General features: G+C 55.7%; 55 protein-coding genes and 2 pseudogenes (2 of these 57 only partly in view). 26 read left to right on the top strand and 31 right to left on the bottom strand.

Going from position 1 to position 57,671, the window contains the following annotated elements; genetic code table 11:
• Positions 1-574, top strand: the 3' end of a protein-coding gene (locus tag G5315_RS10035; RefSeq protein ID WP_201992449.1) for an NnrS family protein. Its footprint begins 623 nt before the window's first position; the window shows 574 of its 1,197 coding nt (coding positions 624-1,197); its start codon lies beyond the left edge, outside the window; it ends in the stop codon at positions 572-574.
• A gap of 16 nt (positions 575-590) precedes the next feature.
• On the opposite strand, the gene G5315_RS10030 is transcribed toward G5315_RS10035, so the two are convergent.
• Positions 591-1,160 (bottom strand): helix-turn-helix domain-containing protein, encoded by a 570-nt coding sequence (locus G5315_RS10030; protein WP_216947454.1) that lies wholly within the window; start codon positions 1,158-1,160, stop codon positions 591-593.
• A 119-nt stretch (positions 1,161-1,279) separates the two neighbouring features.
• On the opposite strand from G5315_RS10030, the gene G5315_RS10025 reads away from it, so the two are divergent.
• A complete protein-coding gene (locus G5315_RS10025) occupies positions 1,280-2,455 on the top strand; it encodes a benzoate/H(+) symporter BenE family transporter (protein ID WP_421332972.1) in 1,176 nt (391 codons plus the stop codon).
• A gap of 122 nt (positions 2,456-2,577) precedes the next feature.
• Positions 2,578-3,642, top strand: coding sequence for a DUF3103 family protein (locus tag G5315_RS10020; RefSeq protein WP_421332971.1), 1,065 nt, complete (start codon positions 2,578-2,580; stop codon positions 3,640-3,642).
• 69 nt (positions 3,643-3,711) lie between these two features.
• On the opposite strand, the gene metF is transcribed toward G5315_RS10020, so the two are convergent.
• The gene (gene metF / locus G5315_RS10015; protein WP_005340191.1) at positions 3,712-4,602 is read right to left on the bottom strand and encodes a methylenetetrahydrofolate reductase; all 891 of its coding nucleotides are present in this window, start codon (positions 4,600-4,602) and stop codon (positions 3,712-3,714) included.
• A 329-nt stretch (positions 4,603-4,931) separates the two neighbouring features.
• Here metF and G5315_RS10010 point away from each other — a divergent pair, with 329 nt between their 5' ends.
• Positions 4,932-5,732 (top strand): GNAT family N-acetyltransferase, encoded by an 801-nt coding sequence (locus G5315_RS10010; protein ID WP_088870248.1) that lies wholly within the window; start codon positions 4,932-4,934, stop codon positions 5,730-5,732.
• Positions 5,733-5,805: 73 nt separating this feature from the next.
• Here G5315_RS10010 and G5315_RS10005 read toward each other — a convergent pair whose 3' ends face one another.
• The 3 genes from G5315_RS10005 to G5315_RS09995 all read right to left on the bottom strand — a co-directional run bounded on the left by G5315_RS10005 (position 5,806) and on the right by G5315_RS09995 (position 10,082).
• Positions 5,806-7,275, bottom strand: coding sequence for an ABC transporter substrate-binding protein (locus G5315_RS10005; RefSeq protein ID WP_421332970.1), 1,470 nt, complete (start codon positions 7,273-7,275; stop codon positions 5,806-5,808).
• 8 nt (positions 7,276-7,283) lie between these two features.
• Positions 7,284-9,263, bottom strand: coding sequence for a HAMP domain-containing methyl-accepting chemotaxis protein (locus G5315_RS10000; protein WP_421332969.1), 1,980 nt, complete (start codon positions 9,261-9,263; stop codon positions 7,284-7,286).
• 222 nt (positions 9,264-9,485) lie between these two features.
• A complete protein-coding gene (locus G5315_RS09995) occupies positions 9,486-10,082 on the bottom strand; it encodes an OmpW family outer membrane protein (RefSeq protein ID WP_005340187.1) in 597 nt (198 codons plus the stop codon).
• A 330-nt stretch (positions 10,083-10,412) separates the two neighbouring features.
• On the opposite strand from G5315_RS09995, the gene G5315_RS09990 reads away from it, so the two are divergent.
• Positions 10,413-10,544, top strand: coding sequence for a hypothetical protein (locus tag G5315_RS09990; protein ID WP_019445201.1), 132 nt, complete (start codon positions 10,413-10,415; stop codon positions 10,542-10,544).
• Here G5315_RS09990 and G5315_RS09985 read toward each other — a convergent pair.
• From G5315_RS09985 to G5315_RS09945, 9 genes are all read right to left on the bottom strand, one after another.
• Positions 10,541-12,217 (bottom strand): sensor domain-containing diguanylate cyclase, encoded by a 1,677-nt coding sequence (locus G5315_RS09985; protein ID WP_421332968.1) that lies wholly within the window; start codon positions 12,215-12,217, stop codon positions 10,541-10,543. The two genes, G5315_RS09990 and G5315_RS09985, sit on opposite strands and share 4 nt — an antisense overlap.
• Before the next feature lie 121 nt (positions 12,218-12,338).
• Positions 12,339-15,167 carry an excinuclease ABC subunit UvrA gene (gene uvrA / locus G5315_RS09980; RefSeq protein ID WP_204384470.1) on the bottom strand — a complete coding sequence of 943 codons (2,829 nt, stop codon included), beginning with the start codon at positions 15,165-15,167 and terminating at the stop codon, positions 12,339-12,341.
• 89 nt (positions 15,168-15,256) lie between these two features.
• Positions 15,257-15,571 carry a curli-like amyloid fiber formation chaperone CsgH gene (csgH, locus tag G5315_RS09975; RefSeq protein WP_407959568.1) on the bottom strand — a complete coding sequence of 105 codons (315 nt, stop codon included), beginning with the start codon at positions 15,569-15,571 and terminating at the stop codon, positions 15,257-15,259.
• Between the two features lie 110 nt (positions 15,572-15,681).
• Entirely contained in the window at positions 15,682-17,133 is a 1,452-nt protein-coding gene (locus G5315_RS09970; RefSeq protein WP_216952160.1) for a curlin, read from the bottom strand.
• Between the two features lie 34 nt (positions 17,134-17,167).
• Positions 17,168-17,689: a curlin gene (locus tag G5315_RS09965; RefSeq protein WP_201952781.1), complete on the bottom strand. Its 522-nt coding sequence runs from the start codon at positions 17,687-17,689 to the stop codon at positions 17,168-17,170.
• 186 nt (positions 17,690-17,875) lie between these two features.
• Complete coding sequence (locus G5315_RS09960) at positions 17,876-18,715, bottom strand: CsgG/HfaB family protein (RefSeq protein WP_005355003.1); 840 nt, start codon at positions 18,713-18,715, stop codon at positions 17,876-17,878.
• Positions 18,716-18,722: 7 nt separating this feature from the next.
• Positions 18,723-19,124, bottom strand: coding sequence for a curli assembly protein CsgF (locus G5315_RS09955; RefSeq protein ID WP_227341853.1), 402 nt, complete (start codon positions 19,122-19,124; stop codon positions 18,723-18,725).
• Between the two features lie 11 nt (positions 19,125-19,135).
• Positions 19,136-19,579 (bottom strand): curli production assembly/transport protein CsgE, encoded by a 444-nt coding sequence (locus G5315_RS09950; RefSeq protein WP_421332967.1) that lies wholly within the window; start codon positions 19,577-19,579, stop codon positions 19,136-19,138.
• Entirely contained in the window at positions 19,579-20,226 is a 648-nt protein-coding gene (locus G5315_RS09945; RefSeq protein ID WP_158113813.1) for a LuxR C-terminal-related transcriptional regulator, read from the bottom strand. Before G5315_RS09945 ends, G5315_RS09950 begins: the two co-directional genes overlap by 1 nt.
• 426 nt (positions 20,227-20,652) lie before the next feature.
• On the opposite strand from G5315_RS09945, the gene G5315_RS09940 reads away from it, so the two are divergent.
• The 9 genes and pseudogenes from G5315_RS09940 to G5315_RS09900 all read left to right on the top strand — a co-directional run bounded on the left by G5315_RS09940 (position 20,653) and on the right by G5315_RS09900 (position 30,448).
• A complete protein-coding gene (locus G5315_RS09940; protein WP_005340181.1) occupies positions 20,653-21,240 on the top strand; it encodes a single-stranded DNA-binding protein in 588 nt (195 codons plus the stop codon).
• Between the two features lie 164 nt (positions 21,241-21,404).
• Positions 21,405-22,727 (top strand): site-specific integrase, encoded by a 1,323-nt coding sequence (locus G5315_RS09935; RefSeq protein ID WP_041207317.1) that lies wholly within the window; start codon positions 21,405-21,407, stop codon positions 22,725-22,727.
• Complete coding sequence (locus G5315_RS09930) at positions 22,724-24,292, top strand: site-specific integrase (RefSeq protein ID WP_171269322.1); 1,569 nt, start codon at positions 22,724-22,726, stop codon at positions 24,290-24,292. The genes G5315_RS09935 and G5315_RS09930 overlap by 4 nt, the downstream gene beginning before the upstream one ends.
• 9 nt (positions 24,293-24,301) lie before the next feature.
• Positions 24,302-26,179, top strand: a complete 1,878-nt coding sequence (locus G5315_RS09925) for a hypothetical protein (protein ID WP_421332966.1) — start codon at positions 24,302-24,304, stop codon at positions 26,177-26,179.
• Complete coding sequence (locus tag G5315_RS09920; RefSeq protein WP_049866848.1) at positions 26,167-26,646, top strand: hypothetical protein; 480 nt, start codon at positions 26,167-26,169, stop codon at positions 26,644-26,646. Before G5315_RS09925 ends, G5315_RS09920 begins: the two co-directional genes overlap by 13 nt.
• Positions 26,646-27,083, top strand: coding sequence for a VPA1267 family protein (locus tag G5315_RS09915; protein ID WP_025202555.1), 438 nt, complete (start codon positions 26,646-26,648; stop codon positions 27,081-27,083). The genes G5315_RS09920 and G5315_RS09915 overlap by 1 nt, the downstream gene beginning before the upstream one ends.
• On the top strand, positions 27,080-29,242 hold the full coding sequence (locus G5315_RS09910) for an AAA family ATPase (protein WP_025202554.1): 2,163 nt from the start codon (positions 27,080-27,082) through the stop codon (positions 29,240-29,242). Before G5315_RS09915 ends, G5315_RS09910 begins: the two co-directional genes overlap by 4 nt.
• A 217-nt stretch (positions 29,243-29,459) precedes the next feature.
• Positions 29,460-29,621, top strand: a pseudogene (locus G5315_RS09905) (IS5/IS1182 family transposase); the annotation flags it as partial.
• A 158-nt stretch (positions 29,622-29,779) separates the two neighbouring features.
• A complete protein-coding gene (locus G5315_RS09900) occupies positions 29,780-30,448 on the top strand; it encodes a hypothetical protein (RefSeq protein WP_017780890.1) in 669 nt (222 codons plus the stop codon).
• A gap of 87 nt (positions 30,449-30,535) precedes the next feature.
• Here the strand turns inward: G5315_RS09900 and tet(E) are convergent, their stop codons facing one another.
• Positions 30,536-31,753, bottom strand: coding sequence for a tetracycline efflux MFS transporter Tet(E) (gene tet(E), locus G5315_RS09895; RefSeq protein WP_017780889.1), 1,218 nt, complete (start codon positions 31,751-31,753; stop codon positions 30,536-30,538).
• Between the two features lie 80 nt (positions 31,754-31,833).
• Here tet(E) and tetR point away from each other — a divergent pair, with 80 nt between their 5' ends.
• Positions 31,834-32,469, top strand: a complete 636-nt coding sequence (gene tetR / locus G5315_RS09890; protein ID WP_017780888.1) for a tetracycline resistance transcriptional repressor TetR — start codon at positions 31,834-31,836, stop codon at positions 32,467-32,469.
• A 331-nt stretch (positions 32,470-32,800) separates the two neighbouring features.
• Here tetR and G5315_RS09885 read toward each other — a convergent pair whose 3' ends face one another.
• Positions 32,801-32,992, bottom strand: a complete 192-nt coding sequence (locus tag G5315_RS09885) for a hypothetical protein (RefSeq protein ID WP_017780887.1) — start codon at positions 32,990-32,992, stop codon at positions 32,801-32,803.
• A 209-nt stretch (positions 32,993-33,201) separates the two neighbouring features.
• Positions 33,202-33,672: a hypothetical protein gene (locus tag G5315_RS09880; protein WP_017780886.1), complete on the bottom strand. Its 471-nt coding sequence runs from the start codon at positions 33,670-33,672 to the stop codon at positions 33,202-33,204.
• A gap of 98 nt (positions 33,673-33,770) precedes the next feature.
• Between G5315_RS09880 and G5315_RS09875 the strand changes: the two genes are divergently transcribed.
• On the top strand, positions 33,771-34,079 hold the full coding sequence (locus tag G5315_RS09875) for a helix-turn-helix domain-containing protein (RefSeq protein ID WP_047440196.1): 309 nt from the start codon (positions 33,771-33,773) through the stop codon (positions 34,077-34,079).
• Positions 34,080-34,187: 108 nt separating this feature from the next.
• On the opposite strand, the gene G5315_RS09870 is transcribed toward G5315_RS09875, so the two are convergent.
• On the bottom strand, positions 34,188-34,934 hold the full coding sequence (locus G5315_RS09870) for a DUF4113 domain-containing protein (RefSeq protein WP_113725460.1): 747 nt from the start codon (positions 34,932-34,934) through the stop codon (positions 34,188-34,190).
• A gap of 84 nt (positions 34,935-35,018) precedes the next feature.
• Positions 35,019-35,141 (bottom strand): annotated as a pseudogene (locus G5315_RS09865) (hypothetical protein); the annotation flags it as partial.
• A gap of 474 nt (positions 35,142-35,615) precedes the next feature.
• On the opposite strand from G5315_RS09865, the gene G5315_RS09860 reads away from it, so the two are divergent.
• A complete protein-coding gene (locus G5315_RS09860) occupies positions 35,616-36,359 on the top strand; it encodes a substrate-binding periplasmic protein (RefSeq protein ID WP_421332975.1) in 744 nt (247 codons plus the stop codon).
• Positions 36,360-36,431: 72 nt separating this feature from the next.
• Here the strand turns inward: G5315_RS09860 and G5315_RS09855 are convergent, their stop codons facing one another.
• Positions 36,432-36,557, bottom strand: a complete 126-nt coding sequence (locus tag G5315_RS09855; protein WP_019445191.1) for a hypothetical protein — start codon at positions 36,555-36,557, stop codon at positions 36,432-36,434.
• 461 nt (positions 36,558-37,018) lie between these two features.
• Between G5315_RS09855 and G5315_RS09850 the strand changes: the two genes are divergently transcribed.
• The 8 genes from G5315_RS09850 to G5315_RS09815 all read left to right on the top strand — a co-directional run bounded on the left by G5315_RS09850 (position 37,019) and on the right by G5315_RS09815 (position 44,704).
• Complete coding sequence (locus G5315_RS09850) at positions 37,019-37,921, top strand: cation diffusion facilitator family transporter (protein ID WP_421332965.1); 903 nt, start codon at positions 37,019-37,021, stop codon at positions 37,919-37,921.
• Positions 37,922-38,067: 146 nt separating this feature from the next.
• Positions 38,068-38,352: a DUF3811 domain-containing protein gene (gene yjbD, locus G5315_RS09845; RefSeq protein WP_005340165.1), complete on the top strand. Its 285-nt coding sequence runs from the start codon at positions 38,068-38,070 to the stop codon at positions 38,350-38,352.
• 595 nt (positions 38,353-38,947) lie between these two features.
• On the top strand, positions 38,948-39,160 hold the full coding sequence (cspE, locus tag G5315_RS09840; protein ID WP_005316548.1) for a transcription antiterminator/RNA stability regulator CspE: 213 nt from the start codon (positions 38,948-38,950) through the stop codon (positions 39,158-39,160).
• Between the two features lie 305 nt (positions 39,161-39,465).
• Complete coding sequence (locus tag G5315_RS09835) at positions 39,466-40,824, top strand: NCS2 family permease (RefSeq protein WP_005355011.1); 1,359 nt, start codon at positions 39,466-39,468, stop codon at positions 40,822-40,824.
• Between the two features lie 238 nt (positions 40,825-41,062).
• Complete coding sequence (gene dhaK, locus G5315_RS09830; RefSeq protein WP_201931102.1) at positions 41,063-42,133, top strand: dihydroxyacetone kinase subunit DhaK; 1,071 nt, start codon at positions 41,063-41,065, stop codon at positions 42,131-42,133.
• 15 nt (positions 42,134-42,148) lie between these two features.
• Positions 42,149-42,778 (top strand): dihydroxyacetone kinase subunit DhaL, encoded by a 630-nt coding sequence (gene dhaL, locus G5315_RS09825; protein ID WP_421332964.1) that lies wholly within the window; start codon positions 42,149-42,151, stop codon positions 42,776-42,778.
• A gap of 1 nt (position 42,779) precedes the next feature.
• The gene (gene dhaM / locus G5315_RS09820) at positions 42,780-43,496 is read left to right on the top strand and encodes a dihydroxyacetone kinase phosphoryl donor subunit DhaM (RefSeq protein ID WP_421332963.1); all 717 of its coding nucleotides are present in this window, start codon (positions 42,780-42,782) and stop codon (positions 43,494-43,496) included.
• A 125-nt stretch (positions 43,497-43,621) separates the two neighbouring features.
• A complete protein-coding gene (locus G5315_RS09815; RefSeq protein ID WP_421332962.1) occupies positions 43,622-44,704 on the top strand; it encodes a glycerol dehydrogenase in 1,083 nt (360 codons plus the stop codon).
• Positions 44,705-44,793: 89 nt separating this feature from the next.
• On the opposite strand, the gene dhaR is transcribed toward G5315_RS09815, so the two are convergent.
• The 5 genes from dhaR to G5315_RS09790 form a co-directional block, all read right to left on the bottom strand.
• Positions 44,794-46,695 carry a dihydroxyacetone kinase operon transcriptional regulator DhaR gene (dhaR, locus tag G5315_RS09810; protein ID WP_421332961.1) on the bottom strand — a complete coding sequence of 634 codons (1,902 nt, stop codon included), beginning with the start codon at positions 46,693-46,695 and terminating at the stop codon, positions 44,794-44,796.
• Positions 46,696-46,805: 110 nt separating this feature from the next.
• Positions 46,806-47,666 carry a patatin-like phospholipase family protein gene (locus G5315_RS09805; RefSeq protein WP_421332960.1) on the bottom strand — a complete coding sequence of 287 codons (861 nt, stop codon included), beginning with the start codon at positions 47,664-47,666 and terminating at the stop codon, positions 46,806-46,808.
• A 277-nt stretch (positions 47,667-47,943) separates the two neighbouring features.
• Positions 47,944-48,843: a hypothetical protein gene (locus G5315_RS09800; protein ID WP_421332959.1), complete on the bottom strand. Its 900-nt coding sequence runs from the start codon at positions 48,841-48,843 to the stop codon at positions 47,944-47,946.
• Between the two features lie 74 nt (positions 48,844-48,917).
• On the bottom strand, positions 48,918-49,607 hold the full coding sequence (locus G5315_RS09795) for an LrgB family protein (RefSeq protein ID WP_005341581.1): 690 nt from the start codon (positions 49,605-49,607) through the stop codon (positions 48,918-48,920).
• On the bottom strand, positions 49,600-50,001 hold the full coding sequence (locus G5315_RS09790) for a CidA/LrgA family protein (RefSeq protein WP_204419745.1): 402 nt from the start codon (positions 49,999-50,001) through the stop codon (positions 49,600-49,602). Before G5315_RS09790 ends, G5315_RS09795 begins: the two co-directional genes overlap by 8 nt.
• Positions 50,002-50,135: 134 nt before the next feature.
• Between G5315_RS09790 and G5315_RS09785 the strand changes: the two genes are divergently transcribed.
• Complete coding sequence (locus G5315_RS09785) at positions 50,136-51,020, top strand: LysR substrate-binding domain-containing protein (protein ID WP_368226923.1); 885 nt, start codon at positions 50,136-50,138, stop codon at positions 51,018-51,020.
• Here the strand turns inward: G5315_RS09785 and G5315_RS09780 are convergent.
• The 6 genes from G5315_RS09780 to argE form a co-directional block, all read right to left on the bottom strand.
• Positions 51,014-51,898, bottom strand: coding sequence for a transporter substrate-binding domain-containing protein (locus G5315_RS09780; protein WP_368226922.1), 885 nt, complete (start codon positions 51,896-51,898; stop codon positions 51,014-51,016). The two genes, G5315_RS09785 and G5315_RS09780, sit on opposite strands and share 7 nt — an antisense overlap.
• Before the next feature lie 111 nt (positions 51,899-52,009).
• Positions 52,010-52,801, bottom strand: a complete 792-nt coding sequence (locus G5315_RS09775) for a substrate-binding periplasmic protein (protein WP_421332958.1) — start codon at positions 52,799-52,801, stop codon at positions 52,010-52,012.
• A gap of 67 nt (positions 52,802-52,868) precedes the next feature.
• Positions 52,869-53,762, bottom strand: coding sequence for a hypothetical protein (locus G5315_RS09770; protein WP_421332957.1), 894 nt, complete (start codon positions 53,760-53,762; stop codon positions 52,869-52,871).
• A gap of 136 nt (positions 53,763-53,898) precedes the next feature.
• Entirely contained in the window at positions 53,899-54,363 is a 465-nt protein-coding gene (gene ybaK / locus G5315_RS09765) for a Cys-tRNA(Pro) deacylase (RefSeq protein WP_005336092.1), read from the bottom strand.
• A 351-nt stretch (positions 54,364-54,714) separates the two neighbouring features.
• The gene (gene ppc / locus G5315_RS09760) at positions 54,715-57,348 is read right to left on the bottom strand and encodes a phosphoenolpyruvate carboxylase (protein ID WP_160880598.1); all 2,634 of its coding nucleotides are present in this window, start codon (positions 57,346-57,348) and stop codon (positions 54,715-54,717) included.
• Positions 57,349-57,579: 231 nt separating this feature from the next.
• On the bottom strand, positions 57,580-57,671 hold the end of the coding sequence (gene argE, locus G5315_RS09755; RefSeq protein WP_421332956.1) for an acetylornithine deacetylase. The gene runs 1,054 nt beyond the window's last position; 92 of the gene's 1,146 nt are visible here — the last part of the coding sequence; its start codon lies off the right edge, out of view; it ends in the stop codon at positions 57,580-57,582.

Raw genomic sequence — 57,671 nt, 5'->3', positions numbered from 1 at the left:
TGCACCTCAGCTCTGGCTGGAGCGGGCGGCGCTCGCGACACTGTGGCTTATCTTGCTCTGCTGGCTGCTGCTCCCCACCCAATGGGTCACCAGCATATATATAGTGCCTCTCTATATAGTGGCGGCGAGTTTGCATCTGTGGCGGCAACTGCGTTGGCATCTGCCATCGACCCTTGCGCATCCCCTGCTGTGGTCACTCCATCTCGCCTATCTGTTTATCCCTCTTGGCCTGCTCGCCCTTGCGGCACATAGCGCGGGTCTGCCCATCACGTTGTCGATGGCCAGTCACCTGCTCAGCGCAGGCTGTATGGGCACCATGATCCTGGGCATGATTGCGCGAGTCTCCCTCGGCCATAGCGGTCGGGCCTTGCAGGTAGGACGCAGGATCACTGGCGCATTCGCCCTGGTTATCGCTGCCGCTACAATGCGGGTGACGATTCCGCTGTTCTGGCCTGCTTATACCCTGCATGGCTGGAACCTCAGCGCGCTTGCCTGGATCGCTGCCTATGGTCTGTTTGTCTGGGTCTATACCCCGATACTGATCCGCCCCAGAGCAGATGGTCGACCGGGTTGATGACTGCGGAACATGTTCAGGGTGTTGCCACTGGATAGTGGATGAGGTTGTGGAAAATCGCCGGGGCTATGCCCAGATTGCGATAACCGTGGGGACGGTCGGCAGCAAAACGCACCGCCTCTCCTTGCACCAATGAACGCCACTCCCCTTCCACCAGCACCTCCATCATGCCGCTGATGACGATGACATGTTCGGTCACTCCCGGCTCATGGGACTCGGATTCACGCTGGTAACCCGGCAACAGGGTCAGCTCAAGCAATTCGAAGCCAAACCGGTTTTCATAAGGGAAGAGCGGCGCCACTTGCATGCCCTCTCCCGCTGGCTGCTGGCGAATGGCATCGGCGGTGCGATAGAGCACCTCAGCCTGCGCAGCGGGTGTGGGCTCAATGAAACTGGAAAATGAGACTCGAAAACCGGTGGCTATCTTCCATAGCGTCGCCACCGTCGGGCTGGACTCTCCCCGCTCAATCTGCCCCAGCATCGCTTTGCTGACACCCGTTTCGCGCGCGGCGGCATCCAGGCTCCAGCCGCGCTCGCTACGCAGCCCCTTCAGTCGAGCAGCCAGATGCTGACTCATCTCTTGCATAACTGCCTCTTTATTACTCTTGCACGATGCACCTTGTGCGCCATAACGCACATCGATATAGTCAAAGCTGTATTGTACGTAATAACGCACAGCGCGTCACAACGCCAAGAGGAAGAGTCATGCCCTTCGTCATCCCCCATCTGGTCGCAGGCTTTATCGCCGTGATGGTCGGCTACACCAGCTCCGTCATCCTGATCATCCAGGCCGCCACGGCAGCAGGTGCTGATACTGCTCAAGTCGCCTCCTGGCTCTGGACGCTGGGGATCGGCATGGGGGTGAGCTGCATCGGCCTCTCTCTCTATTACCGCATACCCATACTAACCGCCTGGTCCACACCGGGCGCGGCACTGCTGATCACCACGCTGGGCAACTTCACTCTGGCGGAAGCTATCGGCGCCTTTGTGATCGCCTCCCTGCTGATCACTCTGTGTGGCATCAGCGGCTGGTTCGACCGTTTGATGAAACATATCCCGGCTCCACTGGCCGCCGCCATGCTCGCTGGCGTGCTGCTCAGATTCGGATTGGATCTGTTCAAGGTCGCCCCGCAAGATCCCTTGTTGCTTGGCACCCTGCTGCTGGCCTTCCTGCTGGGTCGTCATCTCTGGCCCCGCTATACCATGGTGCTGGTACTGGGAGTGGGGATGCTGACCTGCAGCGTGCGGGGGGATTTGCAACTGGGCACCCTTCACTGGCAACTCGCCAGCCCGGTCTGGACATGGCCAGCCTTCTCCCTTGATGCCCTGTTTGGCATCGCGCTGCCGCTGTTCATTGTCACCATGACATCGCAAAACATGCCGGGAATTGCCATCTTGCGGGCCCACGGCTATCAGCCTTCCACCTCCTCGCTGATCAGCTGGACCGGCCTGACTGGCCTGCTGCTCGCCCCTTTTGGCGGCTATGCCTTCAATCTGGCCGCCATCACTGCCGCCATCTGCATGGGCAAAGAGGTCGACCCGGATACCAAGCGCCGCTGGCCAGCTGCGGTATGGGCGGGTTGCTTTTATCTTGTGACCGGCTGCTTCGGCGCAACCGTCGCGGCCCTGTTTAGCGCCTTTCCGGCAGCCCTTGTCACCTGCGTCGCCGGATTGGCCCTGCTAGGTACCATCGGCAGCAGCCTGCACTCTGCCTTGCACCAGGATGAAGCGCGAGAAGCTGCGCTGCTCACCTTTATCATTACCGCGTCCGGGATCAGCCTGCTCGGCATCGCGGCAGCCTGCTGGGGTCTGCTGATTGGTCTGGCGATCTATCAGTTCCAACCACATCGACAAAGGAATCAATTGAACCTCAAACCGTGAACCTCTGCACACTATCCAGATAAAATGATTCACAAGTGAAACTAATTTCCTTCTAGTGGCGTCAGGGCACCAATCTTCCCGGACATGGTGCCCTGTCAGGTTCCATGCAACGGAGTATAAAAATGAAAAATCAGGCTGTCTTGTTACTACTGGCCATACTGGGTGCTACGAGCGTCCAGGCTGCCGATACGGATCGAGAGCTGGCTCGCCAGCTCGCACTTCAGCAGAAAAACCTGCTGCCCCTGCTGAGCAATCAGCAATACCAGAGCCCGCTTCCCAACCTGCTGCAGAAGGCCAGCCCACGACTTAAACGGCAGGCGAGCGATGCCAACCAGGCGGCCATCAGCCGACAAGGACTGGATGGCGAGGTCAAGCAACTGATGCAGTTGCGGCTGGCCAACACCGATCAGGCCGCCGCGCTACAACAGGGCGTCGAACCGCTGGTCGCCTATGTTCCTAGTGGGGATGAGAAGAGCTGGAGCGCCATTGAAGCGTTCGACAGCGCTGGCAATCCCGTCTATCTGGATGTGGACAAGGCTCCGGCCCGGCCGGTTCTGGTAGTCGAAGCCGATCCCGTCAAAGCCAAAAACGCAGGCTTGAAGGTGATGCGCAAAGCACTGGCCGATGCGGATCTGCAAAGCGCCCCGCGAGTGGCGGCCAGCACGGCGCCGCTCAAGACCAGTATCCTGAAAAAGATCAGACTGAAGGATGATCAGGAGCCCTGGCTGCTCGGCGCAGCCGAAGTGTATGCGGTGGTCGCAGGGGTCAATCCCAGCCGGGATGAGCCTGTGGTCGATATTGTCGACATGCCCTACCTCGACTATGACAACACAGACTACACCCCCAACCAGATCCTGGTTTACTGGGATCGCTATCGCTGGGGTGCCGTCGATGTGGTGATGATGGAGCAGGATGACAACGTCAACTACAAGGAGCTGAGCGCCATGCTGATTGAAGCCCTCAAACTCGGCTTTACCGCGGGTGGCGTGCCGGAAGCCCTGCCCTTCCTCGATCTCGGCGGTCGCATCGTCAAGGCGCTGCCCGATTCTTGGATGACCAACAACGACGACTATCTGGATACCTTCTACACACTGGAGCAGGATCAGGTCTATCGCCAGTATCCGGGGGCTGCCGGTAATGCGGTTATCGATCTTGAGCCAAAAGAGATCGCCCCGACCAGACCTTGATAATCGGCCATAACGAAAAAGCCAATGAGCAACTCATTGGCTTTTTGCTTTTATCGCAGTGAGCACTGATCAGCCCTTGGGACGAACCCCCAGAGTATGGCAGATGGCATAAGTCAGCTCGGAGCGGTTCAGGGTATAAAAGTGGAAATCCTTCACGCCTTCCTGACTCAGCACGCGCACCTGATCGATGGCGATGCTCGCCCCCACCAGATTGCGGGTCATCTGATCGTTATCCAGCCCCTCGAAACGCTGATGCATCCAGCGCGGGATCTTCACGTTGGTAAAACCGGCAAACTTGGCCAGGGTCTGGTAGTTGGAGACCGGCAGGATCCCCGGCACGATTTCGGCATCGATGCCGATGGCGGCGCAGCGATCCCGAAAGCGCAAGTAAGTTTCCACATCGAAGAAGAACTGAGTGATGGCGCGGTTGGCACCGGCATCAATCTTGCGCTTGAGGTTGAGCAGGTCGGATTGCGCACTCTTGGCCTCCGGGTGCCCTTCCGGATAGGCGGCAACCGAGATATCGAAGTCCGCCTCTGACTTGAGCAGAGCAACCAGATCGGTGGCATACATATCCGGCTTCTCCAACCCCTGCGGCAAGTCACCGCGCAGAGCCACAATATGGCGAATGCCGCTGTTCCAGTAATCGCGGGCGATGGTGCGCAGCTCGTCGCGACTGGCATCGATACAGGTCAGGTGCGGCGCGGCAATCAGGCCGGTCCGCTCCTTGATGTCCTTGATCACCTTGTGGGTGCGATCACGGGTGCCGGAGTTGGCACCATAGGTGACGGAGACGAACTTGGGTTCCAGCACTTTCAGCCGTTCGATGGACTGCCAGAGGGTATTTTCCATCCCTTCACTATTGGGCGGAAAAAACTCGAAACTGACCGATATATCGCCATTCAAATCTGCCAAGCTCTGGTTGAGCGCCTCAACCTGACGTGCACTGTGAAATCCCATATGTTCTTCTCCCTGTCCTGCAATCCATCTGCCTACGTCAAAACGGATGTTTGGACGTCTAAACGTCTTTATATTTATGAGTAAAACGACACAAAGTCAACAGGGATTTACCTCACATCCGATCTGACGAACTTCATAATTACAAAATTAACGGTACGTAACCGAAAAGTGCCCATCCCAAAATTGCCCCAGTCGAGTTATGATGGGGTCAGATCGTCCTGGACGTTCTGAATCTGCGTGTGATTGTTTGGCCGGAGGTTTCTCCGGCCCCTTTTCATCTATTTCCCACTCCTGCCGATAACAGAATGAGTCTTTGCAGGAGCACCATCATGGATACCCACCCCGGCTTTGCCACCGACTTGCTGTTCGATCGCTATCAGGGCGAGGTTGTTCAGCACGATCAGTTCTGGGCGGTTCGCACGCCGGATGCTCCCGACTATTACTTCGGCAACTACCTGCTACTCCCCAACCCACCCAGCGACCGTGACAAAGGCTGGCTGGAAGCCACATTTGATCAGCTGATCGGCCAGGATCCTCGAGTGCGCCACCGCACATTCCAATGGCCACTAGCAGCCGGGCAAAACAGCCGGATCGCCGGTTTTGTCGCAACGGGTTACCAATATATGGAGTGCGTGGTACTGGCGCTGGATGAACAGAGCTGCCCACCCCCTCACGACGACATGAACAAGGTTGACGCTCGTACTTTCACCACTGCTGATTGGCCTGAGTGGCTCGACTTCGAACTCCATGAGCGGGATGAGGGGCACTCGGAACAGAGCTATCTCCCCTATCTGCGATCCCGCCAGGCGCTCTATCAGGCCATGATTGCCGATGGTCTCGGGGACTGGTGGGGGATCTGGCAAGAGGGACAACTGGTCGCCAGTTGTGGTCTCTTCTTTTGCGGCACACTTGGGCGCTTCCAGTTGGTACGCACGCACCATGCGTGGCGCAACCAGGGGTTATGCCGCCAGCTGCTGAGTCAAGTGGCTCGCGCAGGATTGTCCCGCGCCAAACAGCTAATCATAGTGGCAGACGAACACTACCATGCTCAGCGCATTTACCGCTCTTTGGGGTTTGCCCCGGTTGCCCGCATCGGCAGCCTCTGCCGCTGGCCCCACGAAGCACAATAAAGCGATACATGCTGGCCGCGAGCCATAAAAAAACGGGAGGCTGATGCCTCCCGCTCTTATTGATGCAGATGACCTATTGCTGTGGCTGCTGTGGCGCTTCCAGCTCGTTGGAGAGCGCCTGCTCCACCTCATCCGACGGCGCCGATAATGGGGCAGCGGCCGCTGATGCGGGTTCTGCGGGAGTCACAGCAGGTGACACCACGGCCGATGTTTCAGTGGTCGCGGGAGCTGCGGACACCTCAGTCGTCGGCGCTGAAACAGGAGCAGGGGCAACCGCATCACACAGACAATCCGCGCTCTTGGCCTTATTGCCCTGATGAGGGGCATACCAACTCTTCAAGCCACCTTCCAGTCGTTCCGCTGCAGCTTTGGGCTCCATCTTGCCAAGCAGCACAGCCTGACTCACCTCTGCCAGTTCATCCCCCAACTTGGGCGTACCACGGGAGAGGATCTGTGTCGCCACCCGAATGGTCGAGTCACACTGATCGCGCCACTCCATCATCTCTTTGGCCGCCGGATTGGTGACATCGAAGAAGTGGTTGGAGAGGGAGAAGAATCCCGGCAGCGAGTTGGTATAGAGCTCGGCAAATTGCGGCGTCGTCAGCCACTGCAGGAAAGCCATTGCACCCTCTTTATTCTTGCTGGCCGGATTCATCCCCATACCGATATCGGTGTGGTCGGTAAAGAAACAGCCATCACCCTGTTTGGCCACCGGCGGACGCATGACGCCAAAATCGACCTTGCCGGTGAAGGGAGCAATCTCCCAGGAGCCCGCCACATAGAAGGCAGCCTTGCCCGAAGTGAAGAGCTCGTTACTGGTCGCGTAATCGCGGCTCTCACCACCGTCACCGAGGTAGGAACGCCAGCGGGCCAGCTCGTCGAACACCTTCACATATTGCGGGTTGTCCAACCGCTCCTGCCCACCAATCAGTGCCAGACGGCCGTCTTCCCCTTTCCAGTAATTGGGGCCAATGTTCTGGAACCCCAGTTCGGAGGCAACCCAGCTCTCGGAACCACTCATGGCCAGCGGCACATAACGCCCGTCGGCCTTGATCTTGTCCAGCACGGCGAAGAACTGGTCGCGGGTTTGAGGCAAGGTGATCCCCAATTCACTGAGGATCTTCTTGTTATAGAAGAAGCCATGGATCACCGAGGCCATCGGCACACAGAAGGTCTGGGCACCGGAGTCCGTCTGCCAAGGTGACTGGGCAAAACTCGGGAAGTTCTCCATTCCTGCCATTTCGGTCAGCTCGGCCAGATGGCCCGCCTTGAACAGGGCGAGCGAGTCATCAAACGGACGACAGGTAATAAGATCCCCCGCCTTACCGCCTTTCAGGCTCTCCCACAGGGTGGGCATGTAGTTAACGTTCTGTACCGGATGAAAACTCACCTTGATACCGGGATGCGCCGCTTCAAAGGCCGGGATAATTTTCTGCTCCCACAACGCCTTGTCATCGGTTCGCCAGCTTTCAATCACCAGCTCGCTGGCCATCAGCTGGCCACACAACAGGAGACTCAGGGCTCCAATCCACTTTTTAGACATAAGCCCTCCTAGACCTTGAAATGTGCGATCAATTGCTGCTGTTTGGCGACCAGGTCGGCCAGTACTTCACTGCTGCTGGCCGATTCGCGCGCCTCCCGCTCGGTCTCATATGCCACATCGGCAATACCGGCGATATGACGAGCGACCCCCTGACTGACGGAGATCTGCTCCTGAGCGGCATGGGCCACCTGATCAGCCATCGATTTGATGGCACCCATCCGATCAGCAATGGATTGCAGCGCCACATCCATCTCGCGAGTCTGCTCAACACAGCTCTGGGTCTGCTCCTGGCTACGCCCCATCACTTCAACCACATGCTTGCTGGAGTTCTGCAGATTCTCAATCATCCCCTGGATCTCTTCGGTCGAAGTCTGGGTGCGATTGGCCAGCGCCCGCACCTCATCGGCTACCACCGCGAAACCGCGGCCGGCATCGCCAGCACGGGCAGCTTCGATGGCGGCGTTCAAGGCCAGCAGGTTGGTCTGCTCGGCAATACTGCGGATCACATCGAGAATGCTGCCGATGTTGTTGCTGAATTCGCCCAGCTTGTAGGTGATGCCGACCGCCTCCTCCATGGCGCCAGCCAGCTGCTCGGTGATCCGGCGAGTGGTGGCCACTTTCTGGCGACCATTGCGCGCCTCTTCATCGGCCAGATCCACTTCCCGCTTGGTGCCATCGGTAGAGCGGGCCACCTCGGTGGCGCTCACTTCCAGCTCGGTAATGGCGGCGGCCACCTGATCGGTCTGGCTCTTCTGCTCCTGTACCCGGGACATGGCCCGTTCGCTGATCTCGGCGGCGCGGCTCGCTTCATCCACCAGATGACGGGAGCCCGCATTGATTTGAGAGAGCAGCTCGCCGGTCTTGCCCGCCAGCGTATCGATGGAGCGAGAGAGGCTGCCAAATTCGCAACTGCTGCGGTAGTTGATGCGGCGGGTCATGTCGCCGGCCGCCATGCAATCGAGCTCCTTGTTGATCATCTGCAACGGGCGCTGAATGCTGCGCGCCGTGGTATAGCCGATCACCAGTGCGGCAGCGGCCGACATCGCGGCAACCACCAGGATCCAGAAGCTGGCACTGCTGACCGCGGCATCGGCGTTGATCCGACTATCGCTAGCTATGGCACCGGCGGACTTGCCCATCTCATCGAGCAAATTGAGGCTGTTGACCAGACTGGCATCCAGCTGCTGATTTTGCGTGGCCAGCGACAGCTCCAGTTGCTGAGCCTGACGCATGGTCGCCAGCAAGCCCTGAGCGCCGAGCGCCAACTCCTGCATCCGATCCAGATTGGAGACAAAGCGCGCTTTCACATCATCGGGCACCAGAACCCGCTCCAGACGCTTGCGGGCCATCTCGATATCCTTGCTGAGTACCTTTTCCAGCTCGTTCAGGTCGGTTTTGGCATCGGCACGGCGAATATTCTTCAGATCGCGGGCGATACCCGAGGTAATAAGCTCCGCCTTGTTGCGCATGGAGCGTTTGCTGGCAGTCTGTTGCAGCAGCAGATCCGCCGCCCACTGGTAGGTATCCTCAAGACGGATAAATTCCATCTCCAGCTTGTGGCGCTGCTCCAGCGCGCTGACCCACTGCCGATGCTGGGCCAACACCTGATCTGCCAAGCCATAAAATTGGGTGGTAGCACTCTCGACCTGTTGGAAGCGGGCACGAGCATCCGCTACGTCGGTAAATTTACCCATCTCCTGACTCAGCTGGGCGAAGCGGTTCTGCTGCTCCTTGAACTGATTGGCCAGCTGCGGCAACTGGGCGGCATCTTCACTGGTGCGGTAGACCAGCACCCAGCGGTTACTATCCTGCAGTGCCCCCTTTAGACCTGCGACAGCCACTACCAGCGGGGTTGCCCGGTCAGATACGGCAGAGAGGCCGTCATTTATACCCTTGATTTTAAAGGTACTGATCACACCAAGCAGGATCAGCAACAGCAGCATCAACACGAATCCGGCGATGATCCGCTGCACAATAGATAAGCCCATGGAGACATCCTCACTCATTGGGGGAAGGTAAAGTGAACATAGTCACTATCGGCAAGGGTGGCGAATAACTGAAATAAAGCGACAGGGATTTAATTGATTTGTATCGGGTTGGATCACAGTCCAGACAAAATCAGCAATACGAAAAAAGCCCGGCAAAAGCCGGGCTGAAAGAGACGTACTTTGCTATCTTCCGCGGTCCGATCAGAGCCGCAGTCAGAATCATTAGAAGCGGTAGCCAACACCCACCATAAAGGCCATCGGGTCGACCTTGGTATTAATGGTGCCAATCGCAGTATGCACATCGGTATCGATATCCATGATCCAGGCTGAACCGTTGACAAACCAGCGGTCAGTGATCGCCATATCGATACCAACTTGTCCGGCAACCCCCCAGGAGTCATCGACTTTGACATCGGTTCCTGACAGTGCACCACGACCCTCTTCATCAAAGAAGGTGGTGTAGTTCACGCCAATACCGACATACGGGCGAACCTTGCTTTGAGCATCGCCAAAATAGTACTGACCCATCAGAGTCGGCGGCAGATGCTTGATCTTGGCAACTTCAGCGCCACCCAGTTTGACTGAATGAGAGAAGGGGGTTGCAGCCAGCAATTCGACACCCCAGTTATCAGTAATCATGTAAGAGAGAGTCAATCCCAATTGCATGTTGTCATTAATTTCCAGCTCTACAGGCGTGCTGCTTTCCTGCGGCGATACAAATGCCAAACCACCACGAACCAGAATGTCGCCAGCCTGATGGGCCATGGCGAAAGGAGAGGTCACTGCTGCGGCAATCATCAGAGGAAGTAATTTTTTCATCACGTAATCCCTTTTTTTGTTTTCATTTGATGCTGTAAGCCCGCTGACTATATGCCCTTGTAAATGCAAAGTTATTGACTTGGAGCAAAGGTTGCACAGAAATAAATCGATTGGTGTGACATCTTTGCACGCCATCTCAATCTCGTTGAGCCCCCAGACAACAAGCTGAAATACCTGTTTCGACAGGTTGTAACTACCCGTATCCAGCGCCAAAAGGAGCAAACAAACCACATCTTATTGCGCGGCAGAGTGGCTATTAATTGTTGTTAATGTGGGCAAATCAGCGTATTTTTTGCGCCATGCAAGTTACTGGGAAGTAATGGTTTATTTATGAAAAATGAGTCGAAATGGCAAAAGGTGGGGGCCTTTCTCGCGGCCGTGTGGGGAATCGGATCCTTTCTCTTTATCCTGCTCGGTTTTATTGTCGCCCTGGCCTATCTGGTATTGGTACGGCAGGGCTAATCCGGGCTGACAGTATGTTGCAACGCAAGACTATTCCCTTCGACAAGTTGCTCCGGGGTCTGTTCCATCACCTCCCGAACAGACAGAGTGCCCGAATAGCCACAGCATCGATTACGGCCCCTCAGTTTTGCCTGATAGAGCGCCAGGTCGGCCAGCTTGAAACTGTGGCTCCAGAAGGTATCGGGGCACGCCGGATGCAGAGGATACCGACAATATCCCGATGAAACCGTTAACCATAGCGGCCTCTCCTCCGAACCGAAACGGTGCTGAACAACACGAAGCCTCAGATAATCGGCACGCTGTACCAACTCTTGCTCATTATCCACCTGCAACAGGAGTAAAAACTCCTCCCCTCCCAACCGGATAACGGGCTCGGCGTCACTCACCACCAGCTTGTGCAGCAGTTCTGCCAGCTGCTGCAACACCAGATCACCCATATCATGACCAAATCGGTCGTTGATCCGTTTGAAATGATCGAGATCGAGCAGTAACAGCTGACAAGGGCGGGCCCAATTGTCTTGCAACCAGCTATCCAGATAGCGACGGTTGAAGCAACGGGTCAGGGGATCAGTAAATGCCGCCATCTCCATCTGGCTGGATCGCTCCAACAAATCATCATGCTGCCGAGTGACCTTGCAGGCCATCTCCCTGAACTTGCCGCTCAGGGTCGCCATCTCGACACTGCTATCGATATAGGGGATCAAATCCGCCTCGGGTCGATCCCCAAAGCGCTGCAGTGCCGACACCAGCTGCTGCAAGGGGGTAAGCACAATGCCGTTGAGCCGGTACATGGCGATCATGACGCAGACAAAACTAATCAGCAGCATGCCGATAAAGGTCCAGATCGCCCCTTCCATTACACTGCCCAACAGTTGCCGCTCTTCCTCAATTACCAACGTCAATACGGGCTGGTTATCACTGTTAAGCAAACGAACCTCCCCCCTGAGCCGGGTCAGGCCAAGGTCGATCAGACGATAGGTCATTTGTGGTTTCAGCGGTTTGAAGGGGGTAATGACATGCAGGCTGGTGTGTTCGATAGCAAGAGGCAATGCAGTACGCTCAGATACCTGCTTGAGATACTCTTCATCAAGCCAGCGCACAACCAGCAAAAAGCCATTGAAGGGAGCGGTGTCATCGCTGTCTCTGATCGGCTGCCACGAATACATCAGCGGTCCCCATTGGGAGGCTCTGATGCCGTGCAGGTTGATACCTCCTTGCGCCACTGACCGGGCTCTCAACTGCTTTTTCAGCTCATCAAGGAAATAGGGAAACTGATCAGGGTTGATCCCCGGCGCATCAGGCAGCAGAGTGCGCGTCCAGACCTCGTAACCAGTGAGGTCAATGAAACTCATCAGATTAAGGCGAAAGTCCTGCATTGGCATATCACTAAGCAGATTGGATTCGATATATGTCCTGCTTTTGTTGCCCATAAAGCGGTGACTGTCATCCCAGATGCCCCAATCACGACTGAATGCGTCCAGAGCGGCCACATCCGCCTGCACCGCCTTGGTCACGCGCAGCAGATGTTCCTTCATTCGCTGCTCTTCAATCCGGCTGGCTGCCGGGATCTGGGCCCACGCCAGCAGGACCAGCAATAGCAGGATAGCCCCCAGCCAGATAGGGAGCATGGAGTAAGCCAACTGATGATCAATCGTACGCGGAGCCTGAGCCATAACCCGATATATCCATTACCATGATGCTGAGATGCCAAGCCTGCCCACACTTGACGAGCTTCCCCCTATGCTCCCGATTTTTATAACAAAAAGGGGCCAAAGGCCCCTCGATTATAACGGCTTATCGCGCCAATAGTGGCCGCAAAAAACGAGCTGTATGAGACTCTTTATTGGTGCAAATCTCTTCCGGCGTCCCCGTCACCAGAATGCGGCCACCACCGGCGCCCCCCTCCGGACCCAGATCGACGATCCAGTCGGCAGTTTTGATGACATCCAGATTGTGCTCGATGATGACGATGGTGTTGCCACGATCCCGCAGCTGGTGCAGCACCTTGAGCAGTTGCTGGATATCGTGGAAGTGCAGCCCGGTGGTCGGCTCGTCCAGAATGTAGAGAGTCTGACCGGTATCCCGCTTGGAGAGCTCCCGCGCCAGCTTGACCCGCTGTGCCTCACCGCCAGACAAGGTTGTGGCCGACTGGCCGAGGCGGATATAGGAGAGGCCCACGTCCATCAGGGTCTGCAGCTTGCGCGCCACCGCCGGCACCGGATCGAAGAACTCGCGGGCATCTTCCACCGTCATCTCGAGGATTTCGTGGATGTTCTTGCCCTTGTATTTCACCTCCAGGGTCTCGCGGTTATATCGCTTGCCCTTGCAGACATCGCACGGCACGTAGACGTCCGGCAGGAAGTGCATCTCCACCTTGATGACGCCATCCCCCTGGCACGCCTCGCAGCGGCCCCCCTTCACGTTGAAAGAGAAACGGCCCGGCTGGTAGCCGCGTGAACGCGCCTCCTGGGTGCCGGAGAGCAGCTCGCGGATCGGAGTGAACAAACCGGTATAGGTGGCCGGGTTGGAGCGCGGGGTACGACCGATGGGGCTCTGGTCGATATCCACCACCTTGTCCAGATGCTCCAGCCCCTCGACGCTGCGATAGGGTGCCGGGGTGGACTCGGTCGCCTTGTTGAGCTCGCGATGAGCGATGCGGAACAGGGTGTCGTTGATCAGGGTCGACTTGCCGGAGCCGGAGACGCCGGTGACGCAGGTCATCACCCCGATGGGCAGATCCAGGTTGACGTTGCGCAGGTTGTTGCCGCTTGCCCCCTTGAGTTTCAGCCACTTGCCGGTGAGCGGCGTGCGCTCGGCCGGAATGGCGATCTGCTTGCGGCCGGAGAGGTAGTCACCGGTCAGCGATTCCGGATTGTCGATGATCTGCTGGGGGGTGCCCTGCGCAACAATCTCGCCACCGTGCACGCCAGCCCCCGGGCCGATATCCAGCACATGGTCGGCGAGGCGGATGGCATCCTCGTCGTGCTCCACCACGATCACAGTGTTGCCCAGATCGCGCAGATGGGTGAGGGTCTTGAGCAACCGCTCGTTGTCGCGCTGATGCAGACCGATGGAAGGCTCATCGAGTACATACATGACGCCCACCAGCCCGGCACCGATCTGGCTGGCCAGTCTAATGCGCTGCGCTTCGCCGCCTGAGAGAGTCTCGGCACTGCGGGACAGGCTCAGGTAGTTGAGACCAACATTCACCAGGAAGCCGAGCCGCTCGACGATCTCTTTCAATATCTTCTCGGCAATCTGGGCGCGCTGGCCGGTGAGGTTCAACCCTTCGAAGAAGGCGAGCGCATCACCGATGGACTGCTCGGCGATGGCCGGCAGGTTGCGGTTGTCGACGAAGACGTGACGCGCCTCTTCCCGCAGCCGGCTGCCACCGCAGCTGGTACAGGATTTGTTGGCAATGTACTTGGAGAGCTCTTCGCGCACCGAGTTGGATTCGGTCTCCCGGTAGCGCCGCTCCATGTTGTGTAGGATCCCCTCGAACGGGTGCTTGCGCACCACCACGTCGCCGCGGTCGTTCATGTAGCGGAACTCGATCTCGGTACGACCTGAGCCGCGCAGGATCACCTCCTGGGTCTTGACCGGCAGATCTTCCCACGGCGTCTCCAGATCGAACTTGTAGTGCTCGGAGAGGGATTTGAGCATCTGGAAGTAGTAGAAGCTGCGCTTGTCCCAACCACGGATAGCGCCGTTGGCCAGACTGATGGCCGGATCGCCGATCACCTTGGCCGGATCGAAATATTGCTGCACCCCGAGGCCGTCACAAGTCGGGCAAGCACCTGCAGGGTTGTTGAAGGAGAAGATGCGCGGCTCCAGCTCCGACATGGAGTAGCCGCACTCCGGGCAAGCGAAGTTGGCGGAGAAGGTCATGGGGGCAACCCCCTCTTCACCGTCCATCGGTACCACCAGTACGATGCCGCCAGAGAGGGTCAGCGCCGTCTCGAACGACTCGGCCAAACGCAAGGCAAGGTCCTCGCGCACCTTGAAGCGATCCACCACCACCTCGATGGTGTGCTTCTTGTGCAGCTCCAACGTAGGAGGATCGGAGAGATCGCACACCTCGCCGTCGATACGGGCACGGATGTAGCCCTGGGCCGCCAGATTCTCCAGCAGCTTGGTGTGCTCCCCCTTGCGATCGCGCACCACCGGGGCCAGCAGCATCAGCTTGCTCCCCTCCGGTTGAGCCAGCACCTGATCCACCATCTGGCTGATGGTCTGGGCGGCGAGCGGAATGGCGTGAGTCGGGCAGCGCGGCTCACCGACCCGGGCAAACAGCAGACGCAGGTAGTCGTAGATCTCGGTGATGGTACCGACGGTCGAGCGCGGGTTGTGGGAAGTGGACTTCTGTTCGATGGAAATGGCGGGCGAAAGCCCCTCGATATGGTCGACGTCCGGCTTCTCCATCAGGGAGAGGAACTGGCGAGCATAGGCGGAGAGGGACTCCACATAGCGGCGCTGCCCCTCTGCATAGAGGGTATCGAACGCCAGAGAGGATTTGCCCGAGCCGGAGAGGCCGGTGACCACGATCAGCTTGTCGCGGGGCAGGGTCAGATTGATGTTCTTGAGGTTGTGGGTGCGAGCACCCCGGACCACGATCTTTTCCATCTTGTTGCACGCTCGATACAGAAACCTGAGCGAGTCAGTATGGCATAGAGACTACTGGATGAATAGACAGTCATGAGATGAAATGCGCATCATCCGGCGCACGCCATCTGCTCTTTTTTCTCCACCAGCAGCCGCTCGTTTTGCCATATCAGAGCGGTGACCTCGACCCGATAGGGACAACGCAAACCCAGCCCTATTTTGCCAACCGCCATGACCACTCCTGCCTGCAGCGACAGATTACGGCTCTGGCGCTGAGTCGTGCTCCCGGCCGCCCCTTCGCTGCGCACCAGCAACCTGACACTCACCATCAAGTCGCGCTTGCTGAGCAGCGTTGGCGCAAGTGACAGCCCCTGCTCGTTCTGCGCCATATTGAGGGACAAGCGGATCGACGGATCGGGCTCCATCTCGTTTCCCCTGGCGCTTGCTGGGGAAGCGACGCGATGAACCAGCATCAACCCACAGAGCAGCACCAATAAAAGAGGGGCCCGCAGGCCCCTGAATCCGGAGATGACCATCAGTTGCTACCAGCCCCTTGATAGACATAGGCATGGTTATCGCTGCCCAATACGGTCACATTGGCAGTATTAAAGCTTTCGTTTTGCACCACATCAACGGTGTTGCGCCCCCCACCAACCCCAGCATTGACGTAGACATTGGCCTCGTGCTCAGCGCCGTTCTGGGTCACTGTGAGCTTGTTCTCGCTACCCAAGTAGGACTCAACCTTGGCATTGTTCAACTCACCATCCTGGGTCACTTTGACCACAGACTCAGAGTGAGACGCATCGGCATAGGCCCAGTTGTCAGTGCCTTTCTGAGCAACGACCAGCTCGTTGTCCGAGCCCCAGGTCCAGGCGCCTTTGCCTTCACCATCACGAGCAGAGGCAACCTGGTTGCCAGTTCCGTTCTGGTCGATATCGATGGTATTGCCGCTGCCTGCTTGTTGCACTGCATTGGCATAGTTGTCATTACCTACCTGATCAATGGTGACCGCACCATCGGTACTGCTGGCTAACTGGTTGACCACGGCCTTGTTGTCATCACCTGTCTGGTTGACCAAGGCATCATTGCCAGTACCTTGCTGGTCGGTCTCAATCCGGTTGCGATTACCATCCTGTGTCAGGTCAGCAAACTCCCCGGTTCCAGACTGTTTGGCCAACAGGCCGTTGCCATTCCCGGCATCAGACCCTTGCTGCAGAGTCACCACTTCACCACGGGTTCCACTTTGCTCAACAGTCGCTACGTTGGCACTATCGTATTGAGTGACGTCTGCATTGTTCAAAGAACCACTCTGAGTCACCACTGCAGATGTTCCTTCCGCCGGTGCATAGTCATAGTTACCGGTTGCCTGCAGCACCTTGGTGATATTGCTCTCTCCACGTTGTACCACTTCGGCGTTGGCTCCATCAGCCGCTGTCTGGGTCACGTCAGCCTGGTGAGCCCCCCCTTCTAGCTGCTGTACACTCGCCCGAGCGAAATCGGATATCTGGTTATTAATGACAGCCCGATTACCATCCGAGATTTGAGTGATCCTGGAGTCAGCTAAGTCACCATTATCTTGCTTGATCTTGGCGTCGTTGCGATCCCCATCCTGCACAACCCCGGCAACCGCACCGCCATTCTCAAATTGCTGAATCACATCAGCAAAGTTGTCGTTCCCCTTTGTATCGATGGAGGCTTTGGAGAGGTTAGTGTCACCTTGTTGCAAGATGTAACCCTCGTTACTGTCACCTACCTGCCGAGTATCGGCATCTGACTGGCCGGTATTCTTTTGAGTGGTAACAGCTGTGTTGTTGTTACCAGCTTGATCGATGTTAGCCTTGTTATCGACGCTTCCCACCACCTGGTTAATGGTGGCGATATTGCCGCTCTGGGCCTGGTTCACCGTAGCCTGGTTGCCAGTAGATGCCGCCCAAGCGGTGCTGGTCGCCAGAAGAACTGCCGAGGCAATGATGGTACGTTTAAACATGATTTCCCTCTCGTGCTAATGGTTGAGCCTAGGCTCAGTTGGTTTGAACGACATTTACTTGCTGATTGGCCCCCATCTGGATGACGGTGGCCGTTAATCCGATTCCGTTCTGCTCGATGCTGGCCTGATTGCCATCACCCAGCTGGATCGCCCGGGCCTGATTGTCTGCCCCTTGCTGACTGATCCAGGCTTCATTGCCGCTGCCTTGTTGCAGCAGCCAAATCCGGTTATTGATGCCCGCCTGATAGAGTTCGGCGCTATTGCCCTCACCCAGTTGCGCACCATTGACCCAGTTCTCATCTCCTACCTGGGAGAGCGCCAACTCATTGGCCCAACCCTGTTGCAGCAGGCGCGCCTGATTCAGCTCCCCTTGCTGGGTGAGGTGCAGTTGCTGCTCGCTACCGAGTTGCCACAACAGCGCCTGATTCCCGTCGTTCTGCAAACCGGAATCCAGCTCGCTTGCCATCGCCAGCTCATCAAAGACGGCAGGCTCTGCGGCGAGTTGCGGGGCGCCCGATATCAGCAGAAAAAAGAGAGCACTCAACAGATGTTTCATCGCGCCATCGCCTTGTTGGAAAACGCCCACAGTATCCCTGTCAGACAAGAGGCGGCCTATCAGGCACTCCGCTGATTCGAGGATGAAAAACACCGCCCTGTCGCTGAGCAGAAAGTCTTAAGTCGTATTCGATAGAGGCCAAAAAAATGCCCTCCACCAGGGAGGGCATTGCGAGAGAGGGAAAACTCAAAGTAGCGGGGCGTTGTCTTGCAGGTACTCCTGCAGGATCGGATTGTCGATATCCCGCTGGTCGGCCAGTTGCCACAGATTGTCCCGCACGCCATTGGCAATCAGCCGGATCACCCCGGACTCGATAGCCGACATGACACACATCTGTACCGGCTCATTGGTGCTGAAACCGGCCTCGGCCTCCAGCAGGCGCTTGTACTCGACGAAGCGGAATACCCCTGCCTGCACCTGTTGCGACAGCACTGTCTTGGAGGTGGTGACACTGTTCAGGATCCGGCCAGAACGGATATCGACGGCACGCAGATTGACCGTCACCTGATCGACCCGATACTCCCCGCTGGCACCAATGCCAAAATACTTGGCTCCCGCCCCACCGGTTCGTACATTGCTGTCATAGGCGACGATCCCCCCCTCGATCAGGATGTTGGCGGCGACCAGCGAGGGCAGTTGATTGGCATTGTTGCCGGGAACGTTGGGTTTGTTCTGGGCCGCCCGCACAATCTTGCGTTCGGTCAGCAGGTTCTGCAGCCCCTCCCGCTCCAGCGGCACAAACCATTGGGAATCCCACAAAGCCGTGCTCAGCATGGCTACCCCGCCCTGGGTGACCGCCGTGGAGAAGTTGGATGCCGGTGCTGGCAGGTACTGACCGGTCTGGTCGCGAAAATCGTAGACGGCCGCGACAATTTTCCCTTTTGGCTTGGGCAGACTGATCAGCTCCTTGTAAGAGACGGATCGCGGCATCAGGGTTGCCTTCTCATCGGCAACGGGCGAGCCGATATGGGTCGCACAGCCAGCCAGCGCAAGCAGGGGCACTATCAATAACAGTTGTCGTTTCATCGCGCCCTCAATCAGCAATCAGGCCATTCACTTCGATCATGGTGGTCTGGTTGGTCACCCGGTCGGTGATCGAAACCACCAGAGTGCCATCTTCATCCACCACATTGATGGCAAAATCATCGGTCACCAGACTGCCGCTCTGGCTGCCATCCTTGCCGATATCGGCCAACAGCTGGCTGATCAGGCGGGATTGCAGGTTGGAGGTCAGGCGATCCAGCGCCGAGGTGCCGCTGCTACCACTGCCACTGGCGGGATCCTTGTAATCATTCTGCGCATTGGCGGTGCCAAGCAGATGACTGCTGTTGAGAGGGTTACCCCCAAAGCTGGGGTTGACGGGGCGATAGACAAGCTCCGACGCATGGAGCACTGGCGCTATCAGTGCTGCAACTAGCAATAACCGGGCACGCATGAGAAATATCCTTATAGTTCATCATGTTCCAAATCGAAGGTATCCATGAACAGGGTCGCGATCTTCTGCTGTTCGAGGGTCTGCCTGACCTGTGACCAAGCCAGTTTGGCGCTCTGCTCCTGCTGATTGCGGCCGGGAGAGAGCGCGGTTTTAAAAATCACCTTCCGGTTATGGGTGATCCAGATCAGGCTGCCCCAGCGAGCAGTCGGGCGCTCATGAATCGTCAGATTTTCTCTGGCATTCGGGTCTTCATCACTGCGCAACCGGGTAAATTCGTTATAAAAGCCCTGACCGAAGCGGGTAAAAGTGCGGTCCAGCACCAAACCATCCACATCCAGCCGATCACTCTCCTGCTCCGGCTGTACCGACTCCAGCGGTGCATCGGCCTCGGCCGCCACAACGGTCGTGAAGCCCCAGAGCAGCACAAGGCAACACGCCAGAGATAACGCTTTCATCAGTGGGAGTCCGGAGCATCGAGATACTCTTTGGCCCAGCTCACCGCCTGGATCCGGTTCTTCACGTTCAGCTTTTTAAAGACGTTATAGAGGTGGGATTTGACGGTGTGCTCGCTGACAAACAGGCTGTCGGCGATCTCGACATTGGAGGCGCCCGTCATCAGATAACGGATGATCTCCTGCTCTCTGGCTGTCAGCAGGGTGTCGTTACGCAGCAGGTAGCTATTGCCCTGGCGATAGTATTCGACCAGCTCGCACAGCAGGTGGCGCGGCATCCAGTACTCGCCCAACAGGATTTTCTGCAACCCGGCAACCAGTCGGTCGAGCGGATCCTGACGGAAAAACAGACCGCAAATCTGCGGCCACATCAGCAGCAGGTCGCGATCCGTCGCAGTGGGAGCATTGAGCAGCACGGTGGCCGCCATGCCAAAGCGTTCGGAGATCGCCCGGTTCCAGCCCAGTGACTGGCCAGAGCGGATATAGTCGAGATCGATGAGAAACAGCGTGCCGTCACACTGGTTATCTAGCTGATTAATCTCGTGGATTAGCTGGACGGGACGGCTCAAATGAGAGATGAGGTATGCAGCAAATGTGCTGGCCTGCACATTATTTTCAGTGACCAGTGCGATCGGGCATGCGGCTTTCATTGTGTGCTCTTCCTTGAACCTGTAAACCACCTAATCTGGCCGACTGAGTCTACCAAGGAGGTATGGGAGCACAATATTAAAAAAGTATGAGAATGGATCTCATAAATATCGTAACCATATGTTTTTAGTCGATTTAAAAACCGATTCCAATTCGCCAATCGGCCAGCATAACAGGAATATATGGCAGAAATGTGATGCCGGATGCGCCGGAAACAGCTGTAACCCGACCATCACTGCGGCAGGAGCCAACAGTTACCTTTGGCACATCAAGCCGGTTAAGGATGCTGCCAATCCGCTTCGCAACTGTTACTATGACCGTCACATGCGTCTGCGGGACATTGCGCCCCGCACACAGCAACTAATCAGGTATCTAGTCGTGTTGGACCAGGTTTCGACCTGGCCGGTAAATAAGGTGGAAGAGAGATTATGGCCAGTCGAGGCATCAATAAAGTCATTCTGATCGGTAACCTCGGGCAAGACCCGGAAGTACGCTACATGCCGAGTGGCGGTGCTGTGACCAACATTACTCTGGCTACCTCCGAAACCTGGCGCGACAAGCAGACCGGTGAGCAGAAAGAGCGTACCGAATGGCATCGTGTCGTCTTCATGGGCAAGCTGGCCGAAGTGGCTGGCGAGTACCTGAAGAAGGGCTCCCAGGTCTATGTGGAAGGCAAACTGCAGACCCGCAAATGGCAAGATCAGAGCGGCCAGGAGCGCTACACCACTGAAGTGCTGGTCGACAGCTTCACTGGCGTGATGCAGATGCTGGGTGGCCGTCCGCAAGGCGGTCAGGGTATGGGCCAGAACATGGGTGGCCAATCCCAGGGTAACTGGGGTCAACCACAGCAGAGCATGCCTGCCCAGCAGCCGATGAATCAGCAGCGCCCGGCACCGGCTCCGCAGCAGAACATGCAGCCGCAAGGCGGTTATGGCCGTCCTGCCCAGCAGCCGCAATCTGCGCCGCCGGTATATAACGAGCCGCCGATGGATTTCGACGACGATATCCCGTTCTAGATCTTGTAAAAGATGAAAGTGTAAGAATAAATCACTTTCACCATCTTGAGTGCAAAGCAACCCAGCAGAAATGCTGGGTTTTTTTATTTTTGCATTTCACTTGCCATCGCGATTTTCAGCACTATAACTTTATGTATGAGGAAAATGTAAGATTAGGATGCACAGTGTACAAGCTAGATAGATTGATTTTTGCAAATGGTGAACGTTATCCAGTCTTAATGGGCAATGATGGTATGCCTCATTTTCTTGCAACCCTCTGGGTGACAACAAAACTTCGTAGCAGCTTGTCGGTGAATACCATTTCAAATCGCCTAGGTGCATTAAAGTGGTTTCTTCAATGGGAAGAAAATAAACACAGAGACCTGTTCTCTGAGTTTCAGAAAGGTAAGTTTCTTAGCGACACTGACATTGACAACATCAGAGAACATCTCAGTCATGATATTTCTCATTTCAAAGGCTTAGCTAAAAGCAAAAAAACCAGAGATAAGGTCATTGATTTATTTAACACCCCAAGACTAATCAGTGTCACCCCCACAGTGGGACGTAATAACATTTACAATCGTGTGACAGCTATTGCAAGTTATTTAGATTTCATTGCTAGAGTAGCTGTACAGAACTGTAATAGCACTAAACTGCTCACAGAAATTAACAGTATGAATAAGCGCATACTTGCTGTTCGCCCTAAAGGCAAAGGTAAGAATGTTTTAGATAAACTAGATGGTAAAGACTTGCCAGATGGATTAATTGAGGAATTTATGGCTGTGGCACAATTTGACCACCCAAAAAATCCGTTCAAACACGCTTCGACAAAAAAGCGAAATCATCTTATGTTTTTACTTTTAAAAGAACTAGGCATACGAAGAGGTGAGTTACTCTCACTATCTATTGAATCGAACTTTCTAATGCTTCACGGCCCCCAAAAATTCATATGGGTAAAACGCCACCATGATGACATATATGATCCTCGCAAAAATCAGCCTGTAGCAAAGACGAAAGAAAGAATGTTGCGAATTAGAGATGAAACTGCGGCACTCATTGATGACTACATCATAAACATACGGGCAAAGACTCCGAACGCGAACAAGCATCCATACTTGTTTGTTACACATAGGAAGGGGAAAACTCAAGGACAGCCAATATCGACCAGCACATTTGACAGTATCATCGTGCCAACAATGAAATCTGTGGATGAGCGGTTCAAATCGATCCACCCACATTATTTTAGGCATAACTGGAACCAGTGGTTCTCCGAAATAATTGACAAAAACAATGATCTATCTAAAGACCCAAACAGTAACCGTAATTTTATTTCATCTAGTGAAGAAGCAAAAAGCCGAATGTATCAAATGGGGCACACATCAGAGAGCTCTGCCAAACCATATGTTGAACGCCATATTCGCAATAAGACAAACAAGCTAGTGCTTGAAGAGCAAGAAGAATTACAGAGACTAATTATTGAATCTCAAAAAAATAGAGGATATGAATGAATAAATATGATTACATTGAGGAAGAAAATGACGATCTCCCATCAACATTCAGCTCAAAAAAATTAGTATCAAAAGATGGATACAGCTTTGACTTTCACTCAGAATACTGGATGTTGAATAAAGATGTCAGCATTGCATTCATGCCGGATGTTTTATCTATGGAACCAAAACTGCTGGATGGATTTAAAAAAACACTAGCAACCTATGCTGAAGAACAATCAGCACACCATACATCAAATATGTATCTACGCTTTCAACGACTATTGCGAGACACTAAATTCAAAAATCTAGATGAGGATGTATTGCTCAATTGGCGAGCGATGCTTGATAAAAACAATGAATGGTACTTAGGTGCACTCCGTGGTTTTCTTATTAGCTGGAATGAATATGGATATTATGGTGTAACAACAGAGATGGTGAAAACACTCGAAATACTAACTCTATCAGGAAACAAGAAAGGAGTGTCTGTCGCTAATCGTTGCCCTGAAACAGGTGCCTTTACTAGCAATGAGGTACTTGCATTAAATCATGAACTTATTCGCTTATTCAGGAATAACTATATCTCATTTCAATGCTATGCATATGTGAGTTTATTGCAGGCTACTGCTAGACGCCCCACACAGTTACGACAAATAAAGGCTGCTGATTTATTTAAAGAACATGATCATAGTAAGAATGTGACAAATTTTTACCTCAATATACCTAGAGCAAAGCAGCGTGGTGGTGGGTTTCGTTTCTCTTTTAAAAAATTCCCCATTACGGAAGAGCTCTATCTAACGTTGCGTAATTTAATTAGAGATGAAACAGAGAAGTTTGAATCAAAACTCTCAATAAAACTGACTGCTTCTCAAGCAACAAAAATCCCATTATTTATTGATTGGGCAATGGTTTTTGAGTTAGCGGTTAAAAAAACATCTTTGACTGATGATTTATTAGATACTGACATTTTAAATATGTCATCAACAGATCTAAGAGAACACCTGCTAAAAAATTTCCAAAGAAAACAAAAAGCTATTTCTGAAAGAACTGGGGACTATATTCATATAACGGCTAGGCGGTTTCGTCATACAAGAGGAACAAACCTTGGTCGAAAAGGTTTGGGGCCGTTGATCATAGCGGAGGCATTGGATCACAACGATACACAAAACGTTAAGGTCTATACGGAAAATACCGCAGATACCGTGACCTATATTGACAAGGCCATTGGCAAACAACTGGCCCCCTTTGCTAATGCATTCCTAGGTCGCATTATCGTTGACTTAGAGCAGGGTGAGCGAGGACATGACCTTGCTGCTCGCATACCAAACAAGGATAACGATATCGTAGGAGCATGCGGCACCAATGACTTTTGCGTTAAGGGGTATGAAAGTTGTTACACTTGTGAAAAATTTAGACCATTATTAGATGCTCCTCACGAGAAATTCTTATCCCATCTATATGCAGAGAAAGAGGTAAGGTTGAAAACGACAAAAAGTGAAGAGTACGCGGCAACAAAAGATAGGCTAATTTTAGCAGTTGAATGGGTTGTGCAGAAATGCTTTGAACTGAAACAACAACGAGCATGAGGATAGTCAGTGGACAGTAACATTTTCCATTTTAAGCCTGCGATAGAACTGAATTCAGAAGCAAATCTAGAAAAATTCATTCAAAGTAGCAAAAACAAATTAACTGTTTTCGGTGAAGATTGCTGGGATCATAATTTATGGCACACTTTTCACAATACTCGCCGTGTTGTTGCCCGTTTCTCCACAAATTTAGAGCCATCAACTTCCTATAGTTTCTCTCCCCTAGGTGCACCATTTATTGATTTTGCAAAAGCATACATTCGCTACATTTACGCATTAAAACCCATAACAACTCTTCACAGACATTTCGAAGCTATTCGAATACTTGAAGAAGCATTGATTCTATCAAAACATAAAGCAGATATTCTGATGCTCGATGGCCTAGTTTTAGAAAGGCTAGGCGATATTTTTAATAGACGCATATCAAATCTGGCAGGTCGAAATAAAGCGGGCTATCAAATGGAGCTTCTTCTTAATTTCTGCCGTGACAACTTTATAACACCGAGTCTTCCTGGGTGGTCAAATCCATATCAAAAAGTAAAAGATTTAACTATTCAACTTGACGAGAATGGAAAAGAACATCGTAAAAATAAATTGCCCTCAGAAGAGGATATGATGTTATTTGCTAAGTTATTTCATGACGCACCTTCATTAGGTATTGAAGCAGAATATTTTACTTCTGCAATAGCATTGCTCATGCAAGCACCATCCCGATGCTCTGAGTTATTCTCATTGCCTATAGATTGTACTGTATGGGAGGAGAATCGCAGCGGAGAACTTAAACTTGGAATACGTTGGGTGCCTGCCAAAAATGGCAACGAAGGGATTAAATGGGTTCCTACTGTCATGCAAGATGTAGCTTTGGAAGCTATCGAACGATTGAAAAAAATTAGCATGCCTGCACGGGAGGCTGCGATGTATGCAGAAACGCATCCAGATAACAATGGGAGTATGGTGTATATCAGTAAATTGGTTAACTGGCCTTTTGTTGATAACGCAAAAAAAGTTAAGGCCTCAGAGGCTTTGTTACTATATAGAGACCGTGAGTTACATGCGGAACATGATGTTATTCAACACTCGTTTGTTTTACCTACGGTGAACATAATTAATGCAAGGATTTCTAGGTCTGAGGCCAGAAAAGGAGTCCACCTTTGGAAGAAACATAACATATTACGAGAGGATGGCTCACAACCCGATATAACATCCCATCAAGCTAGGCATTGGCTCAGTACCAAAGCTGAACGGGGTGGGATGGATGAGTTGACGCTTGCAAACTGGGCAGGGAGAGCAAGAGTTGCTGATAATGCCAGCTATGATCATCGCACAGAAGAAGAAAAGTCCAATGCAATTGCAGTTATTACTATCCCTGAAAATGCAAACACGTTGGAAAAAATAAAATGTAACCTTCCAATTAGTTTCGAGGAAATCGGAAAGAACCTTACTGGTGCAGCGATAGTAACAGAGCTAGGCGTGTGTGAACATGATTTTGCCATGATTCCATGTCAGCGAAACGGTGACTGTGAAACCTGCAAAGAATTGGTCTGTATCAAAGGCTTCAGTAGCTCATTGGAGCTGTTGAAAGTACGAGAAGTTCAAGTGGCAGCTCAACTCGAAAAAGCACAGCAAAGCCATAAAATGGGGGCCTTTGGTGCTGACCGCTGGGTTAGCTCACACGGTTGGCGACTTGCTCATATTAGAACAAAGATCCGGCTATTAGAGGATGAAAATGTTCTTGATGGCACCCCCATTCGTATTCCTGATGTAGATGATCCCTCGCCAGCCAAGGTTGTTCTTTTAGAGAAGGGGCTTAATATTGAAGTTCAATCGCCTGACTCTATCGATTCTAAAGCGTTTAATATTATGGGTGATTTGTTATGCCTAAAATAGTTATCACAGAAAAAAACCTGCCTAATATACTAGGTCTAATTAATACTTGGGAAGGAAAGTTAACTTGGGACTTGCTCTGTCAAAAAGTTGCCATAATGATTGATGTTAAAGGTGGCGTCCAACGTCAATCATTATCCTCTTACAAAGATATTCAAGATGCATACTCGCGAAGAAAGACATTTTTAAAAGAACGTTTTTCTCAACCTGAGCCTACCAAAGAGCGTGATGTAACGCTTGAGTATCTTATAAAAAAGGTTGCTCTTTTAGAGAATGAATTAGCCAGATTAAATAGTTTGAATGATGCATACAAACAGCGTTTCATAGTATGGCAATATAATGCTTACATGCATGGTGTCAGAATGACATCAATTGATAATTTTCCAACAGATAGTGCCGAGCTAAAAAAATTACAGGATATGCTTGGAAAGCCGCTTATAGAAGTTAAACGCCGCACAGGAGGTCAATAATGGCGAGTGGTACAGAAAAAGCCAAAGCAACCGTCCAGGCGTTTGAACTATGGATGGCAACCCAGACTGATGAGACGTATCGACAATTAAGTTACAGGGGCAGCCTCAGCCGCAGTGAAATCACGAAAGCTATTGGCTGTGGCCGCTCTGCCTTAGTGCAGAACCCTGAGCTTCGTAGGCAATTGCAGAAATTGGAAGACCAGCTTAGGGAACACGGGGTGCTTCCGCCACTCACCGCTCAGGCCATAGCGAGTGTAGCTCATCCAAAGGTATACGACCCTACGACTCATCGACGCCTACTTGATACCAAACGTGTATCAATATTGGAGCAGGAGAATATTGAACTGAAAGCGCAGCTAAGGGAACTAAAAGCCAGACTGGAGCGCTTCGGTGAGCTATCTGAGACATTGGCCGAAATGGGGATCTTGCCACGATGAACCAATCTCTCCATTCCGAACTATTTCGTGTTACCAGTATCCCATATAGCTCATCCAGCTACGTGATTTTCTCTGGAATACCACTTAATGACGAGACCAGCCAGATCAAGGATGGCAAATACTATGTGACCATTAAAGCGCGGCCTGACACTCTTCCGGCACAACCGTCACAGGGCCAGCAATGGACAGTCCATGGCAAACCTCTCATTGAGAGGGTCGAGATTGGTGATGTTGTGATGCAGCAACATACCTATGAATCACCTGAGCACGTGATATGCACCCTGCCGGAGACAGGTGAGCAGCTGATCCAGTTCATTGCCAAGGAGCCTGATTTCAAGGGAATTGGCCTCGGTAAAGCCAGGGCGTTATGGCAACTACTCGGTGAGCAATTTCACGCCACCCTGCGCACCGACACACCAGAGTCCAGAGAGCGCCTCAAGGGTATTCTGAGTGATGTATCTATTGATGCCCTGTTCAACGGCTACGCAAAATACAAAAATCTGAACCACTGCAATTGGATGGCAGAGTGTCGGATTCCCTCACCCATTCAGCAGCGGATCTTGAAATTTCATGGCGAAAGCTCCGTTGATGCAATCAAAGCGAATCCCTACCTACTGGTCGGCTTCGGGATGGGGTTTGAAGACGTGGATGCGCTTTCTCAAACGAAGTTTGAGGTAGAACTAAAAGATCCGACGAGGCTGAGTGCCGCCCTGGAGTTCACCATCCACGCGGAAGTGGAAAAAGGCCACACCTACACCACGCAGGCCAGGCTTCGCCCCCTGCTGACCAAATTGCTTGGTGACGGCGAGTTGGCAGCACAAGCATTCAAGGCTGGTTACCACCAAGCCCAGTATGTGCTGAACCATGAAGCAGGCACCTATCACCCTACCGCACAATTGCTGATGGAGACTGTTGTTGCCAAGCGGCTGTTGAAACTTGCTAAACAGCAAAATCGTTACGATGAGTCCACCAATGCTGCGTTTCTCGCAGCGGTTAATGAGCTGCCCTATGAATTGACCGCGATGCAAAATGAAGCGGTGCTCACCGCGCTAAACAATGCGGTGAGTTGCATCACGGGGGGCGCAGGAACTGGCAAAACCACAGTGCTCAGAACGGCACTGCGGGCCTATGGCAAAATGGGCTTTGAGGTGCATGCTGTCGCCCTTTCTGGACGCGCAGCAATGCGCCTATACGAGTCGATAGGCTTTAGGACGATGACCATTTCCGCCTTGTTGCGGCAAGAGCCCATAGAACCATCTGATGGGTTTCCCAGCCATCTGCTGGTAATCGATGAAGCATCCATGATCGACCTGCCCACCATGTATCGGCTCACCAACCATCTGCACCCCACCGTGCGGATCATATTCACGGGTGACCCAAACCAGCTACCTCCGATAGGATGTGGCAAGGTGCTAGCCGATATCGTTGCATCACAGGCCATTGCGAACGTGACCCTGGACATCGTTAAACGCCAGAAGGGAGCCACAGGCATTCCTGAATACTCTATGCAGGTCAATCAAGGTCTCATACCGGAGCACTTGAGCATGGGTAACGTCTATTTCCACGAAACATCCAAAGAGAGGATCGCCCAAGTCTGTGCCGAGTTATATCAGCAATCCCCCGAGAACAGCCGAGTGGTAGGTGCGACCACCGCTATGGTGGCGGAGATCAATAATCTTATTCAGGAGGCCGTCAACCCTGATGGTGCTCGGATGATATTTGAGATGTATGGCGAAACCTACCGCCGCAACGATTTGCGCCAAGGAGATGTGATCCTCTTCACTCAGAACAATTACGAGAAAGGCATTCAAAATGGCTCGCTCGGAACGCTAACTCGCGCTGTCGGGGCTGGAGATGACTACGGAGTGGTTGAACTGGACACAGGCGAGAGCGTGTATGTCACCCAATCCCTGCTGGACTGTATGAGGCTGGGCTACTGCATCACACTCCATAAAGCTCAGGGTTCGCAGTTCCCACGCATCATCATCGCGCTGCAAAAGGGGAGGATCGTTGACAGGGCCTGGCTCTATACCGCAATAACCAGGGCCGAGCATGAGGTCCATATCGTGGGCAGCACAGCTGAGTTTGCAGCCATCACCAAAGCGCCCAGCAATGCCCATAACCGGAACAGCTATCTGCGTGATCTGTTGAAGAAATGAGAGGAGATTGATTCCCTTGGGGAGCGACTACGGGTACAAGCGGAGATAAGCGGTGCGTCAACGCGCAGCGTTGTCCACGGCTTATTCCGTGCTCTTGCGTAGCAAGATGTGCCCGTAGCTGAGCGATCGGAAGGGCTAGAACCTTAAAAATCAATACCTTACAAGGCCTTGACATAGTACCACCAGAGTCTCTTTTGTACCAAGAACGAACTCCAACGTGAGTCATCAATTGACCTTCGCTGATTACGAGTTCAACAGCAAACGCCGCCAGACCCGTAAAGAAGTTTTCCTCTCTTGAATAGAGTAACTGCTTCCCTGGCCCTGGATGCTGGTCATCATTACGCCCATCTATCCCAAGGTCGGCAATGGCCGTCACCCCTAACCACTGATGCAAATCCAGCCATAAGAACCTTCTCTAAAAAGGCTGGGTGCAAAGTAAGTGGTCAAGTCAGTGTAATTACCCACGAAAGGCCTCTCGCAATTATGATAGGCATGGCCCCGTGGGCGCGGGCATCGGACAGACTCAGGAGCAGTAACATGAAGCATCAAACCCTCACCGTGGAAAATAGCCGCATTCGCGTCACCGTCAGCCGCGAGATAGCCGATAAATTCCTGCCAACCGGAGTTATCGGTCGCGATGAGTCCCCCGGTCAGGCGCAACGTGGTCGTCTGCTTTCTGCCGCGATGGGCAAATTAGCCAGCGCAACCGAATTACGCCTTCGGCTCACTAACGATATCGAGCGGGCTGATGTCATCGCGCTGGCCCATAAGCTCCTTGTCCGTGACTATCTGGAGGAACACAGTCACTACAACGTCAACGAGGTGATCATGCGCCTCGAAGAGGGTCACCTCATGCACAAATACATGGCCCAGGAGGTCACTCTCGCCAATGAGTACGCTCGCGGTGTCTTGAAGACTATTTCGCAAGACGACGCCCGCCTTTACGTAGCGCCAAAGGTAATGGCCGGGGTACTCTCCCCCCATGAACGCAGGCAACTGGAGACCCGCGTTGAACTCCTGCTAAACCGCATTGGCATCAATGCAACTGAGGCACTAGATAAAGCCCGTCACGCCTTGCAAGCGCAGGCCAACATCGCGCACCATTATCACATGTGTCGGGCCAATATGACGGGTTGGAAGATTGAGGTCATCGGGGAACTACCGGCTCAAGTGGGCCTATCTCGGTTGCTGCCAAAGGATGATTAATGGATCGCAATCCCAGACCCACCTACCAGCTCACCTCTATCCACCGAGTAGGGCGCCAGAATTTACGGTGCTGTACAGCATTGTTGCTCAAATTCTCTGCTGTACATCGCTCTTATTTATCGGGTGGATTACCCTACCTGGATGGAAAAACCTCAGTATAATCAATGCAACTACATATAATCCGCAGCCAATTATCCATACCCATCCATTCCACGTTTCGCGGGTTGCACTATACAAAAATGCAAAAACAAGTGGACCGATTACACCTGTCAGGTGGGTCAAACTGGTCAGCACCCCTTGTAATTGTCCCTGTGCTACCTGACCGACACGAACAGATATAATTCCCTGCAAGGCGGGAAGTGTGATGCCACCACAAGCTAGTAACAGCAAAACCGGCCAAACCATCCAGCTTTGTGTAATGACCGCCAATAAAAATAGGCCACAACCGTCAGCCAAAATGCCAACCGCTATAGCTTTCCGTTCTCCCAAATGTTTAGCGATAAAACCAGCAGCAAGTCCTTGAAACAGTGCGTGTGTCAGCCCGAACACAGCCAATGAAACACCGACCATTACGCCATCCCATGCGAAGCGCTCTTCTCCGAATAAAACCCATAATGTTGCGGGGATTTGGCCAATCAATTGAATGATGAAAAAGACAACTAACAATCCCGATAATGGGGAGATCATCTCGCGTATGGAGGATGTGGTTTCATTGATTGTTTCATTCTTTAACTCGTCACTAACCTGATTAGCATTATGGGTCTCATGTAAAATGAATAGGGAGACCAGAAATGCCAGCCCGTTAATAGCAGCAGCGAACATAAACGGTGCCTGTACCGAAAGTTGACCGGCAAAACCACCAATGACTGGTCCAGCAATCATACCGCCACCAAAACAGGCACCCATCATACCAAACCAATGTGTCCTGGATTCCTCAGGTGTGACATCGGCAATTGTTGAGGCTGCAACAGCTCCAGTCGCACCGGTAATACCAGCAATTAAGCGTCCCAAATACAACACCCACACTACGCTGGCTGTTGCCATTAATGCGTAGTCCAGTGTTGCACCTAAAAGTGAAAGTAACAATACAGGGCGACGACCTATGCGATCTGACCAGCGGCCGAGAAGAGGGGCAAAAATCACTTGCATCATTGCATACAGCGCCAATAAAACACCGTAGTTCTCTGCAACATTAGCCTTTCCAACAAACTCCCGTAATAACGCCGGCAAGACAGGCATAATTATGCCAATCCCCATAGCATCTAAAAAAATGATGACCAGTGCCATCATCACAGTGCGGTTCATAGTTAACGTTCTCTATCGATGATAGGGTTTGAAAAATAACTCTATCAGTGATAGATTGTCAACAGCAAAAGGAGATAGTGATGGCACGACTAAGCTTGGACGACGTAATTTCAATGGCGCTCACCCTGCTGGACAGCGAAGGGCTAGAGGGCTTGACTACGCGTAAGCTGGCGCAGTCCCTAAAAATTGAGCAACCGACTCTGTATTGGCACGTGCGCAACAAGCAGACTCTTATGAACATGCTTTCAGAGGCAATACTGGCGAAGCATCACACCCGTTCAGCACCGTTACCGACTGAGAGTTGGCAGCAGTTTCTCCAGGAAAATGCTCTGAGTTTCCGTAAAGCATTACTGGTCCATCGTGATGGAGCCCGATTGCATATAGGGACCTCTCCTACGCCCCCCCAGTTTGAACAAGCAGAGGCGCAACTACGCTGTCTATGCGATGCAGGGTTTTCGGTCGAGGAGGCTCTTTTCATTCTGCAATCTATCAGCCATTTTACGTTGGGTGCAGTATTAGAGGAGCAAGCAACAAACCAGATAGAAAATAATCATGTGATAGACGCTGCACCACCATTATTACAAGAGGCATTTAATATTCAGGCGAGAACCTCTGCTGAAATGGCCTTCCATTTCGGGCTGAAATCATTAATATTTGGATTTTCTGCACAGTTAGATGAAAAAAAGCATACACCCATTGAGGATGGTAATAAATGATGCTATCTATGTGTCAACTCTAATTTATAGTTATGGATAGTGTTTTCAAATATATACATGTATCGTCAGTATTTTATCTATTAAATATTAAACCACTTCTGGTTAATATCATGGGTGTCACCGTCCCTCGATAAAATGGCATTGAGTCTCCCACAACTAAGCCACCCATTCGGTTTAAGGTCTTAACGATGATATCTCTTGCATCCATATGGATTTCATCTACAGATTGTGCGAAAAGTTCGTGCAGTGAAAACCGAGCCAAGCTAGAACCTATTTGATACCCTCTGAAATTTTGCATTGTTGCAAATCGCCCCCAATGAGTTTCATCGCATTATTTCCAGGCTGCAACGGCACCAACAATTGTGGAGTTCATAATTGCACACCACCATTGTGGCGATTTTTCAGCTGGAATAGGGATCAATTCGTCAGGGATCCCCTGCTCTCCCTTGAACACGGGAATTTGCAAACGCAGTATGTCGTCCATATCTTCATGCGTTGCTTTCCTCAATACAAGATTCTGCATCGGGTCATCCTTATCGTTGAGCCGTAACAGCAGGTATTTTCATTAGTAGCTCAGCACAAAATGCACATAATTTGTTCAAATCAATAAGCCGCCTAGGAACACAGTATCTATTGGCCACCGCCTTCCGTTGGCGGCATCGCTTCTTGCGCTATGGCCGACTCAGGTATGCTTCTTTTCGATAAAACGCCTCTTTCATTTATACCTTTTAATTACATCATCACCAATTGACTTACCGCTCTAATTTTCCCATTCAACCGGTAGATTTTTTCTGATGCATTTTTATGCAAACAAGTAATTTTTTGCTTCTCTTGAGGTAGTTTTTCAAGTATCTCGCGGTAGGCTTGTAACTCATAACGAGTCAACAGAAGCTCTTCTTCCAGAGACCTCAACTCACTTGCTAGATCATAATTATCGCCTTTGATTGATGCTTGTAAACTGCCCAGAAGATCATCTGAAAAAATATAATGCCGATTATTTTTTGGCCCATTAGCTTTCACTGCATCCTGTTTTTTCAAGCTATATACATGGCGGTCAACCAAGCCTGATGCCTGATACACAGCCAAGTCATTGACCTCCATAGCCAATCGTATCAGCTCTTTCCTGCTTATTTTTAGACCAGTCATTTTGAGTAAAACTTGATAAAACTTGTTACTGATTTTGTAAACATTTTTATTCTGCATAAAATTTCCACAACCACAACACTTAGGATTGCTAAGTATACAGAGACAGGTGAAACTTAGACAATCTATACATATGAGAACTTTGTGATGAACAAACATTGTACAAAAACCCATTCCCAGAGAGACTCAAGCAGGCGCGTAAAAAAGCAGGTATATCCCAAAAGGAGCTTGGGGTAAGGGCCGGTATGGATGATAGTTCTGCTAGTGGTCGCATGAATCACTATGAGAGAGGTCGCCACGTTCCAGACATTGATACAATGCGAAAACTTGCCAATGTACTGGGAAAGCCGCTGAGTTATTTTTTTTGCGAAGATGATCTTAGTGCGGAATTGGTTTGTCTATTTGAGCAACTTGATGAGGATGAAAAGTTAGATCTTCTCTTTAAGCTACGTGAAAATAAACGGTGATACCGCTAAGTAAGATACCTGCTCATGTTGCGGATTGACCACCAGAAGTTTGCAACGCATTGATAGTGGTTTGTAGCTAGGAGAGGAGGTTAACTTTCATGGTTGTGCTCATGCCTTCACCACCGGGATCCCTTTGATACTGGTGGTATAGCGGGGGCTGAGTTGTTCGCGTTTCATCATCCATTCGCTGGTATCTCGGCCTCGGGATGCAAAGTAGACCTTTCCCAACCGCCCCTGGTTAATCCTATCGATCACCTGCATGAGTGCATCGCTACGGGGATCCTGCTGTTCGCTGCCGAATAGACCCCCTTGCTGCATGCCTTTCGGGGAGAAGTCCGCCAGCATGACGCCGCCCTTCATATAGCGAACATCATCCAACCAGATCCTGCTCAGCAGCGGCTCGATCTGGGCTAGCAACTCACGGGTGTCGGCTGTGGGTATCGGCAACAGCATGGAGATCTGGTTGGCATAATGTGTTTCCCGCTCCGCAAACGGGCTCGAACGAATGAATACTGTGACATGGCGGCAGCACATGCCCTCTGTCCTGAGTTTCTCAGCTGCCCGCTCCATGTAGCCAGCGAGAGCCTCCCGCATGGGGCCGAAGGCGGTGATGCGCTCCCCAAAGGATCGGCTGCAAATTATCTGTTGCTTGGCCTGTGCCAGTTGCTCCAGCTCGGCGCAGGGGATCCCGCACAGCTCCTGCACCGTGCGCTCGACAACGACCCCGTAACGGTGCCGAAGACTCTTAGCATCAGCCGCTACCAGATCAGCCACGGTGTTGATGCCCTGAGCTGACAGCTTGGTGGTGAGTTTGCGACCAATTCCCCAGACCTCGTCTACCGGGGTGATCGCCATCAGTTTGGCGCGGCGTGTTTCATCGCGCAGATCGACCACCCCTCCGGTGGCGGGCCATTTTTTTGCGGCATAGTTGGCGAGTTTGGCTAGGGTTTTAGTGGGGCCGATACCAACACCGACCGTCAGCCCTGTCCACTGCTGTACCCGCTCCCGGATCTGGCGTCCATATGCCACTAGGTCACCCGCCCAACTCTCACTCAGCTCAGCAAAAGCTTCGTCTGTTTACCGGGACGGGTGCGAACAGCTTTGCGAGAAGGTCACTCAGCAACTCGGTGCGTGGTTCTCTCTTTTGAGCTGGTAAGGCTCATGTGGTGAGGGTTCTGGTGAGGACAACCAAAAAGTGTAAGAATAAACAGGTATGAACACGCATTTTCATACCTTTTCTTACATATCTTTAAAAAGTGTCATTTTAAGGTGAGCAACCAGAAGTGTAAGAAAAGGTGTTATGCATTGAAATATATAGTAAAAAATTCATTGCCACTCACTCAGTCACTCACTCAGCAGCGATTTTTTACATGTATTACCCTTTTAAGAACAGAATATTGAAAAGGCCCTGATAACTCAGGGTCTTTTTTTATGCACTCAGGCTGAACCTCTCAGCCCGAAAGGGATATAACGCTTTATGGTTGCCTCCCCTACAGTGATGGATATCCTCCACAGGAGCGCTTTGTGCAAAGTGCAATGAAACTGCTCACCTCTTTATTGTTCCTGCTGACCAGCATGCTGTCCTGCCAGTTGCAGGCAACGCCACTCAAGGTAGGGGTCAGCTTTGCCATCCCCCCTTATGTCATCGAAAGTAATCGGAGTGGCATCGAGCTGGATCTGCTGAAAGAGGCGTTCGCTGGCAGCGGCTATGAGCCCAGCTTTGAATTTCTGCCACTGGAGCGTACCTTCCGCCTGTTCGATTCAGGAAAGCTGGATGCAATCATCAACGTCAGACCCGGTATGGTGGATCCTCACGTTCTGACCCAGCCCGTTATCACCTTCCATAACCGGATCTTCACCCTGCGCAGCACCCACATCAATACTCTGGACGACCTGCATTCAAAACGGGTTACCGCCTTTCAACGGGCAAGGATCATTCTGGGGGGCGCGTTCGCCACCATGGCCAACCAGAATCCCCACTATGAGGAGGTAGCCAAGCAGCAGGTGCAGGTACATCAGCTAATGCGCGGCAGAGTGGATGCAGTCGTACTGGAAGAGCGGGTGTTCTACTACTACCTCGACCAGCTGATTGCCACCGCCCAGGCAGGCGAGCACTACGAGCGCAATCAGGTCAGGCAAGCAGACCTCTTCCCGCCCACCGTCTATCACTTTGCCTTCCGAACGGCCGATGCCCGCAATCTGTTTGATAAGCGCCTTGAGGCGATGCGTCAGGATGGTCGTTATCACCAGATTTTCGCGGCTTACGGCGCCACGCCGTGAGCCACAAACATAAAAGCCAGCCGGTAAGGGCTGGCTTTGTACTGGCTCCGAAGGAACAGCAGTAGGGGAGCGTTACTTCATTGCGCTGCCGTTTTTCAGTTCTGCTTTCTGACGTTTGGCTTCGCGTTTCTCTTTCAGTGACATCTGCGGTTTTTTCTTGGCATCTTTGCCGTTGTGATGTTCTTTGTTACTCATCATCAAACTCCAAAAATGTTACCCAGACAGTTGGTTCCTCATGGGAGCCAGCATGCCATCCGAATCATCAACTTCAGTACGCTTGGTGGGATGGTGCAAGACCATCACCAGACCCAGCATACCCTCCAGCGGCATCCGGATCCAGCCTCATTCTCGTCCAAAAGATGTCGCGCGCAGCCCCTTGAGCTGGGAGGCCAAACGACCTCGACAGGAAAGACCAAAAAAGAGTAATTCGCATTATTAAATGTTGTCACGCTTATATTAAGCCACCGTTACCTGGATATTTTCACGGATAAATATAAATCCCTCTCATTATTTATTGCCGCGCAAGAGGCCACCATTTTAATAAGCATTCGCAATATCACCGGAAACATCAGGTTACAACACCGAATAGGTTATTTCCGGTCAGCCGGATATAATGCGCGCCGCACCGAAATATCCGTTTTTATTCAGGAAGCTGTAACATGAACAGAAAAACCAGAGCCGCCATGGTGTCGGTCTGCTCCAATATCAGTCTGATCATCATGAAAATGGTGGCCGGGTTCGCCAGCGGCTCGGTCAGTATCATCTCGGAGGCGATCCACTCCGCCATGGATCTGGTGGCGGCCCTGATCGCCCTGTTCGCGGTGAAAAAGTCCGATCTCCCGCCCGATGAACGGCACCCCTATGGTCACGACAAGATTGAAAATGTCTCCGGCGTCATCGAAGCACTGCTTATCTTGCTGGCCGCGGGCTGGATCATCTTCGAAGCCGTCGACAAGCTGATCACCCCCAGCCCGATTGAAAGCATTGGCTGGGGCGTGCTGGTGATGGTGATCTCGGCGCTGGTCAACAGCGGCGTCTCGGCCTACCTCTACAAGGTGGCCCGGGAAGAAGAGTCAATTGCATTGGCGGCCGATGCGCTCCATCTCAAGGCGGATGTGCTCACTTCAGCCGGGGTCGCCGTCGGTCTTGGCGGGATCTGGCTGGCCGGTCTGTTCGGCTACTCCCTCGCCATCCTCGACCCGCTGGTCGCCATTGCGGTCGCCATCTTTATTGTCAGAGAGGCGATCAGCATGCTCAACGAGGCCTTCCAGCCGCTGATCGACCAGAGCATGAGCCCGGAAGAGCTGGCGATGACCAGCCGCATCATCACCGAATGCTGCCCTGCCGCCAGCGGTTTTCACGATCTGCGCAGCCGTCGTGCCGGTCGTCGTCGCCATATCGACTTCCACCTCACCCTGCCCCCGGAGATGAGCATCGGTGAAGCCCACGATATCTGTGATCGCATCGAACACGCCATCATGGCACAGCTGCCCCACGCCATCGTGCTGATCCACGTCGAACCGGAGGAGCAAGAGCTGCCCTCGCCGCTCGCCATAAATTGAAATGTGGCAAACAGGCGGGAAAGTGGCCGCGAAATAACAGAAAGTTGGCACAAACCCGCATTTTTACTGCCGGAAAGCCGATTGCATAAGAAGTGATCGGCACAACTGTGTTAGGGTGTCTAACCACCCTGCCGCAGGAGCGCGCCGTGAAAAAGCTGGAAATGAAAGATCTGACCGAGGCCGAAAAAGCCGAGATAGCCTTGTTATTGCAAAAGGCACAAGCCAATGCAGACCACCAGCTGACCAACGGAGAGCGGAACAAGATCCGTGAAGAGGGTCGCCTGAAAATTGTGGCCGACCGCGCCGAAGCAGCCAAGGCTGCTTCCAAGCTGGCTCGCGAGAAAGCCAAAGAGCGTGCCAAGAACCAGGTACTGCCGGAAACCTTCAGCTGGATTGATTCGGTCAGCAACAAGTTTCGCAGCAAGCGCTGATCCCTTCTTGCAAAACGCCCGCTGGCACTTGGTGCCAGCGGGCGTTTGCATGTCTGGGCGATGCTCGATGCGCCAGATTTGGCGCTGCCATTGATTTGCCGCTCAGAAGCTAATCGCAGCAGCAAAGAAGTGATTTACATTGTGGGTTAGAGAGAACGACAACTGACAATCCCCATCTATCGCCACCTTTTCATTTTTTCTCATATTTTTTGCCAGAACTGGCTACATAGTCAGGACAAAAAAGCCGAATCCGGCTTGCAACAGGGTGATATGAGTCTGCACGGATTTTTCTATGCCGTTGAAATGCATCATGTTTACTATAAAAAATGATATTTTTGGTTGTTACAAAACATTAATATCGAGATAAAGTTTGCTTTAAAAATGAGAGCGTGTTTTAATCTTTCTCGATGGTTCGGCAGTTCAGACCTGATTATGTTAGGCAGTCATTTTAGTAAAGCAGTGATTAGCATAAGCGTTATCCTCGGATAATTCTTATCAAATAATTCTCCTTCTTTAGTGCTCCCCATACGTATTGCTGACGAAAAATCAAAAATTGCCATTTAGGTGGCATTCAACACTATTTAAGGAAATTATTATGTCTAACAAAATGACTGGTACCGTTAAGTTCTTCAACGCTGAGAAAGGTTTTGGTTTCATCTCCCCGGCTGACGGCAGCAAAGACGTGTTCGTACACTTCTCCGCTATCCAGTCCACCAGCTTCAAAACCCTGGACGAAGGTCAGCGCGTTGAGTTCACCATCGAGCAAGGCCAGAAAGGCCCGGCTGCTGCCAACGTAGTTGGTCTGTAATTCAAGCCGGAGCATGCTGCTGATGGCTCATGCCAACTGCTGACAGCTCTGCAAGAATTTAAAAAAACCCGCTTCGGCGGGTTTTTTGTTTGTCCCCGCTTTTTCCTCACTGATCTCCCCTCCCCCGACCACTTGATCCCTCCCTTACACACTCTCACCGCTTGAGCCTTAGAATGAGCTCCGAATGGACTCAAAATGTAAAATAGTGACGAAAAAGTCAGGTTATCCGCTGTATTTGCCGCGAATTCTTGCTATTTTGCGCGCCACCAACGCAAACGATTTCCTTCACACTTTCAGGATTAGTTATGGCAAAGCAAGATATGGCCGCCCAAACAGGGACAGGCGGCTTTCTGGACTCTTATTTTTCCATTTCTGCGCGCGGCAGCAGCGTGCGTCAGGAGCTGGTCGCGGGGCTGACCACCTTCCTGGCGATGGTCTACAGCATCATAGTGGTGCCGAACATGCTGGGTGCCGCCGGCTTTGAGCAGGGCCCGGTGTTTGTGGCCACCTGTTTGATCGCCGCCTTCGGCTCCCTGCTGATGGGGCTGTGGGCCAAGCTGCCAATGGCTATCGGTTGCGCCATCTCCCTCACCGCCTTTACCGCATTCAGTCTGGTACTGGGTCAGGGACTGAGTATTCCGGTCGCGCTGGGCGCGATCTTCCTGATGGGTGTGCTGTTCACCCTGATCAGCGTCACCGGCGTGCGCCAGTGGATCCTGGACAACCTCCCCTCCGGCATCGCCCACGGTACCGGCATCGGTATCGGTCTGTTCCTGCTGCTGATCGCCACCAACGGCGTTGGCATGGTGATCAAGAACGAAGGGGCCGGTCTGCCGGTACAGCTCGGTGAAGTGACCGCCTTCCCGGTCATCATGACGGTGCTGGGTCTGGCTGCCATCTTCGGTCTGGAGCGTCGCAAGGTGCCGGGCGGCATCCTGATGGTGATTATCGCCATCTCCATCCTCGGTCTTATCTTCGACCCGAAAGTGACCTGGCAGGGCTTCTTCGCCATGCCGAGCCTGACCGGTGAGAAAGGCTCGCTGGTAGGCAGCATGGATCTGCTGGGCGCCCTCAATCCGGTAGTCATTCCGACCGTACTGGCGCTGGTGATGACAGCCGTGTTTGACGCCACCGGTACCATCCGTGCCGTGGCCGGTCAGGCAGGCCTTATCAACGAACGTGGCCACATCATCAGCGGCGGCAAGGCCCTGACTGCCGACTCCGTCAGCAGCATGGTGGCGGGCGCCGTCGGTGGTGCTCCGGCTGCCGTCTACATCGAATCTGCCGCAGGCACCGCGGCCGGTGGCAAGACCGGTCTGACCGCCGCGCTGGTCGGCGTGCTGTTCCTGCTGATGATCTTCCTCTCCCCGCTGAGCTATCTGGTACCAGCCTACGCCACCGCACCGGCGCTGATGTATGTCGGTCTGCTGATGCTGGGCAACGTCACCAAGCTGGACTTCAGCGACTCGGTCGATGCCCTCTCCGGCATGCTGTGCGCCGTCTTCATCGTGCTCACCTGCAACATCGTGACCGGCATCATGCTGGGCTTCGTGGCGCTGGTCGTTGGCCGCATCTTCGCTGCCGAGTGGAAGAAGCTGAACGTCGGCACCGTCATCATCGCCCTGGCGCTGGTTGTCTTCTACGCCGGTGGCTGGGCCATCTAACCCGTCCGCATATTCCGGTTATAGCGAAGGGCCCTGTGGGGCCCTTTTTCATGGCTGTGAGTCAGCTAACAGTTTCCCGCTCGCTAGCCCTGCGTTGTTTCAGATTGAAACACTTATCCCCCTTCTGCTGTTTCAAATCCGAACCAAATCGCCCGTCATTTTTATCCCTTTTTCTGTCGTTAGACTGGCTCCATCAACCATTTGCCCACCCGTGCGGTGGCAAGCCAAGGAGTGAGCCATGAAGAAACTGATCAATGCCGTCGATGCCGTGGTCCGTGAACAACTGATGGGGATGGCAGCCGCCCACCCCGAGCTCAAGGTACGTATCGAGCCACACTACATCACCCGCGCCGACTCCCCCGTGATGGGCAAGGTGGCGCTGGTATCCGGCGGTGGCAGCGGCCACGAGCCGATGCACGGTGGTCTGGTGGGCAAGGGGATGCTGGATGGCGCCTGCCCTGGCGAGATTTTTACTTCCCCGACCCCGGATCAGATGTACGAGTGCGGTCAGGCCGTTGATGGCGGCGCGGGCGTGCTGTTTCTGGTGAAGAACTACACCGGCGACGTACTCAACTTCGAGACCGCGGTCGAGCTGTTGCACGGCGACGGCGTCAAGGTGGGCTTCGCCCTGATCGATGACGACGTGGCGGTCAAAGACAGCCTCTACACCGCAGGTCGCCGTGGCGTTGCCACGACCGTGCTGTGCGAGAAGCTGGTCGGTGCCGCCGCCGAGGCGGGCTACGATCTGGCGCGTTGCGAGGCGCTGGCCCGTCGCATCAACAACCAGAGCCGCACCATAGGCGTGGCTATGCATGCCTGCACCGTGCCGGCCGCTGGCAAGCCCTCCTTCACTCTGGCGGACAACGAGCTGGAGTTCGGCGTCGGTATCCACGGCGAGCCGGGCATCGAACGTCGCCCCTTCAGCGACCTCAATACCCTGGTGGACGACATGTTCAGCGAGCTGGCGGACAATACCCCCTATGGCCGCACCCTGCGCCACTGGGATCGCACCAGCGGCAGCTGGCAGGAGGAGCACACCTTTATCGAACCGCTCAACAAGGGCGATCGAGTCATCGCACTGGTCAACAGCCTCGGTGGCACCCCCATCTCCGAGCTCTATGGCGTCTATGGCCGCCTCGCTACCCTGTGCGAAGAGGCGGGCATCCATCTGGTGCGCAACCTGATCGGCCCCTACTGCACCTCCCTCGACATGACCGGCATCTCCATCACCCTGCTCAAGGTGGATGATGAGTTGATGACCCTGTGGGATGCCCCCGTTCACACCCCCGCCCTGCGTCGCGGCTGCTAAGGAGTGCCGATAGCCATGCTAAGCAAACACCAAATCGTCAACTGGCTGCTCGACTGCGAACACATCTTTACCGAGCAGCGTGACTACCTCACCGCGCTGGATACCGACATCGGCGACGGCGACCACGGCCTCAATATGCAGCGCGGCTTCGCCAAGGTGGCCGAGAAGCTGCCGGCGGTAGCGGACAAGGATATCGGGCAGGTGCTGAAAACCACCGGCATGACATTGCTCTCCTCGGTCGGCGGTGCCAGCGGCCCACTCTACGGCACCTTCTTTATCCGGGCCGCAGCCAGCAGCGATGCCTGCCAGAGCCTCAGCCTCAGCCAGCTGTGCAAAATGCTGAGCGACGGGGTGGAGGGGATCGTCTCGCGCGGCCATGCCGAGCCGGGCGACAAGACCATGTGCGACGCCTGGTGGCCGGCACTGGCCGCCCTGCAACAGGCGCAGCAGCAAGAGCTGCCCCTCAACGAAGCGCTGGACAAGGCGGTGGTGGCAGCCGCAGCCGGTACCGAGGCGACCATCCAGATGCAGGCCCGCAAGGGGCGCGCCAGCTACCTTGGCGAGCGCAGCATCGGCCATCAGGATGCAGGGGCCACCTCAACCCTGCTGCTGCTGACCGCCCTGCGTGACAGAGCGAGGTTGTGACATGATCGGAATCGTAGTGGTCTCTCACAGCGCCATGCTGGCGGCCGGCTTGAAAGCGCTGGCCGACCAGCTCGGCAGCCCGGCCCGCCTGCTGCTGGCGGCTGGGGTCGATGACCCCGACCACCCCATCGGCACCGATGCCATCGCGGTGATGAGTGCGATTGAAGAAGCGGACGACGGCAGCGGCGTGCTGGTGCTGATGGACTTGGGCAGCGCCCTCTTGAGCGCCGAAACCGCCCTCGAACTGCTGCCCCCGGAGCTGAGCGCGAGGGTACGGCTCTGCCCCGCCCCGCTGGTCGAAGGTACTCTGGCCGCTGTGGTGGCGGCCGGTTCAGGCCTGACGCTGGATGAGGTGGCCGCCGAGGCGCTCGGCGCGCTGGGCCCGAAACAGGCGATGCTGCCAGCCAGCGCGGCGCAGGCCGCCACCGAGACGGCCCCCGTTGTCGACGACGGCTGGCAGCGCTGTGAGGTGGTGGTCGATAACCCCCACGGCCTGCATGTGCGCCCCGCCGCCCGACTGGTGGCCGCCCTCAAGCCCTTTGCCGCCGAACTCAAGCTGCAAAAGGGGGACAAAGAGGCTAATCCCCGCAGCCTCACCCGGCTCGCCATGCTCAACGTGCGTCAGGGCGACCAGCTCACCCTGCTGGCGCGCGGCGAGGATGCCACCGCCGCCCTGGCCAGCTTCCAGCAGCTGGCCTTTGATCGTTTCGGCGACTGACGCCACTGTTTCAAGGGGCTGCACTCGCTCGCTGAGCTTGTGCAGCTTCATTCAAGACGAAGGAGTCCCCGGCACAGCCGCCCCTTCGCCCCGATTCTTAATTCATAAAGAGAGAGGGATAAAATATGGACCGCATCATCATCAGCCCCAGCAAATACGTACAAGGCAACGGGGCCCTAGCCAATATCGGCAACTACGTCAAAGCGCTCGGTAGCAAGCCGCTGATCCTGGCCGACGCCTTCGTCACCAAGCTGGTGGGCGATACTGTGGCTACCAGCTTCCACGGCGCCGGTATCAAGCCGGAGTTCGACTGCTTCAACGGCGAGTGCTCCCGCCCCGAGATCGACCGCCTGCTGGCCCACTGCCAGCAGACCCCGTTTGACGTCATCATCGGCATCGGCGGCGGCAAAACGCTGGATACCGCCAAGTCGGTCGCCTTCTATCAGAAGGTGCCGGTGGTCATAGTGCCGACCATCGCCTCCACCGATGCTCCCACCAGCGCGCTGGCGGTCATCTACACCCCGGAGGGGCAGTTTAGCGAATACCTGATGATCCCGACCAACCCCAACATGGTCATCATGGATACCGGGGTGGTCTCCCGCGCCCCGGTACGGCTGTTGGTCTCCGGCATGGGGGATGCGCTCTCCACCTACTTCGAGGCGCGCGCCAACAAGGTCTCCGGTTGCCAGACCATGGCCGGTGGTGCCTCCACGCTGGCGGCCCAGGCCATCGCCGAGCTCTGCTACAAGACTCTGCTGGCCGACGGCTACAAGGCCAAGCTGGCGGTGGAGCAGGGGCTCTGCACCAAGGCAGTGGAGAACATCATCGAGGCCAACACCTACCTGAGCGGTATCGGCTTCGAGAGCAGCGGACTGGCTGCCGCCCACGCCATCCACAACGGCCTGACCCAGCTGGCCGAGTGTCACCACCTCTACCACGGTGAAAAAGTGGCGTTCGGTACCCTGGTGCAGCTGGTGCTGGAGAATGCGCCGATGGCGGAGATCGAAACCGTGCTGGGCTTCTGCCGCTCGGTGGGCCTGCCGACCAACCTGCATATGATGGGGGTCAAGGAGCTGGATATGGCGCGCCTGATGGAGGTGGCCAAAGCCTCCACCGCCGAGGGCGAAACCATCCACAATATGCCGTTCAAGGTCACCGCCGAGGATGTGCTGGCGGCCATCGTCACCGCCCACCAGCTGGGGCTGTAACCACGCCACGACGGACCTAGCCATATAAGACGGCCCCGCATCTGCGGGGCCTTTTCATTTTCTGCTGGCCGGTTCGCAATGGCTCGCCGTCAGCCGTGATAGTCGGCGGGATCGATCTCGAGCAGTTTGAGCCGTCGCCACAGTGTGGTGCGACTGATACCCAGATGCTGGGCCATCTGGCTCACCTGCCCCTTGCAGGCATGGGCGCAGCGCAGGATGGCCTGCCGCTCCAGCTCCGCCAGCGTGAGCAGCGGTTGCCCCACCACCTCGTCGGCCACCCGTTGATAGCCGTGCCGAATGGCGGCGGGCAGCGCCTCGGGCGGGATCGGCCCCTGACCGGCATGAAGCAGCGCATGCTCGACGGCGCTGCGCAGCTCCCCCAGATTGCCGGGCCAGGGATAGGCGAGCAGACAATCGAGGGCCGCCGGACTGAACTGGCGCACCGGCTCGCGCCCCTGCGCTGCCAACTGCTGGCTGATCAGGCCCGGCAGATCGGCCGCGCGCTCCCGCAATCCCGGCAGCCACAGCTCGCACGCCTGCAAGGCATAGAGCAGCTGGCGGCCAAACAACCCCTCCTGCACCAGCTGCTCCAGCGGGGCGCTGCTGGTGGCGATGATCCGCACCTTGAGCGGCAGGATACGGGCCGAATCGAAGCGCTGGATGCGACCGGTCTTGAGCAGTTGCAGCAGCGCCGCCTGCATGGGGGCAGAGAGGCACTCCACCTGCTCCAGCACTAATGTGCCGCCGTGGGCCAGCTCGAACTTGCCCGCCCGCTCCTGCCCCGCCTCGTCGGAACCCATCAGCTCCAGCGCCATCCGCTCGCTCGGCAGCGCCTTGCAGTTGAGGGTAATAAGCGGCCCGGCGGCCCGCTCGCTGCCAAAGTGGATCGCCTCCGCCAGCTGGGCCTTGCCCACCTCCTCCTCGCCGCGCAGCAGGATCGGCCCCTGACTCTGGGCCGCCTGCCGGGCGTAGCGCAGCAACTTGCGCATGGCGCTCGACTCCCCCACCAGTGCCGACAACTCGGGCACCGTCTGGCGCAACTGGTGAATGGCCCGCAGCCGATCGACCGGGTGCAGCAGGGCGATAAAGCTGACCCCCTCCGGCCCCGGCAGCGGCTTGAGGCTCACCAGCACATTGATAAACTCCCCCTCCTGCGCGCCAAGCCGCTCCAGCGTCACCTCCACATGACTCAGTGGCGTTTGCCCCCTGATGGCCAGCTGCAACCGCTGGGGCAACAACAGGTGCTGCTCCAGCGGCTGGCCGAGACAGAGTGCGGGATCGAGCCGCAGCCGGTGGGCTGCCAGCGCGTTGAGGTAGCGCAGCCGCCCCTGCGGATCCCAGGCCAGCACGCCGTCATCCATGCCGTCGAGCAGGGCGTAAAGTTCGCTCAGGTGGTGCTGGGACTCCTGCATCAGGGTCTCCATCTGCAGCAGATGAGCCAGCTCGCGCCCGGCACTGACGGCGAGCGCCAGATCGCCGGCGCTCGCCTCCTCCACCTTGCAGATCAACGCGATGATGGCGACCTGACGGCCATTGCTGTTGTAGACCGGGCTGGCACAGCTGTGCCACGGGTGGAGGGTCTGATTGAAGTGTTGAGCACCGCTGACGCAGAGCGGCACGCCCTCCAGCGCGGCCAGATTGATGGCATTGGTGCCGATACGCCCCTCGCTGAAAAAGGCGCCGGGGCCAAACCCCAGCGCCGCCAGCTCGCGCAGGGTGGCGGGGTGGCCGGTCCGGGCCAGCAGGCAGCCGCTCTCGTCGGTGAGCAGCAGGGCGCAGGGGCGCCCCTCCATAAATTCGTAGAGATCTTCGAGGGCCATCTCGCCGGTGGTGAGCAGATCCCGTTTGCGCTGGCGCAGGCTCTGCAAGGTCTGCCCCTTGGCGCTGTGGGGTGGATGCCAGAGGGTGGCACTGGTCTGGTGGGCGCAGCGCAGCCAGGAGGCCTGCAGATAGTCAGGCCAAGCAAGCAGCGGCTGAAGGTCAGATGGCATGGTCACAGCAATATCCGGCAAGATGTGAGCCGACCATTTAACCACGCCAGCGCCCCCGATTCAGTGACCTGCCTCAGAGGGTGGCAACGTTTAAAGACACCAGGTTGCCGCTAAGCGGCACGTACAGTCCTGACTGCCCGCAGCACGCTCTGGCGCCCCTGCCAGTAACCCTGCAGATAGCCGGACTCCAGCTTGACCGGATCCTGGGTAAAACGGGAGACCATGAAATCGGCCGGTGGCGCGATCACCTCGATCTCGCAATCGGCAGGGGGATTGGCGATGAAATCGAGTGCCCGGTTGTAGGCAAGATCCCGCTCCAGCATGGCTTGCGCCAGCGCAGGCTGGGTTTTCAGCAAGGCTTTGACCATCCAGCAGAAACGGGCCGGCTTCTTGCGATAGCCCCAGGGTTCCGAGAGCACCACCGTCATCCGCCGCGCCCCGCGCCGATAGGCCTCGATCACCGGAATGGAGTCGCTGATGCCGCCATCGGCCATCGGGCGACCATCGACGTAGGGGGTATCGTGCTGCACCACCGGCAGGGCGCAGGTGGCAGTCAGCACCTCATCCATGTTGTCGGGCCGCACCGGCAGATAGATGGCCTTGCCGCTCGCCACATCGGTCGCCACCGCGTAGAAGGGAATGTCGCGGGCGCAGAAGGCCTCGAGATCCAGCGGGAAGCGATGGCGACTGGCCTGCCACAGCCAGCCGATGTCCACCAGATCGCCCCCTTTGACGAAACGCAGGGGATCGAGAAAACGGGAGCTGCAAGCCAGCTCGGTGATGATGTGGTGACTGCGGCGCGGCTGCTCGCTCAGATAAGAGACCAGATTGGTGGCACCGGCCGAGACGCCCATGACGAAATCGAACGGGTAGTGGTGACTTTCGACAAACGCATCGAGCACGCCGCTGGCAAAGATGCCGCGCATCGCGCCCCCTTCGACAATCAGGGCGCAAGAGTGGGAATTAAACATAACAAGGCTCCGTCAGCTGTAATACCTGCCGGGATCGATACCGGCCCAGTGATGGACGCCTTCATGCAGAACATCAAGACGCCGCAGCAGGACGATTCAGGCTCACTCGCACAAGCCAGAAGCGGGCAGGAGCAAACCTGAACCGTGAAGCGACCCCCAGTATATGCAGCGCACAAACCTTCAAAAAATGAATTTAAATAATAAAAAACATGCCTTTTTAGCATGATTGAGTGCATCGGCAGAGACGGCCCTTTATCCGGTAATAGCCCCATCAGGATCAAGGCAGCCCGGGCCCGAACGTCCCGTCGACGGGGTTGTAGTGGTAGGCCCGATAATCAAAGTCCACCTTATCAAGGCGCGGATTGGCCAACTCGAACAACAGGCGCCTGGGGAGCTGCGCCTGCTCGAGGGAAGGTTTGAAGTGGCGCAGCCAGAGCTGTTGCAGCGAGCCATCCCGCCACGCCAGTTTGAGGCCGACCGAGAGGCGGCGGATGGCGGCCTGATTATCCTTGTGGGTGTAGAAGAGGTGGAGGAAGGGATAGTGCAGCGCCACTCGCCGATCCACGGTGAGGCCGGGCAGATCACTGTGCTGCTCCTGCTCGATAAAGAGCTCGTTGGCACCGCGGCAGAAGAGATCGATGCGGCCACGGGCCACCAGCTTGAACAGCCGCTCGTAACCGTCGATCTCCTGCACCTTGAATCCCCCATTACGCAGGATCTCCGCATCCTGCCAGCCACGCCCCTGCCCGTGCAGAAATTGCTGCAGCTCGGTCAGGGTATTGACCCTTGCCACTGCGTCGGCCTGCTGCGGACTGACAAAGCAGATGCGATAACCGAGGATGCCCAGCTCCACCGGAAAACGGACGTAATCCAGCGCTCCGCTCTCCGCGGCCGGACGCAGACTGTCGGCCACAAACAGATTGGGGTATTGCTGAGTCTGCACAATCTGTCGCATCCGGATACGGTTCATCGGCGGCGCGGTTCGCAGCTCGTAGTCACCGAAGCTGTCGCGGGTCTTCTCCAGCGCCAGCTGCAACAGATCGCGAAAATAGAGGGTACGCAAGTCCCGATCGCTCTCGGGGCTGATATGAGTGATGACGTCGCTCGCCCGTAGGGGACTGGCAAGGAGGGAAAGGCTGCACAGCAGCAAGCAGGAAGCGAGGCGATGAAAGGTCATACTGCTCATCCCGGGAATACAGGCTCACTAGAGTGTAGCGCCGAGGCGAGCAGCCTTCTAAAGGGAAGCCCGGCCTACCAAAACATCCGGCCCAGCAGGGGCGCCAGCAGCACGGTCACCATGCCGGCGATCATCATCACCATGCTGGAGACCACTCCCTCCTCATTACCCATCTGATAGGCCCTAGCGGTGCCGGCGCCGTGGGCCGAGGCACCAAACCCCGCCCCCTTGCCGAGACGGCTGCGAATGGCCAGCACGGTGAGCACGCTCTCCCCCACCGCCATGCCGATGACACCGGTCAGCACCACAAACAGCGCGGTAAGATCGCTCTGACCGCCGATGGCGCGGGTCGCCTCCACCGCAAACGGCGTGGTGATGGAGCGCATCGCCAGACTGCGTTGCAGCATGTCGGAGAGATCGAGCCAGCGGGCAAGCAGCACGGTGCTCCCCACCGCCATGATGACCGATGCGACCACCCCCACCGACAGCGACAGCCAGTGGCGACGAATGAGCTGGCGGTTCTCGTAGACCGGCACCGCGAAGGCGACGGTCGCCGGGCCCAGCAGCCAGAGCAGCCAGTGGGATTCCGCCATGTAGTCCTGATAGGGGATGTGGAACAGCAGCACCACGGCCACCAGCAGGGTCGGCGCCAGCAGCAGTGGCATCAGCGGCAGGATCCGCTTTTTGCCGTAGAGCCATTTGCTGGCGTAGTAGAAGAGCAGGGTAAGGGCGAAACAGATCAGCCCGAGCAGGGTATCAGACATGACGGCGACTCCGGCGGGCCAGTTTCAGTTCGAGGCGGTAAACCCGATCTACCACCAGCGCCGTGGTGCCGAGTACCAGGGTGGTGCTCACCAGCAGCACCACCATGATGCGCCACCCCTCTTGCAGCAGCAGCTCCTGATAGTTGACCACCGCCACCACGGCGGGGACGAAGAAGAGCAGCATCTCGGCCAGCAGCCAGCGAGCCCCCGCGCTGAACCACTCGGCCTTGACCACCCCGAGCAGGATGCAGACCAGCAGCAACAGCATGCCGGTGAGGTTGGCAGGCAGCGGCAGATGGAGGGTACGCACCGCGGTATCGGCCAGCAGCCAGATGGCTGCCAGCAACACAATCTGGAAGGGAGTCTGTAACCAGCGCAAGCAGAGGGCTTTCATGATCATCGTCTTTCTGTGAACCGGCTCACAGTATAGAGTTGAGCAAAACCTGCCAGAAATGAATTAAAATTATCGAATTCATGCCACATAGGCATACTTAATCCCGTAACCGCCAACACGAGTCGAGAGAGTCCATGGATATTCGCGCCCTGCGCTATTTTGTCGAACTGGTACGGGAAAAAAGCTTCACCCGCGCCTCTGAAAAGCTGTTCGTCACTCAGCCCACCATCAGCAAGATGATCCGCAATATCGAGGAGGAGCTGGGCCAACCCCTGCTCAACCGGGAAGGGCGCCGCTTCACCCTGACCGACAGCGGCCAGGTGCTGTTCAACCGTGCCCAGACCATCTTGGCTGAGATGCAGCAGCTGGAGGCCGAACTGGCGGATCTGCAGAGCCTGCAACATGGTCGCCTCACCCTCGGCATTCCCCCCATGGTGGGTCACGTCTATGCGGATCTGATCCGCGCCTACCGCACCCGCTATCCCAAGGTGGAGCTGACCCTGGTGGAGTACGGCGGCCGTCGCATCGAGCAGGCGGTGCTGGAGGGGGAGCTGGATCTCGCCATCACCATGCTGCCGACCAAAGAGGGGGGCGCCCTCAGCGCGCTGGAGCTGGATCAATACCCGATCCGGGTAGTGCTGCCTGATCAACCCCGCTGGCATGGCGAGACGCCGCTGCGGCTGGAGTCCCTGCAGGAGGAGCCCTTCCTGCTCTATACCCAGGCGTTTACCCTGAGCGAGCGGTTGGAGCAGGCATGTCAGGAGGCGGGCTTTGTGCCGCAGGTGGCGGCGCGCAGCAGCCAGTGGGATTTTCTCACCGCCATGGTGCGCAGCGGCATGGGGGTCGCCTTCTTGCCGGAGCCGGTCTGCCACCGGCTGACCCCGGATGGTCTGGTGCTGCGGCCGCTGGAGCCCGAATTGAGCTGGCGACTCGGGGTGATCTGGCCGAGCGAGCGCTATCTGTCGCGCACCGCCGAGGCTTGGTTGGCCATCTGCCGCCAGCGGCAGGCACCTCAGTAATCGCCGAAGCGATCGGTCTGCGGATTGTAGAAGTAGGGGCGGTAATCGAAGCTGATCCCGTCGAGGAAGGGATTATCCAGTCGCAACATTCGGCGCTGGGAGAACTTGGCAAAGGCGATGGCCGGGCCAAAGCTCTTGCGCCACAGCGCCTGTAGCGAGCCATCCTGCCACGCCAGCTGCAACCCCCGTTCGACCCGCTGCAGCGCCTCGCGATTGTTGGGATTGGTGTAGAAGACCCGAGGCAGCGGGTAGTAGATCAACAGCGCATCGTCCACCAACAGATCCGTCATCTCCTTGTGGGTCAGCTGCTCGCTGCGCAGCTCGCTCACCCCGCGGCAGAAGAGATCGAAGCGGCCCCGCGCCACCATTTTGAACAGCTTTTCGTACCCCTCCACCTCCACCACCTCCATCCCGGCGTAGCGCAGGATATCCACATCCAGCCACCCCTTGCCCTGACCGAAGGTGAACTGGCGCAGCCCCTTGAGGTCGGTCACTTTGCTCACCGCCGCCTTTTGCTGCGGGCTGACAAAACAGATGCGGTAGCTGACGATCCCCAGATGGATGGGAAAACGGACATAGGCGAGCCCCAGATCTTCGCGGGTGCTGCTGTAGCTGTCCATTACAAAGAGGTTGGGATAACTGTCTAGCTGCATACTGACCCGCTCGCGCGCCTTGGTCATGGGCGGCGCAGGCTCCAGCAGATAGTCGCCAAACTGGTCGCGGGTCTTGTCGAGGGCGAGCCGCAGCAGCTCCCGATCATAGGTGGTACGCGGATCCCGCTCGCTCTCCGGGCTGATATAGGTAAACCGGGTGGCCGCCTGTCCGGTCAGCGACAACATGCAGAGCAGAGCGGCAGCCAGCAGATGCAGGGGTGACATAAACCGCGCCTTGGCTGAAGGGGTTCTTTCAGTGTAGCCCCTAGCTTGGCCGCTCGGCCCTGCCGCCACCCCACGCTCTCCTCCACTTTTCGGCCAGTCGCATCCATCAGCCTACTCCCCCACCGGAGGTGTGCTTCTGAGCGATGTGGCATAACGCTGATAGGCAGCAGAGTCGCGCACCTGCTCGATGGCATCCCACGCCTGCCGGCTTTGTCGGGGATGAGATTGATAGAAGCGGTGAGAGAAGACCAGATAGTAGGGCTTCTCCACCAGTACCGGCGACAGCCGCTCGATACGGGCCTGCAACGCGGGATGGGCCGCCAGAATGCTGTCGGCCACCTCGGTCTGGATGGCGGTCGCCTGCGCCCGATCCATCACCAGCTTTTTCAACATGATCAGCGGGTCACGGCTGGAGTCATCCACCTCGGCTCCCGCAGCCTGCAACCAGTCGACGATGGAGAATCCCGACTGGGCCGCCACCATGCCCTTGATCCTGAGGGTGGTGCCATCCCACTGGCTCTTGCCCCCCTTTAGCTGGTAGAGGCTGTAGCTCTCGGTCAGCAGCCGCTTGGCGGGGTCGGGTTTGCCCTCACGCATGGGATAGACCCCCACCCTGGTCGCCCGCTCGACGCTGTAACTCATCTTGATGGCCGCATCCATCTGGCCACTGCTCACCCGAGAGAGGCAGCGCTTCCACGGCAGCGGCGTCAGCACGATCTCGGCATTGAGGGCGGTAGCAACCGCCTTTAGGTGATACTGGACAATCCCCTCCCCCGATTGCAGCAGCCAGGGGTAGGAGTCACTGTTTTCGAGGCAGGTACGCAGCGTAAAGACCGGGGCTGCACCGCCGGTGGCAGGCAGCAGCAACGCGATGAAGAGCAAGGAGAGGGCAGATGCGTGCATGGGCCATCTCCTTTGCGGCAATGATCTCTCCCTTACTCTATCAGAGCTGCGCACCTGATAACCCGGCTCAGGGTTGTGAACCGAAATCATCCGTCAGCGGGTTGTAAAGGTAGGGGCGATAGTCAAAACCGTCCTTGGGTAACTGCGGATTGCCGAGCCGGACAATCTGGCGAGCCCCCAGATTGGCAAACACCAGCGAGGGTTGGAAGTGATGGCGCCAGAGCCGTTTGAGCGAACCATCCTGCCAGGCCAGTTGCAGACCGCGCTCAAGGCGCTCGCGCTCCTGAACGTAGCGGGCATTGCTGTAGAACACGTGGATCAGCGGATAGAAAAGGGCCAGATGGCGATCGACCGTCAAACCGGCCACCTTGCCCTGATGAGATTGCCACTCCGACAGGATCTCGTTGGCCCCACGACAGAAGAGATCGATGCGCCCTCGTGCCACCATACGAAACAGCGACTCGTAGTTATCCACCTCATGCACAGTCAGCCCGCCGTTGCGCAGGATCACCGCATCCTGCCAGCCGGTGCCCACCCCTTGAGTGAAGTGGCGCAACTGATCCAGGGTGTTCACCCGCGCCAGCTCGGCAGCACGATCCGAGCCGACGAAACAGACCCGATAGCCGAGGATCCCCATATCGATCGGGAACGGGATCGATGCCACCTGATCCGCCACTGCCTCCCCCTGATAAGGCCAGCTGTCGACAATAAAGAGGGCGTTTTTGCCCTGCTCCTGCACCTCGATCCGCATCCGCGCCTTGTTCATCGGCAGGGAGTCCAGCAACTCGTAGTCGCCATATTCGGGGCGAGTTTTCTCTAGCGCCAGCTGCATCACCTCACGGTAATAACGCATCCGCATATCCTGACTGTTTTCAGGGCTGAGCAGGGTAAAACGGGTGGCAGCCAGCAAGGTAGAGGGGAGGGATAAACAGAGGCAAAGCAACAGAAGTCGGTACATCATGGCTGAACTCATACAACGGGGTTCACCCATTATAGACTGGCAAGCACCCCGTTGAGCACAGGGCACGCGCCCGCTCACAGGTGGGGCTATCCGGGCCACCACAGGCCCGGAGAACAGGTTCACAACGTGCCCGGCACTACTCTTCGCCGATGGGAGCGGCGATCCACTTCATCAGCGTCAGCATATCCTGCGGCGCCACACCGACCGAGAGGCCGCGCTTGCCGCCGCTCACCAGGATCTCGTCAAACTGCAGCGCCGACTCGTCGAGCACGGTGGGCAGCAGCTTCTTCTGGGCCAGCGGGCTGATGCCACCCACCTTGTAACCGGTCAGCTTCTCCGCTTCCGCCGGTTTCATCATCTCCACCTTCTTGAGGCCAGTCGCCTTGGCCAGCTGCTTCAGACTGCACATGCCGGATGAGGGAACGATGGCCACCACCGCCTGCTTGTCGTGATGGGCAACCAGAGTCTTGAACACCTGCGCCTCCGGCAACCCGAGCTGGGTCGCGGCATGCTTGCCGAAATCATCGTGGGCTTCGCACTCATAGGGGTAGAGCTTGTGGGGGATTTTGAGCTTCTTCAGCAGGTTGATGGCAGGAGTCATGATGGTTGCCTTGAATCGAATCGCATAAAAACAAGGCCAAACAGTCTGCGCCTGCGTGGCGAGTGATGCAAGCCGGAGGGGAAATCTGTACCCATCACCGGTAATGAGTAGAGAGCAATGAACAAGATGAATTGTGCCGCTTGCCGAATTAAACACAGGACGAGTCAGGGCTAAAATCATTTCCGAGCCGTACAATGCGCTGCGCTTGCTGCACCCTACAAAATACAGTCCAAAACATGGGTGGGGTTCCCATCGAGCCGAATTCTGCTGGGCAACAAAAAACAAAGGGCACCTTGTCGGCGCCCTTTGGCTGGATGGATATCGCTGAAGCCTGCTGGCTTGGGCTGGCGATCAACCGGTGTTGCGCATACCTGCCGCAATACCGGCGATGGTGACCATCAGCGCCTTGTCCAGCTCGGGGTGCAGGGTCTCCGGGTGGTTGCGGGAGCGGTTGAGCAGCTCGGCTTGCAGCACGTTGAGCGGGTCTGTGTAGGGGTTGCGCAGCTTGATGGACTCCTTGATCCAGGGCTGATCCTCCAGCAGATCCCCGCGCGGGCTCAGTTTCAGCACCACCTCGATGGATTCGGCGAGCTCCTGACGCAGCTGTTTGCCAAGGCCCCACAGCTCCTGCGGCACCAGACGGGTGTCGTAGTACTCGGCGAGCCAGACGTCCGCCTTGAGGAACACCATCTCCAGCATCTCGAGGCGAGTGCGGAAGAAGGGCCACTGGGCGCTCATCTCTTCCAGCACCGCCAGCTTGCCGCCGTCGATGGCCTGTTGCAGCGCCTTGTGGGCACCGAGCCAAGCCGGCAGCATCAGGCGGTTCTGGGTCCAGGCGAAGATCCACGGAATGGCGCGCAGGCTCTCGACGCCGCCGTTAGGCTTGCGCTTGGAGGGACGGGAGCCGAGCGGCAGCTTGCCGAGCTCCATCTCCGGGGTGGCGGCACGGAAGTAAGGGACGAAGTCCGGATGACCGCGCACAATGCTTCGGTAGTGATCGCAGGAGTCGGCGGCCAGCTGTTCCATCACCTCGCGCCAGCACTCTTTCGGCTTGGGCGGCGGCAGCAGGTTCCCTTCCAGCACGGCGCTGGTGTAGAGCTCCAGACTCTTGATCGCCACTTTCGGCAGACCGAACTTGAAGCGGATCATTTCCCCTTGTTCGGTGGTACGCAGACCGCCGCGCAGGGATCCCGGCGGCTGGGAGAGGATGGCCTGATGGGCAGGGGCACCACCGCGACCGACGGTACCGCCACGGCCATGGAACAGGGTGAGGCGGATATTGTTGGCTTCGGCCAGCCCCACCAGGGATTCCATGGCGGCGTACTGGGCCCAGCCAGCGGCCATCATGCCCGCATCCTTGGCAGAGTCGGAGTAACCGATCATCACGTACTGACGGCCCTGAATGTAGCCGCGATACCAGTCCACCGAGAGCAGACGCTCCATTACGGCGGTGCCTGCCATCAGGTCATCCTGGGTTTCAAACAACGGGGCGACCGGCATGCGGAACTTGCAACCCGCCTCTTTGAGCAGCAGTTGCACCGACAGCACGTCGGACGGCGCACCGGCCATGGAGATGATGTAGATGCCAAACGCATCGGGGTCGTGCTCGGCGATGACCTGACAGGTATCCAGCGTCTCGCGCACCTCGGCGCTCGGCTCCCAGTCGTGAGGAATGAGCGGGCGGCGAGAGTTCAGCTCGTTGAGCAGGAAAGCCTGCTTGTCATCTTCGCTCCACTCGGCGTAGTCACCCAGACCCAGATAGCGGGTCAGCTCGGAGAAGACCAGCCCGTGACGCTCGCCATCCTGACGGATATCCAGCTTGACCAGATGGATGCCGAAACAGGCGACCTTGCGCAGCACGTCCAGCAGCATGCCATCGGCGATGTTGCCCATGCCGCAAGCGTGCAATGAGTGGTAGCAGAGCTCCAGCGGCTCGCGCAGCTGGGCGGTAGTCTTGACCAGATCCTGGCTCTCGCTCGCCTGGCCCTGCACCTTGGCGGTCAGGTGCTCCTTGGTTTCGCGCAGCGCTTCACGCAGCTCGCGCACCAGCGCGCGGTAGGGCTCGGGGTGATCGCCAACGCGAGCACGCACGACGTCGGTACAGTCGGACATGGAGAGCTCGGAGGTGAGCTCCTTGATGTCTTTGTAGAACAGGCTCACCGCCATCCAGCGGCCTAGCTCCAGCACTTCGGCAGTCACCTTGGCGGTAACGAAGGGGTTGCCGTCGCGGTCACCGCCCATCCAGGAGGTGAACTTGACCGGCGCGGCATCCAGCGGCAGCCGCACACCCAGATGGTGTTGCAGACGCTCGTCCAGATTGCGCATGAATTCGGGGATGGCAGGCCACAGGCTGTTCTCCACCACGGCGAAGCCCCACTTGGCCTCGTCGACCGGAGTCGGGCGCTGTTCGCGGATCTCGTTGGTGTGCCACGCCTGATTGATCAGCTGCTCGATGCGATTGAGGATCTTGTCCCGCTCGCGGGGCAGCAGGTCGGAGAGCTCCAGCGCCTCGAGGCAGTCGTTGAGCTGTACGTGCTTGTGGATCAGGGTGCGGCGGGTCACCTCGGTGGGGTGAGCGGTCAGCACCAGATCGATATCCAGCTCGCGCACGGCCTGAATGATGGCCTCTTGCGACAGGTTGGACGCTTTCAGCTTGTCGAACATCTGCTCCAGCGGGTCCGGGGTGCAGACCTGCTCTTCACAGCGACGGGAGATGGTGTGGAACTGTTCCGCCACGTTGGCCAGATTGAGGAACTGGCTGAAGGCGCGGGCCACCGGCAGCAGTTCATCATCGCTCAGGGTGCGCAGGGTATCGAGCAGACGTTCCCGGTCTGATTCATTGCCCTTGCGGGAGGACTTGGCCAATTGGCGAATGGTTTCGATCTTGTCGAGAAAGGCCTGACCCTGATGATCCTTGATGGATTTACCCAGCAGCTGACCCAGCATACCTACGTTGGCGCGTAGTGCGGCGTACTTTTCGTTCATTCCACATCCTTATCTTGTTGGTGCCTGACACCCATCCGGGGTGCTAGACGACCTCACTTATTGTTGTGCGATTACAACATATGCTCCGTCATCTTAGGGTGACAATCTACCCAGATTGTCTGCGCAAGGTCAAATAACAGGCCGATTCAGAACATGTATTTCCATCACCACTCCACAACCGGCTTGTTATGTAACTTACTTACAGTTTTTACGCCCCTTTCACCGCCGCCGCTACAGGCAAAAACGTCTGATCAGGTGCTGCAACACCGAGGTGGTCGGCTTGACGAAGGAGAGGTCGAGATACTCATCCGGCTGGTGCGCCT

The organism is Aeromonas sp. 603607 (assembly GCF_049171595.1).
GTDB classification, from domain to species: domain Bacteria; phylum Pseudomonadota; class Gammaproteobacteria; order Enterobacterales; family Aeromonadaceae; genus Aeromonas; species Aeromonas veronii.
This window is presented reverse-complemented; position numbering and strand designations above follow the sequence as displayed.

Bases quoted from the DNA above. Each gene is read 5' to 3' on its own strand.
- G5315_RS09815 (WP_421332962.1), top strand. From the start codon at position 43,622: ATGGACCGCATCATCATCAGCCCCAGCAAATACGTACAAGGCAACGGG.
- G5315_RS09970 (WP_216952160.1), bottom strand. From the start codon at position 17,133: ATGTTTAAACGTACCATCATTGCCTCGGCAGTTCTTCTGGCGACCAGC.
- G5315_RS09770 (WP_421332957.1), bottom strand. From the start codon at position 53,762: ATGATGTACCGACTTCTGTTGCTTTGCCTCTGTTTATCCCTCCCCTCT.
- G5315_RS10030 (WP_216947454.1), bottom strand. From the start codon at position 1,160: ATGCAAGAGATGAGTCAGCATCTGGCTGCTCGACTGAAGGGGCTGCGT.
- G5315_RS09880 (WP_017780886.1), bottom strand. From the start codon at position 33,672: ATGCAGAATAAAAATGTTTACAAAATCAGTAACAAGTTTTATCAAGTT.
- G5315_RS10000 (WP_421332969.1), bottom strand. From the start codon at position 9,263: ATGGGCTTATCTATTGTGCAGCGGATCATCGCCGGATTCGTGTTGATG.
- G5315_RS09990 (WP_019445201.1), top strand. From the start codon at position 10,413: ATGAAAAATGAGTCGAAATGGCAAAAGGTGGGGGCCTTTCTCGCGGCC.
- G5315_RS09790 (WP_204419745.1), bottom strand. From the start codon at position 50,001: ATGAAAGCCCTCTGCTTGCGCTGGTTACAGACTCCCTTCCAGATTGTG.
- G5315_RS09900 (WP_017780890.1), top strand. From the start codon at position 29,780: ATGAAGCATCAAACCCTCACCGTGGAAAATAGCCGCATTCGCGTCACC.
- G5315_RS09955 (WP_227341853.1), bottom strand. From the start codon at position 19,124: ATGCGTGCCCGGTTATTGCTAGTTGCAGCACTGATAGCGCCAGTGCTC.
- G5315_RS09855 (WP_019445191.1), bottom strand. From the start codon at position 36,557: ATGATGAGTAACAAAGAACATCACAACGGCAAAGATGCCAAGAAAAAA.
- cspE (WP_005316548.1), top strand. From the start codon at position 38,948: ATGTCTAACAAAATGACTGGTACCGTTAAGTTCTTCAACGCTGAGAAA.
- G5315_RS09965 (WP_201952781.1), bottom strand. From the start codon at position 17,689: ATGAAACATCTGTTGAGTGCTCTCTTTTTTCTGCTGATATCGGGCGCC.
- G5315_RS09940 (WP_005340181.1), top strand. From the start codon at position 20,653: ATGGCCAGTCGAGGCATCAATAAAGTCATTCTGATCGGTAACCTCGGG.
- G5315_RS09870 (WP_113725460.1), bottom strand. From the start codon at position 34,934: ATGGCGATCACCCCGGTAGACGAGGTCTGGGGAATTGGTCGCAAACTC.
- G5315_RS09915 (WP_025202555.1), top strand. From the start codon at position 26,646: ATGGCGAGTGGTACAGAAAAAGCCAAAGCAACCGTCCAGGCGTTTGAA.
- G5315_RS09795 (WP_005341581.1), bottom strand. From the start codon at position 49,607: ATGTCTGATACCCTGCTCGGGCTGATCTGTTTCGCCCTTACCCTGCTC.
- G5315_RS10020 (WP_421332971.1), top strand. From the start codon at position 2,578: ATGAAAAATCAGGCTGTCTTGTTACTACTGGCCATACTGGGTGCTACG.
- G5315_RS09995 (WP_005340187.1), bottom strand. From the start codon at position 10,082: ATGAAAAAATTACTTCCTCTGATGATTGCCGCAGCAGTGACCTCTCCT.
- G5315_RS09960 (WP_005355003.1), bottom strand. From the start codon at position 18,715: ATGAAACGACAACTGTTATTGATAGTGCCCCTGCTTGCGCTGGCTGGC.
- dhaM (WP_421332963.1), top strand. From the start codon at position 42,780: ATGATCGGAATCGTAGTGGTCTCTCACAGCGCCATGCTGGCGGCCGGC.
- G5315_RS09930 (WP_171269322.1), top strand. From the start codon at position 22,724: ATGAATAAATATGATTACATTGAGGAAGAAAATGACGATCTCCCATCA.
- G5315_RS09850 (WP_421332965.1), top strand. From the start codon at position 37,019: ATGAACAGAAAAACCAGAGCCGCCATGGTGTCGGTCTGCTCCAATATC.
- G5315_RS09780 (WP_368226922.1), bottom strand. From the start codon at position 51,898: ATGTCACCCCTGCATCTGCTGGCTGCCGCTCTGCTCTGCATGTTGTCG.
- G5315_RS09785 (WP_368226923.1), top strand. From the start codon at position 50,136: ATGGATATTCGCGCCCTGCGCTATTTTGTCGAACTGGTACGGGAAAAA.
- G5315_RS10005 (WP_421332970.1), bottom strand. From the start codon at position 7,275: ATGTCTAAAAAGTGGATTGGAGCCCTGAGTCTCCTGTTGTGTGGCCAG.
- G5315_RS09835 (WP_005355011.1), top strand. From the start codon at position 39,466: ATGGCAAAGCAAGATATGGCCGCCCAAACAGGGACAGGCGGCTTTCTG.
- ybaK (WP_005336092.1), bottom strand. From the start codon at position 54,363: ATGACTCCTGCCATCAACCTGCTGAAGAAGCTCAAAATCCCCCACAAG.
- dhaL (WP_421332964.1), top strand. From the start codon at position 42,149: ATGCTAAGCAAACACCAAATCGTCAACTGGCTGCTCGACTGCGAACAC.
- G5315_RS09945 (WP_158113813.1), bottom strand. From the start codon at position 20,226: ATGAAAGCCGCATGCCCGATCGCACTGGTCACTGAAAATAATGTGCAG.
- G5315_RS09920 (WP_049866848.1), top strand. From the start codon at position 26,167: ATGCCTAAAATAGTTATCACAGAAAAAAACCTGCCTAATATACTAGGT.
- G5315_RS09885 (WP_017780887.1), bottom strand. From the start codon at position 32,992: ATGCAGAATCTTGTATTGAGGAAAGCAACGCATGAAGATATGGACGAC.
- metF (WP_005340191.1), bottom strand. From the start codon at position 4,602: ATGGGATTTCACAGTGCACGTCAGGTTGAGGCGCTCAACCAGAGCTTG.
- uvrA (WP_204384470.1), bottom strand. From the start codon at position 15,167: ATGGAAAAGATCGTGGTCCGGGGTGCTCGCACCCACAACCTCAAGAAC.
- G5315_RS09805 (WP_421332960.1), bottom strand. From the start codon at position 47,666: ATGTTTAATTCCCACTCTTGCGCCCTGATTGTCGAAGGGGGCGCGATG.
- dhaK (WP_201931102.1), top strand. From the start codon at position 41,063: ATGAAGAAACTGATCAATGCCGTCGATGCCGTGGTCCGTGAACAACTG.
- G5315_RS10010 (WP_088870248.1), top strand. From the start codon at position 4,932: ATGGATACCCACCCCGGCTTTGCCACCGACTTGCTGTTCGATCGCTAT.
- csgH (WP_407959568.1), bottom strand. From the start codon at position 15,571: ATGGAGCCCGATCCGTCGATCCGCTTGTCCCTCAATATGGCGCAGAAC.
- G5315_RS09860 (WP_421332975.1), top strand. From the start codon at position 35,616: ATGAAACTGCTCACCTCTTTATTGTTCCTGCTGACCAGCATGCTGTCC.
- G5315_RS09800 (WP_421332959.1), bottom strand. From the start codon at position 48,843: ATGACCTTTCATCGCCTCGCTTCCTGCTTGCTGCTGTGCAGCCTTTCC.
- dhaR (WP_421332961.1), bottom strand. From the start codon at position 46,695: ATGCCATCTGACCTTCAGCCGCTGCTTGCTTGGCCTGACTATCTGCAG.
- G5315_RS09950 (WP_421332967.1), bottom strand. From the start codon at position 19,579: ATGAAAGCGTTATCTCTGGCGTGTTGCCTTGTGCTGCTCTGGGGCTTC.
- G5315_RS09775 (WP_421332958.1), bottom strand. From the start codon at position 52,801: ATGCACGCATCTGCCCTCTCCTTGCTCTTCATCGCGTTGCTGCTGCCT.
- ppc (WP_160880598.1), bottom strand. From the start codon at position 57,348: ATGAACGAAAAGTACGCCGCACTACGCGCCAACGTAGGTATGCTGGGT.
- tetR (WP_017780888.1), top strand. From the start codon at position 31,834: ATGGCACGACTAAGCTTGGACGACGTAATTTCAATGGCGCTCACCCTG.
- G5315_RS09910 (WP_025202554.1), top strand. From the start codon at position 27,080: ATGAACCAATCTCTCCATTCCGAACTATTTCGTGTTACCAGTATCCCA.
- G5315_RS09985 (WP_421332968.1), bottom strand. From the start codon at position 12,217: ATGGCTCAGGCTCCGCGTACGATTGATCATCAGTTGGCTTACTCCATG.
- G5315_RS10025 (WP_421332972.1), top strand. From the start codon at position 1,280: ATGCCCTTCGTCATCCCCCATCTGGTCGCAGGCTTTATCGCCGTGATG.